At 39.4% G+C, this 52,881-nt stretch carries 51 protein-coding genes, 1 pseudogene and 1 riboswitch (1 of these 53 only partly in view); of the genes and pseudogenes, 19 read left to right on the top strand and 33 right to left on the bottom strand.

Annotated elements, in window-relative coordinates:
• Positions 1-127: 127 nt before the first annotated feature.
• Positions 128-316, bottom strand: a complete 189-nt coding sequence (locus ERX29_RS01510) for a 2-hydroxymuconate tautomerase (RefSeq protein ID WP_133442910.1) — start codon at positions 314-316, stop codon at positions 128-130.
• 3 nt (positions 317-319) lie between these two features.
• Entirely contained in the window at positions 320-1,333 is a 1,014-nt protein-coding gene (locus ERX29_RS01505; RefSeq protein WP_133442909.1) for a cation diffusion facilitator family transporter, read from the bottom strand.
• 91 nt (positions 1,334-1,424) lie between these two features.
• On the opposite strand from ERX29_RS01505, the gene ERX29_RS01500 reads away from it, so the two are divergent.
• From ERX29_RS01500 to ERX29_RS01490, 3 genes and pseudogenes are all read left to right on the top strand, one after another.
• A complete protein-coding gene (locus ERX29_RS01500) occupies positions 1,425-1,799 on the top strand; it encodes a sporulation protein (protein WP_133442908.1) in 375 nt (124 codons plus the stop codon).
• Between the two features lie 127 nt (positions 1,800-1,926).
• Positions 1,927-3,189, top strand: a complete 1,263-nt coding sequence (locus ERX29_RS01495; RefSeq protein ID WP_133442907.1) for a Y-family DNA polymerase — start codon at positions 1,927-1,929, stop codon at positions 3,187-3,189.
• A gap of 199 nt (positions 3,190-3,388) precedes the next feature.
• Positions 3,389-4,294 (top strand): annotated as a pseudogene (locus ERX29_RS01490) (M42 family metallopeptidase); the annotation flags it as partial.
• A 64-nt stretch (positions 4,295-4,358) separates the two neighbouring features.
• On the opposite strand, the gene ERX29_RS01485 reads toward ERX29_RS01490, so the two are convergent.
• Positions 4,359-4,742 carry a hypothetical protein gene (locus tag ERX29_RS01485; protein ID WP_243719922.1) on the bottom strand — a complete coding sequence of 128 codons (384 nt, stop codon included), beginning with the start codon at positions 4,740-4,742 and terminating at the stop codon, positions 4,359-4,361.
• Positions 4,739-5,410 carry a hypothetical protein gene (locus ERX29_RS01480; RefSeq protein ID WP_133442906.1) on the bottom strand — a complete coding sequence of 224 codons (672 nt, stop codon included), beginning with the start codon at positions 5,408-5,410 and terminating at the stop codon, positions 4,739-4,741. The genes ERX29_RS01485 and ERX29_RS01480 overlap by 4 nt, the downstream gene beginning before the upstream one ends.
• A 159-nt stretch (positions 5,411-5,569) precedes the next feature.
• Between ERX29_RS01480 and ERX29_RS01475 the strand changes: the two genes are divergently transcribed.
• Together ERX29_RS01475 and ERX29_RS01470 are read left to right on the top strand one after the other, a co-directional pair.
• Complete coding sequence (locus ERX29_RS01475; RefSeq protein WP_133442904.1) at positions 5,570-6,820, top strand: aminoacyltransferase; 1,251 nt, start codon at positions 5,570-5,572, stop codon at positions 6,818-6,820.
• A 19-nt stretch (positions 6,821-6,839) separates the two neighbouring features.
• Positions 6,840-8,120 carry an aminoacyltransferase gene (locus tag ERX29_RS01470; protein ID WP_133442902.1) on the top strand — a complete coding sequence of 427 codons (1,281 nt, stop codon included), beginning with the start codon at positions 6,840-6,842 and terminating at the stop codon, positions 8,118-8,120.
• A gap of 223 nt (positions 8,121-8,343) precedes the next feature.
• Here the strand turns inward: ERX29_RS01470 and ERX29_RS01465 are convergent, their stop codons facing one another.
• Together ERX29_RS01465 and ERX29_RS01460 are read right to left on the bottom strand one after the other, a co-directional pair.
• Positions 8,344-9,951, bottom strand: a complete 1,608-nt coding sequence (locus ERX29_RS01465) for a choice-of-anchor I family protein (protein ID WP_133442901.1) — start codon at positions 9,949-9,951, stop codon at positions 8,344-8,346.
• A gap of 152 nt (positions 9,952-10,103) precedes the next feature.
• Positions 10,104-10,481 (bottom strand): hypothetical protein, encoded by a 378-nt coding sequence (locus ERX29_RS01460; RefSeq protein ID WP_133442900.1) that lies wholly within the window; start codon positions 10,479-10,481, stop codon positions 10,104-10,106.
• 165 nt (positions 10,482-10,646) lie between these two features.
• On the opposite strand from ERX29_RS01460, the gene pepF reads away from it, so the two are divergent.
• Both pepF and ERX29_RS01450 read left to right on the top strand, forming a co-directional pair.
• Positions 10,647-12,455 (top strand): oligoendopeptidase F, encoded by a 1,809-nt coding sequence (gene pepF, locus ERX29_RS01455; protein ID WP_133442898.1) that lies wholly within the window; start codon positions 10,647-10,649, stop codon positions 12,453-12,455.
• Between the two features lie 88 nt (positions 12,456-12,543).
• Complete coding sequence (locus tag ERX29_RS01450) at positions 12,544-13,725, top strand: MFS transporter (protein WP_133442897.1); 1,182 nt, start codon at positions 12,544-12,546, stop codon at positions 13,723-13,725.
• A gap of 203 nt (positions 13,726-13,928) precedes the next feature.
• On the opposite strand, the gene ERX29_RS01445 is transcribed toward ERX29_RS01450, so the two are convergent.
• The 9 genes from ERX29_RS01445 to ERX29_RS01405 all read right to left on the bottom strand — a co-directional run bounded on the left by ERX29_RS01445 (position 13,929) and on the right by ERX29_RS01405 (position 23,201).
• The gene (locus ERX29_RS01445) at positions 13,929-15,467 is read right to left on the bottom strand and encodes an acyl-CoA carboxylase subunit beta (RefSeq protein WP_133442895.1); all 1,539 of its coding nucleotides are present in this window, start codon (positions 15,465-15,467) and stop codon (positions 13,929-13,931) included.
• Entirely contained in the window at positions 15,454-16,212 is a 759-nt protein-coding gene (locus tag ERX29_RS01440; RefSeq protein WP_341777590.1) for an enoyl-CoA hydratase-related protein, read from the bottom strand. Before ERX29_RS01440 ends, ERX29_RS01445 begins: the two co-directional genes overlap by 14 nt.
• Positions 16,212-17,102 (bottom strand): hydroxymethylglutaryl-CoA lyase, encoded by an 891-nt coding sequence (locus ERX29_RS01435; protein ID WP_133442893.1) that lies wholly within the window; start codon positions 17,100-17,102, stop codon positions 16,212-16,214. Before ERX29_RS01435 ends, ERX29_RS01440 begins: the two co-directional genes overlap by 1 nt.
• Positions 17,103-17,113: 11 nt before the next feature.
• Positions 17,114-17,323 (bottom strand): acetyl-CoA carboxylase biotin carboxyl carrier protein subunit, encoded by a 210-nt coding sequence (locus tag ERX29_RS01430; protein ID WP_133442892.1) that lies wholly within the window; start codon positions 17,321-17,323, stop codon positions 17,114-17,116.
• A 57-nt stretch (positions 17,324-17,380) separates the two neighbouring features.
• Positions 17,381-18,736, bottom strand: coding sequence for an acetyl-CoA carboxylase biotin carboxylase subunit (locus ERX29_RS01425; protein WP_133442891.1), 1,356 nt, complete (start codon positions 18,734-18,736; stop codon positions 17,381-17,383).
• Between the two features lies 1 nt (position 18,737).
• Positions 18,738-20,381 carry an AMP-binding protein gene (locus ERX29_RS01420; RefSeq protein ID WP_133442923.1) on the bottom strand — a complete coding sequence of 548 codons (1,644 nt, stop codon included), beginning with the start codon at positions 20,379-20,381 and terminating at the stop codon, positions 18,738-18,740.
• A gap of 18 nt (positions 20,382-20,399) precedes the next feature.
• A complete protein-coding gene (locus ERX29_RS01415) occupies positions 20,400-21,542 on the bottom strand; it encodes an acyl-CoA dehydrogenase family protein (RefSeq protein ID WP_133442890.1) in 1,143 nt (380 codons plus the stop codon).
• Positions 21,543-21,614: 72 nt separating this feature from the next.
• The gene (locus ERX29_RS01410; protein WP_165981021.1) at positions 21,615-22,193 is read right to left on the bottom strand and encodes a TetR/AcrR family transcriptional regulator; all 579 of its coding nucleotides are present in this window, start codon (positions 22,191-22,193) and stop codon (positions 21,615-21,617) included.
• Between the two features lie 138 nt (positions 22,194-22,331).
• Positions 22,332-23,201 (bottom strand): CvfB family protein, encoded by an 870-nt coding sequence (locus tag ERX29_RS01405; protein WP_133442888.1) that lies wholly within the window; start codon positions 23,199-23,201, stop codon positions 22,332-22,334.
• 114 nt (positions 23,202-23,315) lie between these two features.
• On the opposite strand from ERX29_RS01405, the gene ERX29_RS01400 reads away from it, so the two are divergent.
• The 9 genes from ERX29_RS01400 to lysA all read left to right on the top strand — a co-directional run bounded on the left by ERX29_RS01400 (position 23,316) and on the right by lysA (position 33,307).
• Positions 23,316-24,917: an ABC-F family ATP-binding cassette domain-containing protein gene (locus ERX29_RS01400; protein WP_133442887.1), complete on the top strand. Its 1,602-nt coding sequence runs from the start codon at positions 23,316-23,318 to the stop codon at positions 24,915-24,917.
• 109 nt (positions 24,918-25,026) lie between these two features.
• A riboswitch (Lysine riboswitch) is annotated at positions 25,027-25,202 on the top strand.
• 72 nt (positions 25,203-25,274) lie between these two features.
• Positions 25,275-26,477, top strand: coding sequence for an aspartate kinase (locus ERX29_RS01395; protein WP_133442922.1), 1,203 nt, complete (start codon positions 25,275-25,277; stop codon positions 26,475-26,477).
• An 11-nt stretch (positions 26,478-26,488) separates the two neighbouring features.
• Positions 26,489-27,484 carry an aspartate-semialdehyde dehydrogenase gene (locus ERX29_RS01390; RefSeq protein ID WP_133442886.1) on the top strand — a complete coding sequence of 332 codons (996 nt, stop codon included), beginning with the start codon at positions 26,489-26,491 and terminating at the stop codon, positions 27,482-27,484.
• Complete coding sequence (gene dapA, locus ERX29_RS01385; RefSeq protein WP_133442885.1) at positions 27,477-28,361, top strand: 4-hydroxy-tetrahydrodipicolinate synthase; 885 nt, start codon at positions 27,477-27,479, stop codon at positions 28,359-28,361. Before ERX29_RS01390 ends, dapA begins: the two co-directional genes overlap by 8 nt.
• Entirely contained in the window at positions 28,358-29,077 is a 720-nt protein-coding gene (dapB, locus tag ERX29_RS01380) for a 4-hydroxy-tetrahydrodipicolinate reductase (RefSeq protein ID WP_133442883.1), read from the top strand. The genes dapA and dapB overlap by 4 nt, the downstream gene beginning before the upstream one ends.
• 20 nt (positions 29,078-29,097) lie before the next feature.
• Positions 29,098-29,811 carry a 2,3,4,5-tetrahydropyridine-2,6-dicarboxylate N-acetyltransferase gene (dapD, locus tag ERX29_RS01375; RefSeq protein WP_133442882.1) on the top strand — a complete coding sequence of 238 codons (714 nt, stop codon included), beginning with the start codon at positions 29,098-29,100 and terminating at the stop codon, positions 29,809-29,811.
• A gap of 27 nt (positions 29,812-29,838) precedes the next feature.
• Positions 29,839-30,981 (top strand): M20 metallopeptidase family protein, encoded by a 1,143-nt coding sequence (locus ERX29_RS01370; RefSeq protein WP_133442881.1) that lies wholly within the window; start codon positions 29,839-29,841, stop codon positions 30,979-30,981.
• Entirely contained in the window at positions 30,978-32,042 is a 1,065-nt protein-coding gene (locus tag ERX29_RS01365) for an alanine racemase (RefSeq protein WP_133442880.1), read from the top strand. Before ERX29_RS01370 ends, ERX29_RS01365 begins: the two co-directional genes overlap by 4 nt.
• The gene (gene lysA / locus ERX29_RS01360) at positions 32,042-33,307 is read left to right on the top strand and encodes a diaminopimelate decarboxylase (protein WP_133442879.1); all 1,266 of its coding nucleotides are present in this window, start codon (positions 32,042-32,044) and stop codon (positions 33,305-33,307) included. The genes ERX29_RS01365 and lysA overlap by 1 nt, the downstream gene beginning before the upstream one ends.
• A gap of 172 nt (positions 33,308-33,479) precedes the next feature.
• On the opposite strand, the gene cspA is transcribed toward lysA, so the two are convergent.
• Entirely contained in the window at positions 33,480-33,680 is a 201-nt protein-coding gene (gene cspA, locus ERX29_RS01355; protein ID WP_016912585.1) for a cold shock protein CspA, read from the bottom strand.
• 152 nt (positions 33,681-33,832) lie between these two features.
• Positions 33,833-34,150 carry a DUF1033 family protein gene (locus ERX29_RS01350; RefSeq protein WP_133442878.1) on the bottom strand — a complete coding sequence of 106 codons (318 nt, stop codon included), beginning with the start codon at positions 34,148-34,150 and terminating at the stop codon, positions 33,833-33,835.
• Positions 34,151-34,285: 135 nt separating this feature from the next.
• Here ERX29_RS01350 and ERX29_RS01345 point away from each other — a divergent pair, with 135 nt between their 5' ends.
• From ERX29_RS01345 to ERX29_RS01335, 3 genes are read left to right on the top strand one after another with little or no spacing between them, the layout of a single operon-like run.
• A complete protein-coding gene (locus ERX29_RS01345) occupies positions 34,286-34,552 on the top strand; it encodes an acylphosphatase (RefSeq protein WP_133442877.1) in 267 nt (88 codons plus the stop codon).
• A gap of 34 nt (positions 34,553-34,586) precedes the next feature.
• Complete coding sequence (locus ERX29_RS01340; RefSeq protein WP_133442876.1) at positions 34,587-35,273, top strand: 5-bromo-4-chloroindolyl phosphate hydrolysis family protein; 687 nt, start codon at positions 34,587-34,589, stop codon at positions 35,271-35,273.
• 2 nt (positions 35,274-35,275) lie between these two features.
• The gene (locus ERX29_RS01335) at positions 35,276-36,442 is read left to right on the top strand and encodes a toxic anion resistance protein (protein ID WP_133442875.1); all 1,167 of its coding nucleotides are present in this window, start codon (positions 35,276-35,278) and stop codon (positions 36,440-36,442) included.
• Positions 36,443-36,463: 21 nt separating this feature from the next.
• Here ERX29_RS01335 and brnQ read toward each other — a convergent pair whose 3' ends face one another.
• The 16 genes from brnQ to msrA form a co-directional block, all read right to left on the bottom strand.
• Positions 36,464-37,795, bottom strand: a complete 1,332-nt coding sequence (gene brnQ / locus ERX29_RS01330; protein ID WP_133442874.1) for a branched-chain amino acid transport system II carrier protein — start codon at positions 37,793-37,795, stop codon at positions 36,464-36,466.
• A 101-nt stretch (positions 37,796-37,896) separates the two neighbouring features.
• Complete coding sequence (locus ERX29_RS01325) at positions 37,897-39,738, bottom strand: vWA domain-containing protein (protein ID WP_133442873.1); 1,842 nt, start codon at positions 39,736-39,738, stop codon at positions 37,897-37,899.
• A complete protein-coding gene (locus tag ERX29_RS01320; protein WP_133442872.1) occupies positions 39,738-40,520 on the bottom strand; it encodes an ATP-binding protein in 783 nt (260 codons plus the stop codon). The genes ERX29_RS01325 and ERX29_RS01320 overlap by 1 nt, the downstream gene beginning before the upstream one ends.
• A 41-nt stretch (positions 40,521-40,561) precedes the next feature.
• The gene (locus tag ERX29_RS01315) at positions 40,562-40,765 is read right to left on the bottom strand and encodes a DUF6501 family protein (protein WP_133442871.1); all 204 of its coding nucleotides are present in this window, start codon (positions 40,763-40,765) and stop codon (positions 40,562-40,564) included.
• A 1-nt stretch (position 40,766) separates the two neighbouring features.
• A complete protein-coding gene (locus ERX29_RS01310) occupies positions 40,767-41,720 on the bottom strand; it encodes a VOC family protein (RefSeq protein ID WP_133442870.1) in 954 nt (317 codons plus the stop codon).
• Between the two features lie 132 nt (positions 41,721-41,852).
• Positions 41,853-43,100 (bottom strand): 2-oxoglutarate dehydrogenase complex dihydrolipoyllysine-residue succinyltransferase, encoded by a 1,248-nt coding sequence (gene odhB / locus ERX29_RS01305; RefSeq protein WP_133442869.1) that lies wholly within the window; start codon positions 43,098-43,100, stop codon positions 41,853-41,855.
• Between the two features lie 13 nt (positions 43,101-43,113).
• On the bottom strand, positions 43,114-45,885 hold the full coding sequence (locus tag ERX29_RS01300; protein ID WP_133442868.1) for a 2-oxoglutarate dehydrogenase E1 component: 2,772 nt from the start codon (positions 45,883-45,885) through the stop codon (positions 43,114-43,116).
• A 105-nt stretch (positions 45,886-45,990) separates the two neighbouring features.
• Entirely contained in the window at positions 45,991-47,358 is a 1,368-nt protein-coding gene (locus ERX29_RS01295; protein WP_133442867.1) for a HAMP domain-containing sensor histidine kinase, read from the bottom strand.
• Positions 47,355-48,017 carry a response regulator transcription factor gene (locus tag ERX29_RS01290; RefSeq protein ID WP_133442866.1) on the bottom strand — a complete coding sequence of 221 codons (663 nt, stop codon included), beginning with the start codon at positions 48,015-48,017 and terminating at the stop codon, positions 47,355-47,357. The genes ERX29_RS01295 and ERX29_RS01290 overlap by 4 nt, the downstream gene beginning before the upstream one ends.
• Before the next feature lie 171 nt (positions 48,018-48,188).
• Positions 48,189-48,812 (bottom strand): phosphatase PAP2 family protein, encoded by a 624-nt coding sequence (locus tag ERX29_RS01285; RefSeq protein WP_133442865.1) that lies wholly within the window; start codon positions 48,810-48,812, stop codon positions 48,189-48,191.
• Positions 48,813-48,814: 2 nt separating this feature from the next.
• Positions 48,815-49,888 (bottom strand): undecaprenyldiphospho-muramoylpentapeptide beta-N-acetylglucosaminyltransferase, encoded by a 1,074-nt coding sequence (locus ERX29_RS01280; RefSeq protein ID WP_133442921.1) that lies wholly within the window; start codon positions 49,886-49,888, stop codon positions 48,815-48,817.
• Between the two features lie 14 nt (positions 49,889-49,902).
• Positions 49,903-51,384 carry a S41 family peptidase gene (locus tag ERX29_RS01275; protein WP_133442864.1) on the bottom strand — a complete coding sequence of 494 codons (1,482 nt, stop codon included), beginning with the start codon at positions 51,382-51,384 and terminating at the stop codon, positions 49,903-49,905.
• A 110-nt stretch (positions 51,385-51,494) separates the two neighbouring features.
• Positions 51,495-51,719, bottom strand: a complete 225-nt coding sequence (locus tag ERX29_RS01270; protein ID WP_133442863.1) for a YozE family protein — start codon at positions 51,717-51,719, stop codon at positions 51,495-51,497.
• Complete coding sequence (locus ERX29_RS01265) at positions 51,719-52,219, bottom strand: PTS sugar transporter subunit IIA (RefSeq protein WP_133442862.1); 501 nt, start codon at positions 52,217-52,219, stop codon at positions 51,719-51,721. The genes ERX29_RS01270 and ERX29_RS01265 overlap by 1 nt, the downstream gene beginning before the upstream one ends.
• 24 nt (positions 52,220-52,243) lie before the next feature.
• Entirely contained in the window at positions 52,244-52,672 is a 429-nt protein-coding gene (gene msrB, locus ERX29_RS01260; RefSeq protein WP_133442861.1) for a peptide-methionine (R)-S-oxide reductase MsrB, read from the bottom strand.
• Positions 52,665-52,881, bottom strand: partial view of a peptide-methionine (S)-S-oxide reductase MsrA gene (msrA, locus tag ERX29_RS01255; RefSeq protein WP_133442860.1) — the 3' portion only. It continues 311 nt past the right edge of the window; only the last 217 of its 528 coding nucleotides appear in the window; the start codon falls outside the window, past its right edge; the stop codon is at positions 52,665-52,667. Before msrA ends, msrB begins: the two co-directional genes overlap by 8 nt.

Below are 52,881 nucleotides of genomic sequence, written 5' to 3'. Positions count from 1 at the left end.
TTGGATCACGTCTTTTCTTAGCCATCTATAGACCTCCTTAAAAAGTTAATTCGATTTTATCACTAAAAAAATAAACTGCGTAGCAGAGTCGTACGCCCTCTACTTACACAGTTTATTTTACAATCCCTTACTGGGTGTCTGATTTTAATGTGCCACCAACAGCATATCTGTCTTTTTTTAATTCTTCTACAAATACATGAATATTTTCTTTCGGCGCAGTCGTAGTTCTGCTGACAACTTCTGTCACTTCCTGAACCATAGCTTTAATCTGTTCCTCTGAACGTCCTTCTAATAATTCAATCGTTATAAATGGCATAATTTATACTCCCTTATTGTCATATGGGTTATAGATAGATGAACCTTTTCCATCAATCCAGTCCTGTGTTGCGTCAGCTTCCATGAACTCAATATTAACATCTACTACGTGCGGTTCCTGCAGAAGACGATTAGCCAGGTCTTTTTTAATCTCAGAAAGCTGTCTTAAGTTGTAGTCATGGTGGAGAGTTTCTACAATTGCTTCTAAATGAAGATCGACGCCTTCTTTTAATACGATTAAGCGTTTAATATCAGAAATGTATTGATTTTCAAGAATGATCTTTGAAGCACGAACTTCCATTTCATCATCAGATACTCCGATAGCACCTGCTGCATTCTCAAGGAACACACGAGCGACAACATAGAACATCATCAGACCGATAATGACTGATACAATACCTTCAATCTGACCGAAACCTGTCATTTTTGAGATGATTATTGCTATAAGGGCGACGACTCCGCCTGATGTTGCTACTGTATCCTCAAGGAATACAAGTTTCGTAGCAGGTTTCGCTTTATTCATATTAGCGTAACTTGTCGTGAACGGGTGAAGACCTGTTGTCGGTAAATGTGCTTCTTCAAGAACTTCCTTACCTGCTTTATAGAGGACATAACTTTCCATGACAATACCAATGAGCAGGACACCAGCATTAATTAAGAAATGATTGAAATTCTGATCGCCATTTGAAGGATGCTGAATATGGTGGATTCCTTCAAGAACCGTTTCATAAGCAAGGATGGCTACAATAATGACTGCAAATAGACAGACGATATTGACAAGTCGCCCATAACCGAATGGGAATTTCTCATTTGGTTCTTTTCTTGATACTGCTGAACCGACCCAGACGAACAGCTGGTTTGCTGCGTCACCGAATGAGTGCATCATTTCAGCGAACATTGCCACATTACCTGTGAAGATATAAGCTACGAACTTTAATGACCCCAATATAAAGTTGACGATTGCTGCTATTAAGGAAGATTTACTCCCTTTCTTAAGCAGATTGAACAAATTTTTCATAACATGACTCCTTTGCAATAATTGGTTTGTTTGTTCACTTCTCTATTATATGCGAAAATAGTCTTAAATAATAATTTTTTGGAGGTTTATTATGTTTAAACATCTCTTATCGTCAATCGGTATCGATGGTATGACAGTCGATACTCTTGTCAATAATAATCGGTTTGATACAAATGAACGTGTAGAAGGCGTTATTCATATAAGAAGGGATCGTCATCATATTGACCATATTGAACTGACTTTAGTTGAAAGAATCTTTAATGATGATGATACCAGCGATTTTGCAACCTATGATCACATCCTTGAAAAAGTCTCTATAGTTGACGATGGTCAAAATAACGTTCCTTTTTCCTTTCCTGTACCGACAACAATCAAGTCCTTAAACAATCAGTTTTTCATCATTACGCAGTTATACATCGATGGTGCCGTTGATGCTTATGATGAAGATGAAATTTATTTTATTTAAACCTGTCTGAATATGAGACAGGTTTTCTTTTCAACGAAAAACAGAACATATGTTCTGTTTTTCGTTGAAAAGGAACGTAGGTTCCCTTATAATTAAATTATAAATTATATTAGAGGAGGGGATGTTAATGTATGATTATCATCTGTGTCAGGAACGTGAAGTTCTTTGTATTGACCAGAAAAGTTTTTTCGCAAGTGTAGCCTGTATTAATAAAGGGCTTGATCCCTCTACAGTGAAACTGGCAGTAGTAGCTGATACCAAACGCCAAGGTTCTGTTGTGCTGGCCGCAACACCTGCGCTGAAAGACTTAGGAATCAAGACCGGCTCACGATTGTTTGAAATTCCTCATCATCCTGACATTTACATTATTAACCCGTCAATGAAGCTTTATCTCGAAGTCTCAAACAAAATCACTGAAATTGCTTTGAAGTATGTGGCCTCTGAAGACTATCATCAGTACAGTATTGATGAATTCTTTATGGATGTGACGAACAGTTATAAGCGATTTGCTGACAGTGTCACAGCGTTTGCACTTATGCTGAAACACGAAATCTACGAAGCAACACAAGTCAGATGTGCCATCGGTATAGGATCGAACTTGCTGCTAAGTAAAGTAGCATTGGATTTTGAAGCTAAGAAATCACCTGATGACATCGCTGAATGGCGCTATCAGGATGTTCCCGAGAAGATGTGGTCTATTGAGCCGCTTCATCAGTTCTGGGGGATTAACCGCCGAATGGAGAAACGACTGAACCAGAAAGGGATATTCAACATAGGGCAGCTGGCTAATTACCCGCATCATTATTTAAAGCGGGATCTGGGTGTCATCGGAATAGATCTCCATCTACATGCTAATGGAATAGATACAAGTCTTATCAGAGAAAAACATAAAGCTTATAAACCTTCTATCTGCAAGAGTCAGATTTTAATGCGGGATTATGACTTTGAGGAATTGAGAGTTGTTGTACTTGAGCAGGCGGAAGAAGTGACGTTCCGTTTAAGAGCAGAAAATCGTCTGGCTAAGACACTGTCTTTCGCTGTCGGCTACAGCGATGAAGGCAAAGTCAGTAAAACTTATACACTTTCTGAAGGGACAAACTTAACACGCGATGTTTTTCAGGTTGTCTGGGGCTTTATGGAGCAGCTGTGCGATAAGAAACGTCAATATCGTACTGTCGCTATTACATTGTCTAATTTCGTTCCCGAGGAAGACCGACAGCTGACTTTATTCATGGATGAGTTTAAACGCGGAAAAGAAGAACAGCTGCTGAAGACTGTTGATCAACTAAAAAGAAAATTTGGTCCAGCAAGCATTGTCCGTGCAAGTTCCTACACTGCTGCCGGTACTGCCTTGAAGCGCAGTGGACTAATTGCCGGTCATAAGGCGTAACTTGTCTACAGTTCTTAAATTGGCTATTATTAAAGAAAATATGCCACAGAAAAGTAGGGATAATATGTACCCAGATGTAGAAGCAACAGTTAGAAGAATTGAACAGCTCGTCAATATCCCGGGACCATGAGGTTTCGCTCATCTCGCTATCCATTACTGCAGAGAACAGCTGCAGTCATATGGCTATACAATAACTGAGACTAACAAAGGCGGACTGCTGGTAACTGTGAAAGGACGTGATGACCACCGTCATCGTTTTATAACAGCACACGTTGATACGCTCGGGGCAATGGTTAAAGCTATACTACCGGATGGTCGTCTTCGTATGACTATGGTAGGTGGATTCAATTGGAACGCAGTTGAAGAAGAGTACTGCGAAATTCACAGTTCAGAAAAAGTTTTTACAGGAACCATTTGTGTCCATGAGACAAGTGTTCACGTTTACCGGGGAGCGATGGACATTAAACGTGACGATACGAATATGGAAGTCAGAATTGATGAAAAGACGACTTCTGCAAAAGAGACAGAACAACTCGGAATCAGTGTCGGTGATTTCATCACTTTTAATCCAAGATTTCAAGTAACAGACAGCGGTTTTATCAAATCCCGTCATCTGGATGACAAAGCAAGTGCTGCAATGATACTTGAACTGCTCCGTCATTTAAAGGATGAAAATGTAGAACTTCCAAATACAACACACTTTTATCTGTCAAACAATGAAGAAATAGGGTACGGAGGTAATTCAAACATCCCAGAACAGGTGGTGGAATATGTTGCAGTGGACATGGGGGCACTTGGAGACGGGCAGGCATCAGATGAATATACCGTGTCCATCTGTGCGAAAGACAGTTCAGGACCTTATCATTACGATCTTCGGCAGCACCTTGTCAAGCTTTGTCAAGTAAATGCCATTAACTATAAAATCGATATCTATCCAAATTACGGCTCGGATGCCAGTGCCCCAGTTCATGCAGGACATGATATTAAACATGCACTGTTCGGAGCAGGAATAGAGTCCTCCCATGCTATGGAACGAACACATAAAGATTCTATCGAGCAGACGGAACGATTACTCTATGCTTATGTCCAGAGTAAACTGCTTTAACCTACAAAGAGAACGTCTTAGTGATAAGGTGTTCTCTTTGTAAGTTTATAGAATCATAATAATACTACTTTTTTTCGAGTCCTGAAAAATCAATAGAAGCGAGCAGTCCAATGAGCATACCGGTAGTCAGTGACAGCATAGTCCCGAGCAGAATATATTCAGAGCGTTTATCTACCTTTTCAGGAATATCTGTAACAGGGTCCTGCTTCATGTCATTAAAGCGTAAGATGGACTTACTGGCGATAATGAGACCGATAGCAGTGTATTCCTTCAACAGAATAAAAATGATGATAAGCAATCTTTCCAGATAACCGATCAAGAGACCAACATGGTCTGACTTAGGCATCTGTGTTGTACTCATCTTCATCAGAATGAACTTAATCAATGGTCCGCTGTACACATAAAGCACTAAACAAAGGAAGTACAACGTCAGGTTCATCAAATTCATAGACTAACCTCCTGTTTAATATAAGCAGTAATCCGCTCTGTCATATCAGCTACAAATGTATCATCATATTGTTCAAGTGACTGCTGAATCAGCATTAATTGACGGGCATGCCCTTTCTTCAAGTGAGTCGAAATAGTGGAGACACTTTTGTTGAACTGCTCGGCAAGATCTTTTTGCATGACCACTGTCAAACTCTGTAGATACACTTGTCTTTGTATAGTTGTCTGAGAATGGATAATGTCAGTCAAGTAATAAAAGAGAACATCATTGTAAAGATTGACATCTTCTGATGCTGCCAGCTTAAAATCAACGAGCTCATTATTTTTTATTTCTTCAAGGGCGATTCTTGCCTGTTTTATGAGTGGATCATTCCAGTGTTCAAACTGTTCTTCAGGCAGTACAGCTTCTCCAACTGCAATGCCGAATTTAACCGGTTGATTTTTAAACGGCCATAATAATTTGATATAATAGGTAAGTACAAGTACAGCACTTGGTGAATCACTGACGAAGAACAGTTCGTCACCCATACGGAAGTTCACATATGAATGCGGTAGAACAGCGGTCCACTCTTTAATGTTTTTTTCCAGATTCATTAGGAAATTGCTGATTTGTTCGGTATTATTAAAGGATGTGCTATGAGAAACGTCCATAATAAAGATTCCAACCATAAGCATCCTCCTAATTCGCTTATTTAAACGAAATTTTATAAATTCTTCTATATAAGCGAATTATAACGTATTTCATAGTAAAAATGAAGTTATTAGTTAATAAAAAGTCATGTACTAATGTATAATAAATAAAATCAATAGACTTAAAGGGAGTCAACAATGAAATTTACAACTTTAACTAGAGAACAATTCGGTGAGTTCAGTGATCAACAGTCATATAGTCACTTCACACAAATGGCAGTCAACTACGATTTAAAAACAGCGGATGGGGTAGATACACATCTTGTCGGTGTTACAGAAGGAGAGAAGGTCATTGCAGCATGTCTTTTAACAGCGATGCCCGTTCTCAAAAAATTCAAGTACTTCTATTCAAACCGCGGTCCAGTTATGGATTATACGGACACAGAACTGGTCAAGTTTTTCTTCACGGAACTGAAACGCTACGTCAAAAGTCATCATGCCTTAATGGTTCGAGTAGATCCATATGTTCCTTATCAACGCTGGAACCACGACGGAGAGAAGTTGGAAACTTATCCAACGGCTTCGCTTGTGACAACGATGAAAGACCTTGAGTTTGATCATCAAGGGTTTACAGTGGGTTTCGATCCCATCCATCAAGGACGTTGGCATTCAGTGCTTGACTTAACAGGTAAAGATGACAAGACAGTGCTGAAAGATATGGACAGCCTGCGGAAACGTAATATTAAAAAAGTCGTCAAAAACGGTGTTAAAGTCAGATTTCTGGATAGTGATGAAATTCATCTGTTCAGGCAGTTTATGAAAGATACAAGCGGAAAAAAAGAATTCGTCGATCGAGATGATAAGTTTTATACTGACCGCATGAAACATTTCGGCGATAGAGTGCTTGTACCGCTCGCATATATCGATTTCACGACATATATCCCTGAACTGGAAGCTGAACAGGAAAAGTTAAATCAAGAGATAGAGAAAGCGGACCAGGAAATCAACAAAAAGCCCGATAATAAAAAAGCTGTCAATAAAAAGGCTGCTGCAGAACAGCAGCTGACATCAGTAGAAGAAAAACTGTCAGAAGCAAAAAATCTGAATGCAGAACACGGAGATACATTGCCGATCGCTGCCTCATTCTTCTTGATTAACCCGTATGAAGTTGTTTACCTGGCCGGAGGATCATCTAATGAATTCCGTCATTTTGCAGGTTCTTATGCTATTCAATGGAAAATGATCAACTATGCACTGGAGCATGGGATCAATCGTTATAATTTCTATGGTATCAGCGGGAATTTCAGCGAAGATGCTGAAGATGCAGGTGTCATTAAATTCAAAAAAGGCTTCAATGCTGACGTCATTGAATATGTCGGGGACTTTGTCGCACCGATTAACAAACCGGTCTATAAAGTATACAGCACTTTAAAACGAGTCAGAGGATAGCAGAAAGAGGGGAATGACAATGCAGTTTACAGAGTTGACCGTCAAGGAATACAGCAACTTCATGTCAACAACACCGTTGATGAGTCACTACTTCCAGGTAAAAGAAAATATTAAAAACAGGGAAGGCGAAGGGTATCCTGTAGTACTTCTAGGAGTGAAGCAGGACAATCAAGTCATTGCAGCCAGTCTGTTCTCAAAAATTCCGACGTTCGGCAGCTATATGTATTACTCAAACAGAGGACCAGTGCTTGATTTCCATAATAAAGAAGTAGTCACCTTCTATTTTAAATCACTTGACCAGTACTTAAAACGCAATCAATGTCTGTCTGTCAAAGTTGATCCTTACTGGATCTATAAAACATACGATAGAGATGTCATCTATAAGCAGGAAAATGGTACGAATGAGGAAATTGTTGAGCTGATGAAAGCACTCGGTTATCATCATACAGGTTATACAGTAGGTTACCGACCAGATTCACAGGTGCGCTGGATGAGCGTGATGTATCTTGACGATGAAACGCCAAATTCCGTTATGAAGCAGTTTGACAGTCAGCGTAAACGTAACATCAAGAAAGCACAGAAATACGGCGTTAAAGTCCGTCTGCTGTCACCAGATGAAGTCGATATATTCCTTGATCTGTACAAGAAAACAGAAGAAAGAACTGGAATGATCTCAAGAGACGATGATTATTTCCGTAACTTTGCTATCAATTACAGTAATAAAGTCATCATGCCGCTCGCATATATTGATTTAGATGAATATATCGAGGCTGCATCAGAAGAACTGAGCAGCACAGAGTCAAAACGGGACCAAATGATGGCACAGGAGAACAAAAGCGACAAACTTATCAAGAAGATATCAGAACTGGATAAGCAAATCGATCAGTTACAACAGAACTTACTTGATACTACCGAGCTGAAGAAAACAGATGGTCAGATTCTCAATCTTGCAGCGGGCATCTTTTTCAGCAATAATTTTGAGATTAATTATTTTTCTGGCGGTTCAAGCAAAACATACAGCCAGTTTATGGGACCGTATGCCATGCACTGGTATATGATCAATTATTGTTTTGAACATGGTTATAACAGATACAATTTCTATGGGGTTTCTGGTGATTTCACGGAAAATGGCGAAGATTACGGTGTTTATCGGTTTAAACGTGGATTCAATGCACAGATTGAAGAACTCGTCGGAGATTTTACGAAGACCATTAACAAACCGAAGCAAAGATTGTATCAAACAGCTGGTAAGTTCGGTCGTGTTACAAAAAAAATAAGTAAACAAATTTTACGTAAATAAATACAAGGTATAAATAACCGGACTGAAACAAATCAGTCCGGAGTTTTTATGGGGTCATTCTTTTTATAAATTCTAGTTTACATAATATATATTATAGGAAGCTATATGTTAGTAAAGGGAGTATGTGTTGATATCCCTATTCTACAATACTGACCTTAGATAATCTGTCAGTAAAGATAAATTCCATCAGACTGATATACAGCCTGACGGAATTTATCTCTAACTATTTAATATAATTCATCTCGTAAGCTGCTATTGTTCCTGACATCTCGTGACTCGCTAAAAGCACTGGCTTGTTTACTGGTGACTGTTCTTTAGGAATAAATGTCAATCCTTCGGGTGAAATATCTTTGTTATCAGCAGCTTTAAAATATGTCTCAAACTGAGGTTTTACTGGATTATCAATATTATAGACCATAATTCCGCCTGTACGTTCCAAACCGATAAATGCATATTGATGACTGCCGATTTTTCCGACTGTTACTGATTCTGGCTCAGGTCCTTTATCATCACTTCTTGAATCGAATTCAATCTTACCTGGAGTTTCCTGGTTACCGTTAAATACATTCGGCCATGCTTTTGCTGTAATAGTCTCAAAATCGTCTCCGCTGTCATAGACACGTTTCATAGAAGCCGCTTCAATAACCGAGAACGAACGTCCTCCAAATGTTACCACTGCATTATACTTACCGTCTTTACCAGTTAAAGGATTGTACATTGATGTTTTCAAGCGTCCTAATGCCTTCTTATCCGTCAGAATCTTTGAATCGAAACCTTTAAAATAGCTGGAAGACGTATTATACTGCTCAGCGATGTCTTCTACACGTGTTTCTTCGCTGAATCCTGCATAATCCTGTGTATCTCCTTCATTGGCTGTTAACAGATAAGTTTTACCCTTATAATCAACGTGACTAATACCGTCCGGTTGTAACATTCCATATACTGGATAGTTCTTCATGCTGATCTTATTATCTTTGTCTGATGCATCTAGCCTGGCTTGAGAACGATAACTCTTATATCCTAACCCTTTAACTGAAACAATAGCTTTCGTATGAAGATCGACCTTAGCAATAACATTTCTTTCCTGGATCGATACATAGGCAAATTCGTTCTTTTTATCAATAGTGATATACTCAGGCTCAAGATTACGGAAGCTTTCTTCAGCAGTTCTGCCTAATGTTCTTATATTCGATGGTATCATTTTAGAATTAAAGTAACGTGTTGCTACATGTTTCTGCTTAATGATGCCTGATTTATTGGTCTTGATAATAGAAACTGAACCTTCAGGATTGACAGTATAGTCATCATTCGGTTCACCTTCATTAGCAACTACCAGCTGTCTGCCGTTGCTTGAAAATGTCAGCATATCAGGTAATGCTCCGACCTCTACTTCGCTTAAAAGCTCACCTTCCATAGACATGAAAACCACATGACCATTATCAGTCTTGTTAGCCGCTGGAATACTGACAGCAATGTATTTGTGCTTCGGATGTACCGCAACGCTAGTAATATCAGATCCTTCAACCTTCAAATCCTTCAATAGCACACGTTTATACAGTGAAAATTTACCAGACTTTAATTGAGATGCATCAAGAATATCAAGAGCGTTTAATGCACCATTGATTGAATAAGCCCGCTTATACTTTTTGTCGTATGCGACAATTTCTGTACCGCTTTCCCCGAATGTTGTCTGCGAATCATAGCGCGCCAGCTGAGAAACCTTCAAGTGACTGTTAGAACCGTAAGATGATACTGAGGCCGCTTCCGCTACAGGAGATAATAGAACCGCTGACATAGACGCTGCTATTGCAAGTTTGACTGCTTTATTCATAACATTATCCTCCAAGATTGTGATAATTCTATTGTAGTAATTCCATGTAAATTCTGAATAAACATTGTAAACATTGAGTAAACAATCAGTTGCAGTATGATAAATTTTTAAACGCAAAAAAGAACGCCTATTACAGCGTCCTCTCAAACAAATTAGCGAACATCATTAGAATCATTGAAACGTTCTCTATTCTGTCTATCTTCAAATTCCTGTCTTTCATTGTTAGCGCGTCGTTCTCTATTCTTTCTATCGCGGCTATCTTTAGTCACATACCAGAAAATCGCACTTAAAATAAGTGAGATGACAGTAAGAAAAACTGCATAACCTAATAATGCCGGATATTTAATATCAAAGAAGTTCGGTAAAATAAACGCACATACCGCTGAAATTAAAAAAGTTAAGACAGGTGCCAGAATAAACTTATTCATAAAAAGACCGAATATCAAAGACAAAATCAGCATGCCGATAATACTTATCAGTAGAAAATTAGGTATTTGAGTATAGCTGATATCTCCTAATATAAACATCATAGTAACCTCCTCCCCAATCATTTTAATAACATTTTTATTTTACCCTATTCTTACTATATAAACATCATACTATAATTTTGAGATAATTCAGAGGGTTCAGTAAATTACAAGTGCTTTATCGGAAACCGAACGGTATAATTAAACTATAGAGAGGAGAGTTATAATATGAGTTTACCATTAAGAAAAGATGTAAAAATTGAAGAAACATGGGATTTAAGTCCCCTTTTCAACAGGGATGATGAGTTTTATGACAGCTTGACTCAGACTATTGAAGCAGTCAGAGCGTTTAATGCGGACTACCAGGGGAAGCTAACAGATGCGGCACTAATTGAACAGATGCTGGATGCGCTCGCTGAAATTGAAATTGATTTAGACCGACTTGGCAACTATGCCTCACTAAGCTTAAGTACAGATCAGTCTAATCCTGCTGCTCAGAAACTTTACAGCAAGTTTGATTCTTCATTCGGTGAAATTGCAAGTCTATTATCGTTCGTTGATTCTGAACTGCTGCAGCTGGACGATTCATTGCTTCAAGAAGTGAAGGATTCCACTGCCGAATATCAAAGATATATAGAGAAAGTGCTGAAGAAAAAGCCTTATCAGCTGCACCCTGAAGTAGAAAAAACATTAGCAGCTTTCTCTTCTACATTTAATGCACCAGCTAATTTATACGATACAACAAAGCTGCTTGACATCGACATCGGAACGTTTGAAGCAGATGGCAGGGAGATCCCACTTAGCTATGTATCCTTTGAAGGTGAACTTGAAGTGGATTCCAATACTGAAGTGAGAAGAAACGCCTTCAGAAAGTTCTCAGATACATTAAAAAAATACGAGAATACAACTGCTAAGACGTATGATATGGCAATTCAGCAGGAGAAGACAGAGTCAAAGCTGCGTGGTTTTGAGTCTGTGATTGATTTCCTACTGGAAAGACAGGAAGTGTCACGTGATCTATACAACCGCCAGATTGACCTGATCACTACTGAACTTGCGCCGCATATGCGCCGTTATGCCAAATTGCTGCAGCGGACAAACGGACTGGAAGAAATGAAGTTCGAAGACCTTAAGATCTCTCTTGATGAAAACTATGAACCGGAGATCACGGTCGAAGAATCACGAGATTATATCAGAAAAGGTCTTTCGGTTATGGGTGAAGACTATATGAATCTTGTAGAAGCGGCCTATGATAACCGATATATTGATTTCGCTCAGAACAAAGGGAAGTCAACAGGTGCATTCTGCGCTAGCCCTTATGCGACAAATCCTTTTATTCTAATCTCATGGACTTCAAAGATGACAGAAGTCTTCGTTCTGGCTCATGAACTCGGTCATGCAGGGCACTTCAACCTGGCTAACAAATATCAGAACGTCTTTGATGCCGAAAGTTCCATGTACTTTGTAGAAGCTCCAAGTACAGCTAATGAAATGCTGATGGCCAACTATTTATTGAGTGAATCGAACGACCCTGAATTTAAACGGTGGGTCATCTCAACCATCATCTCAAGAACGTACTATCATAACTTTGTCACTCACCTGCTGGAAGCAGCTTATCAGCGTGAAGTCTATAACCGTGTTGATAATGGTGAGAACATGACAGCCCCTGTCTTAAATGAGATCAAGAAGGACGTTATCTCTAAATTCTGGGGAGATACTGTTGAGATTACAGAAGGCGCAGAACTGACATGGATGAGACAGCCGCATTACTATATGGGACTCTATCCATATACCTATTCAGCAGGATTGACTATTTCAACATTAATGGCGAAGCGCATCCTGGAAGAAGGAGAACCTGCTGTTAAAGAATGGATAGAAGTGCTTAAAGCAGGCGGCAGTAAACCACCAGTAGAACTCGCACAGATGGTCGGTATTGACTTGTCCACTGATCAGCCATTGAAAGAAACCATCGCCTATATCGGTTCCTTAGTCGACGAGCTGGAAAAACTGACTGACGAGATAGACGCTGCAAAATAAATAAGAGTATTCACGACATATCACATAAAAAAGAACCCAAAAAGTTAACCTTTTTGGGTTCTCTACATAAAAACAAGGAGATTGATTGATGAATTATAATGCCAATTATATCATCATCTTATTGACTCAAGTTTTAACAAACCTTGCTTTTTCTTTTTATACTATAAGCGTTACTTACTATGTTTATACACATACACATTCAGTGTTTTATTCCAGTTTAATTACTTTTTTAAGCCTGTTTTTCAGAATGATAGCTGGTTTAACGATTACAGTTGTCACATCATTTATAAAGAAGAAACTCCTATTAGTTTTCAATACAGCTGTTCAGATTTCACTGCTGATCATTATATATTTTTTGATCAATAATGATAAACTTATAGCACTGTATATTGTGATATCACTTCTCTCCTATACGGCAGGAATATTCACTCCGATAAAAACTTTACTGTTAAAACAAGTACTAACTAAAAATGAATTGACTAAAGGGATTTCAATAATCAGCAGTATTGATCAAACATTATCGTTAGCAGGCTGGGTCATCAGTGGCTGGTTAGTAGTCATGATAGGTCAAAGTAATATCATCTTATTAGCTGCCTGTTTACTGCTACTCACCTTTTTTATTGTATTAAAACTGTCAGTAGATGAGGATAAGGAAAAAATAGAAAGTAAAAATCCATTTAAAACGATGTCTACTTCCTTTAGACAGTTAGTAAGTCACCAGCATATTTTTATTCTGATCATTATAGAATGTATAGAAGTTTTCATCGGATCTATATGGATTGGCTCCATTACATTAGATTTTGTTAGAAGCTATTTAGAAGTGAGTCCTAAATGGTGGGGATATATTAATGCTGCTTATTACATCGGAAGTATAATTGGCTCAATGCTAGTGATAAAGTTTAATAAGCTATTAAATATTAACCCTTTAAAAACAATTCTTATAAGCATGACTATATATGGTGTGTTACTCATTATCTATGGCAACAATCAAATGGCATTGATTTCATTGATTTTAGTAGTTATTATGGGTCCAGTCATGCAATCAAAAGACCTTGTGCAAGAAAGCTATCTTATAAATGTAATTCCTGAACAAGAACTATTGAAGTTTTCTGGTCTTAAAAATTCAATGATACAAATATGCTTTATGTTATCCATTCTAATCATAGGTTTCTTAAGTGATATCATTCCAATCAACTATATATACATCATCTCTGGTGTAGTAACTTTATCTATCGTTTTATATTTCAAAAGATATGTTTCCAAGTATTGACTATATAAGTATAACTATTAGAATAAGCTGTGAAGCAGAGATAAAAGCACTGTGAATGACAGCTTATTCTATTGATAAAAATTTATTATAAGGATTTTTGCCTAAAAACAATTTTCCAGAATAATTTTATATAAATACTTATAATATATAAACTTATATTATAAGTATTTTTACTAGTAATTACAGAGGACACCATTGAAAAATTACACTGGATAAACACCATGTTTTTTCTTATTAGTCAGCTGAAACTTATTTTCAAGAGAGGCATACTGGTTAATTAGTGTTTCCCTTAAATGATCGGGATCCACAATATCATCGATGACCATCTCACTTGCCAATCTGTAAATATCGATGTCATCTTTATACTCATCTTGTTTCTGCTTTATATAAGCTGCACGTTCTTCTTCAGGTAGTTCAGCAATTTTATTAGCATAGACCGCATTGACAGCGGCTTCTGGTCCCATGACTGCGATGGATGCTGTCGGTAAAGCGATGCTGTAATCCGGCTCGAAAGCTGGTCCGGCCATCGCATAGAGTCCGGCACCATATGCTTTTCTAATGACAACAGATATTTTTGGTACAGAGGCACTACTCATCGCAAACAGCATTTTAGCGCCATGTCTAATGATACCTGCACGTTCAACTTGCGTGCCGATCATAAATCCTGGAATATCCATCAGGAATAATAACGGAATATTGAACGCATCGCACAAGTTGATGAACTTCGCCGCTTTATCTGCAGAATCAGGGAACAATACCCCACCTTTCATACGCGGTTGATTAGCAATGATACCGACCGCTTTTCCATCTATTCTTGCCAGCCCAGTAATCAATTCACGGGCGAACAGCTTCTTAATTTCAAGGAATGAACCTTCATCGATTAACTGATTGATCACATCCATCATATTCAACGGTGCATTTTGATTCTCAGGAATCAACGAGGATAATGTCTTCTCTGTTACTTTAATATCTTTAGTTTCAATATTGACCGGTCGTTCATTGTAATTCTGCGGAAAGTAGACCATATAGTCTCTTGCAAACTTCAATGCCTCTTCTTCTGACTTAACAAGCACATCTCCACAGCCCGATACGGAGCAGTGCATCTTAGCGCCTCCCATTTCCTCGAGTGTCACTTTCTCACCTATGACCTTCTCTGCCATACGCGGAGATCCTAAGTACATTGATGCATTTCCTTCCACCATGACGACCACATCACAGAACGCTGGGATATAAGCGCCTCCAGCAGCAGACGGTCCAAACAATAGACAAAGCTGAGGTACTTTCCCGCTCATTTCAATCTGATTATAGAAGATCCTTCCTGCTCCTCTACGACCTGGGAACATCTCAATCTGATCCGTGATTCTCGCACCTGCTGAATCTACAAGATAAATCATCGGGATATTGAGTTTCATTGCCTTTTCCTGAATACGAATCATCTTCTCTACGGTGCGCTTTCCCCACGATCCAGCCTTGATTGTTGAATCATTCGCGAGAAATGCAACAGATCGGCCATGTATTTTTCCTATTCCCGTCACCACACCATCTGCCGGCAGATCTTCCGCCATATGATTGGCAAAACGGGCATCTTCTATAAAGTCTGCATCATCAAACAACAGTTCAAGACGCTTTCTGACGAATAGTTTTCCTTTTGTGCTGTTAGCCGCATGGTATTTTTCCTTACCACCTGTATGAATCTTCTCAATTCTTTCGTTAAGTTCCACGATATCCCTACTTCCCCTTATAGTTTGGTTTCCGTTTCTCTTTGAATGCCTGCAATCCTTCTACACGATCTTCAGAGTTCAGTACGATATCATAGCATTCACGCTCATATTTCAAGCCCTCTTCAATCGATAGATCCGTCGCTCGGTTCACAGCCATCTTCGCAGCTTTTAAAGCAAGCGGTGCGTTCTTTGCGATACGTTCAGCAAGCATCAAAGCCGCTTCTATGACATCTTCTGATACTTCCTCAAGTATACCTGCGTCAAGTGCTGCACTTGCTGAGATCGGTTCGGCTGTCAGAATCATCCTTTTCGATTGTGAGGGACCAATCAGTCTTGTTAACCGCTGTGTCCCCCCGGCTCCAGGTATAATACCAAGTGACGTTTCAGTGAGTCCAATTTTTGCTTCCGGCACTGCCACTCTGAAATCACAGGCTAGAGCTAGTTCAAGGCCGCCTCCGTATGCAGCTCCGTTCATCGCTGCAATCGTCACATAAGGAAGGTCTTCAATCCATTTAATTTTAGCGCCGATGTTCAAACTTGTCTGATTGGCTTCTTCCGGTGACATTCCGAGACGTTCCTTGAGATCAGCTCCTGCACAGAATACATTGCCGGCTCCTGTGATGATCAGCACACGGGTTGTTAAATTCCGGACTACTTCCTGTAATTCAGCGAGAAGTTCTCTATTCAGCGCATTTTTGCTGTCAGGTCGGTTTAATGTCAAGATAGCAATATGATCCGAATGCTGTGTCAACTCAATATATTTCATCATTGACCTCCTCTATATTTTCTCAGCTGATGACTTAATCGATTGAAGTTCAGTTCGTTTGAAATAAAGTCAGACGTCGCGAGCAGACGTTCCATATGGATTCCGGTAGTAATATTAAGCTGCTCCATCATATAGACGACATCTTCTGTCGCGACATTACCCGATGCACCTTCCGCGTACGGACAGCCCCCTAAACCTCCGACTGACGTATCAAACACTGAAATCCCATGCTGCAGACTGACATAGATATTTGAAAGCGCCAGCCCGTTAGTGTCATGAAAATGCATCGCAAGCTTATCTTTGTCAAAATGTTTAAGAAGATCGCTGAGCACTGCATCGACTTGTGCTGGATTGGCCATGCCTGTCGTATCACCGAGTGAGATTTCGTACACACCGAGAGCAAAGAGCGCTGTCATCAGTTGTTTGACATGATCAATACTGACTATGTCTCCGAACGGCGATCCGAAGACCATGGATATGTACGCACGAACTTGGTAATGACCGTTACTTTTATTAATGACTTGTTCGATGTCAGCCATCGCTTCCTGCACTGATTTGTTCAAATTCTTTTTGTTATGAACTTCAGAAGCAGAAATGAATACTGCAATTTCCTGCAGGCTGGTTTTTTCTACTCGTTCGATCCCCTTTAGATTCGGTACTAATGCACTATAGCGCGCTTTGCCCGGTAGATGTTTGAGCAGTTCGTCGGCATCGCTCAGCTGCGGAATCCATTTCGGATGTACAAAAGAAGTGGCTTCTATATAAGATAGGCCACTTGCTTCTAACATCTCGATTAATTTCAGTTTGACTTCCATAGGTACCGTCTGTGATTCATTCTGGAGGCCGTCCCGAGGACCGACTTCCTTTATGAGCACTTGAGATGGCATCATAAGAATCCCCCTTATTCAATAATCGCGACGATATCCCCTTCATTGACGAAGTCACCTTCAGCGACTTTAATTTCTTTTATCGTTCCCGCGTCTTCTGCCATAATCGGTATTTCCATTTTCATCGATTCGAGAATCATGATATCCTCGTCCATCTCTACAGATTCACCGACTGCTTTAACTATTTTCCACACACTACCTGACATTGAAGCTAATACTTCCATTAATATCATCCTTTACACATTATTGCGTCTGCACGCTTAAATTAATTATGAATTAATTCACTTTTGCTGACCAGTCTTTTTCACTGCGATTTCTTCTTCAACAAAATTCGTTGTATACTTTCCAGAACGGAAGACTGCGTTTGTAAGACAGTCAATCAGCATCGTACGGTTCGTCTTGATACCTTCCAGCTCAAGCTGTTCGAGATAATCGACCAATGACTGTATGGAAGCGTCTCGTGTATCTTGATGACAGATGATCTTCGCTATCATCGGATCATAGAACGGTGTAATCTTAATGGGTCCGTCGATGGCTGCATCAAGTCTGATAGCTCCTTCAGGCCACTTCAAATGCGTGATTTCACCAGGTGAAGGAAAGAATGTCTTCGGGTCTTCTGCATACAGTCTGAGCTCAATAGAATGACCTCTCTGCTTGACATCTTCCTGCTTGATTTCAAGCGGCTCGTCATTTGCAATCTTCAACTGCCAGTAAACAAGATCGACTCCTGTAGTTTCCTCAGTGACTGGATGTTCCACTTGAAGGCGGGTATTCATTTCAAGGAAGTAGAAATTTTCATCTTTATCAACTAGAAATTCGACTGTCCCAGCATTATAGTACCCAATCGCTTCAGCAATCTTAACCGCTGTCGCACCCATCTTCTCACGCGTTTCCTGAGTTAGGTTGGCGCTTGGTGATTCCTCGATGACTTTTTGATGCCGGCGCTGTACTGAGCACTCTCGTTCATAAAGATGAATGGTATTTCCGTGTTTATCTGCAAGCACTTGTATTTCAATATGACGGGGCTGCTCGATGAACTTCTCAATGAACATTGCTCCATTGCCGAAGAAATTCTCTGCTCGCCGCTGATTGCTCTCAAATGCCTTTTCAAGTTTTGACGGGTCATCAATGCGCTGCATGCCAATGCCTCCGCCTCCAGCACTTGCTTTCAGCATGATAGGATATCCGATTTCTTCTGCAAATTGTTTAGCAGCTGCTGCATCAGCTATATTATTGTTTCCTGGAACTAAAGGTATATGGTGCTTAGCCATCAGTTCACGCGAAGCAATTTTGTCACCCATCTGCTCGATTGCTTCAGGACTTGGTCCAATGAAAGTAATCCCATGATCGCGGCATTCATTGACAAATGCGATGTTTTCACTCAACAGACCATATCCTGGATGTATCGCATCTACTTCATGCTTTTTAGCGGCTGCAATGACCTTATCAATATTCAAGTAGCTGTCTTTCACCTGATCTTTACCGATCAGTTCTGCTACATCTGCTTCTCTGACAAATGGCATGTCCTGATCTGCTTCTGTGTATATAGCGACTGTTCTGATGTTCTGTTCTTTACATCCTCTGATAATTCTTCTGGCGATTTCTCCGCGGTTAGCAATTAATACACTTTTGAACACATTATTCCTCCTCTTTATATATGGCTTCCTGCGCAAGTTCTCTTAATTTAAACTTTTGTATTTTACCTGAAGCTGTCATCGGATATTCACTGACGAACTTGATATATCTAGGTATTTTGTAATGGGCAATCTTACCTTGATAATAATCTTTTACATCATCAACGGACAGTTCGTGATTATCCTTTAAGATGATGTAGGCAACTAGTTCCTCGCCATACTTCTCATCCGGCACGCCGACAACCTGTGCATCTTGAATCGACGGATGCTCGTAAAGATATTCTTCAATTTCACGTGGATATATGTTTTCTCCTCCGCGGATGACCATATCTTTGATTCGTCCTGTTATGGAGAAGTAACCTTTGTCATCCATCACTGCAATATCGCCTGTATGAAGCCAGCCGTCATTATCCACAGCAGAAGCAGTAGCTTCGGGGTTCTTATAGTAACCCTTCATAACGAGATAGCCACGAGTCACCAGTTCACCTGGTGTATTAGGAGGTACTTCCTCTCCTGTCTCAGGATTAATGACTTTTGCCTCTACATTTGGATGAACTTTCCCGACAGAAGATACTTTCAGTTCAATGGGATCATCTGTTGTAGTCTGGGTGATGACGGGTGATGACTCTGTCTGGCCATAGCAGATAGTAATTTCATTCGCTCCCATCTCTGAGACGACTTTCTTCATTACTTCGATCGGACAGATGGAACCTGCCATGATACCTGTTCTAAGTGACTGTGTATTGAAGTTCTTAAAGTTAGGAGAGTTCAGTTCAGCGATAAACATGGTCGGTACGCCAAGCAGACTCGTACATCGATAATCCTGTACAGCCTGAAGTACGGTATCCGGTTTAAAGCTTTCTATCAGGACCATCGTTGCGCCGTGATTGACTGCTGCAAGGATCCCTAGTACGCAGCCGAAGCAGTGGAAAAAGGGAACCGGAATACAGACGACATCGGCAGGGGAATAATTCATCCGACCGCCAATGATATTGCCGTTATTGACGATATTGTAATGAGTCAGCATGACCCCTTTCGGAAAACCGGTTGTGCCGGACGTATACTGGATATTAATGACGTCATTGAAATCAAGTGACTTCACTCTTATCTGAAAATCTTCGTCTGAAATATCATCGCTTTTATCAAGCAGTCCGTTCCAGCTGACGAAGCGGCTATCCGTAAAGTCACGCATTGAGACGACAGTCTTTAGTCGCGGCAGAACAGCTGAATTAATGCTATGACCATTACCATCCACAAGTTCAGGAATCAGCTCACACACAATATTCTTATAATTAGTCCGTGACACATGTTCTGTCAGAATCAGCATCTTAGCATCGGATTGACTGAGAATATATTCAAGTTCAGACTTCTGATAACTTGTATTGATTGTCACTAGTACTGCACCGATTTTTGCCAGGGCAAACATCAGCTGCAGCCATTCTTCCTTGTTATCGCTCCATGCTGCTACGTGATCGCCTTTATTTATTCCATAAGCCATCAGTGCTTTAGCGAGTGTATCTGTTTCGTCATCAAAATCTTTATAGGATTTAGTGACACTTCGTTCAGGATAAATATAGGCAGTATGATCGGGATTCAACTGTGCCTTTTCGTTCAGCAGCTGACCGATTGTTTGTTCCTTTAATCCCATCTCCATCTGTCGTTCCCCCTAATTCAACACTTGTCTAGAAATGACCATACGCTGGATTTCTGACGTTCCTTCTCCGATTTCAAGAAGTTTCGCATCTCTTAAGTAGCGCTCAACTTCATACTCACGCATATAACCGTAGCCGCCATGGATTTGAATCGCCTGATTAGCTGTACGGAATGCTGTTTCAGAAGCATACAGTTTCGCCATTGCCGCTTCTTTTGTGAACGGCTTGCCATTATCTTTCAGCCAAGCTGCCTTGTGAACCATTGTCCGTGCGAGTTCTACTTCGAGCGCCATATCAGCAAGCTTGAATTGAATCGCCTGGAAGTTAGAGATGGATTGCCCGAACTGTTTCCGTTCTTTTGAATAGTTCACTGCTTTTTCAAGAGCACCTTGAGCAATACCGACAGCAAGCGCGCCAATCGAAATACGCCCGCCGTCCAGCGTTTTTAAAAATTGCTTGAATCCCGCTTCAGGATCTCCTAACAGATTTCCAGTCGGTACTGTGACATCTTCATAGACAATCTCACACGTATTAGATCCACGCACACCCATCTTCTCGTACGGCGACGTAATCTTAAGTCCCGCTGAATCAGTAGGTACCAGTACAGCAGAAATAATGTTCTTTCCATCAGCACGCTTACCTGTGACAGCTGTAGTTGTGATGACATTGGCATACTGAGCGTTAGTAATCCAGCACTTCTCCCCGTTGATGACGAAATTTCCATCTACTTCTTTAGCGGTTGTCCGAGTACCACCAGCATCACTACCTGCATTCGGTTCTGTCAGACCGAATGATCCGAAGGCCTTCCCTTCAATGATCGGCACGAGAAACTCCTGCTTCTGTTCCTCAGTGCCGAACTGATAGATAGGTGTCGCACCAAGACTGACATTAGCGGCATAGCTTAAACCCGTACCGCCGCACACTCGCCCTATTTCTTCTACAGCGAGGCAGTAGCTGAGCGTCCCACCGTCAGATCCACCATATTCTTCAGAAAACGGAATACCGAACAGTCCAAGTTCCCCCATCTGCTTGAAAATTTCAACATCCATCTTGGCTGTCTCATCGATTTCAATAGCGCGCGGACGGATCACCTCTTCTGCAAAATCCCTTGTCATTTTTTTAATCATCTGCTGTTCTTTTGATAATTCAAAATTCATTTCATGCACCCCTTAAATGATTTTATATATTAAAAACCGACCATTTGGTCTTTAATGTCAAAAGTAAAAACTTTAAGAATGACTTCTTAAAGCATTGAATACAAAAGTCTTCATTTCCCTGGCGATGTCATCCAGTGTCATTTTACCGTCCGGTTTGTACCAAGTGTACATCCAGTTGACCATGCCGAGAATTGACATCGTAATTACGGTCGGATGAATATCACTGGTAAACGAACCATCTTGCTGTCCTTTGATGATAATTGCTTCGATGGCAGATTTAAACTTTCGTCTGGAAGCAACAATCTCTGCCTTGTATTCATCAGCAAGATATTTGTTTTCATCATTAAACACGGTGATATGAGCTTTATAACGATCATAGACGAATATAAAATGCGTCAAAATATAGTCCAGATTGTCAGCCGGTGATAGTTCTTTCTTTTCAAGTTCATCCACCAATCGGTTCACATGGTTGATAAAGCTTTCATGAATACGGTATAAAAGCTCATCCTTCGATTTGAAATGGTGATAAAAACCGCCTTTAGAAGAACTACTATGGGTAACAATGCTATTGACCGTTGTGTTTTTAAAGCCGTTCTCCTCAAATAAAACTAATGCTGACTGAATCAGCCTGCTCTGCAGATCATCGTGCACTTGCAACACCTCATCATGTTTATAAATTTACTATATCAAAGAAATTAGAAAATTCAAACAAAAATTGAATAGACATTCATTTTTTTGTAATCGATTACAACATAAAGAAAGAACCATCGATTGATGATTCTTTCTCAATTATAGCTTTATTATTTTATCCTGTTCAATATTAATTTTCTTTTCTTTATAAAGTTTGCCTAGTGCACGTTTAAAGCTGCCTTTACTCATCTTAAAAACTTCACGTATCGCTTCCGGATCTGATTTATCTGAAAACGGCAGTTCTCCGTTATATTCTTCAAGCATGCTCATAATCATTTCGCTGTCATCATCCATCCGGACATGGGCAAGTGGCAGAAATGAGCCGTTAAGCTCACCGTTTTCTTTATGCCCGATAATTCGTACAGATACTTTTTCACCAAGTCTTGGCTCTTCTCTACGTTCAGACTCATGTACGAATATTTTGTAACCTTCTTTTGACAGCAGGAATGTCCCGATGCGTAGAAGTCGATATGGATATGCTTCAATCGTCGTATGCAGCACTGATTCCTCAGCTGGCGTATAGAGACTTGTGACAACTGTCTCACTTGCAAGACGCGCATAAATCTGGTCATTCTTATCAACTCGCAATGTACAGAACAGCTCATCCCCATTCTCCGGCCAGACCTCCTTTAATTTAGGCAGATCTTCCCAAGGGATAATGATTTCTCTAGGCAGACCTGTATCAACCGTCACGCCGTCCCTGTCTTTCTTAATTACTTTTACCCAGTCATATTTATTGGTCGAGATGACCGGCATATTCTGCGTTGCAAATAAATCTCCTGTTCGACCTGGATAGACAAAGAAACTATAATCCTCTCCTATTTCCAGCTCATCATTATCTTCAAGCTCTGATGCATTTAATTTTACGGTTTCGTTATTTGGTCCAGCAAGCTTATAAGTAGATCCTTCAAGTCCGATTACTTTTAAAAAGTCGATACTGCCGGACAGGCGTTTTTCATTATTTTCCATACTAACTCCTTTGTTCTTTTAGTCATATTATAACATCTCAAAATAATTAAAGTATAAGCGTATGATGAAATATGTTATAATTTTGAGCGGAAAACAAATATTAAGGAGAATGTTATGTTACAAGTATCTAATGTCAGCCTACGCTTCGGTGACCGTAAATTGTTTGAAGACGTTAATATTAAATTCACTCCTGGCAACTGCTATGGTCTAATTGGTGCCAATGGTGCCGGGAAATCAACTTTCCTTAAAATCCTCTCTGGTGAACTTGACTCACAGACAGGTCACGTTTCTCTTGGCAAAGATGAACGACTTTCAGTATTAAAGCAGGACCACTTTGCGCATGAAGATGATCGTGTGCTTGACGTAGTTCTTCGCGGTAACGAAAAGTTATGGTCTGTCATGAAAGAAAAAGACGAAATTTACATGAAGCCAGACTTTAATGATGAAGACGGCATGCGTGCCGCTGAACTTGAAGGTGAGTTCGGAGAAATGGGCGGCTGGACTGCTGAAAGTGATGCGCAAGTATTATTGTCAGGACTCGGCATTAAAGATGAGTTTCACGATAAAACAATGTCAGAGCTTGAAAATAACCAAAAAATCAAAGTTTTACTTGCTCAAGCATTGTTCGGTGAGCCTGATGTGCTACTGCTGGATGAGCCGACAAACGGTCTTGACATCCCGGCCATCAGCTGGCTGGAAGATTTCTTGATCAACTTCGAGAACACAGTCATCGTTGTATCCCATGACCGTCACTTCTTAAACAATGTATGTACCCATATCGCTGACCTTGACTATGGCAAGATTAAAATCTATGTCGGAAACTATGATTTCTGGTATCAGTCCAGTCAATTAGCACAGCAGATGCTGCAGGACTCCAACAAGAAGAAAGAAGAAAAAATTAAAGAGCTTCAAGACTTCGTTGCCCGCTTCTCAGCGAACGCTTCTAAATCCAAACAAGCGACAAGCCGTAAAAAAATGCTGGAAAAAATCGAACTTGACGACATTCAGCCGTCTTCACGTAAATATCCATTTGTTAATTTTAAACCTGAACGTGAAATCGGTAATGAATTACTACAAGTCGAAGGTTTGTCAAAAACTATCGATGGTGTAAAAGTTCTTGATAACTTATCCTTCACTATGAACCCAAATGATAAAGCAGTTTTAGTCGGTGATTCTGAAATCGCTAAAACGACCCTGCTTAAAATTCTTGCAGGCGAAATGGAACCTGACGAAGGCAGCTATAAATGGGGCGTTACAACGTCACAATCCTACTTACCGAAAGATAACTCAGAATTTTTCGAAGGACAGAACATTGATTTAGTCGAATGGTTACGTCAATATGCCCCACCAGAAGAACAGACTGAAACATTCCTGCGTGGTTTCCTCGGTCGTATGCTGTTCTCTGGCGAAGAAGTCCGCAAAAAAGCGAAAGTTTTATCTGGTGGCGAGAAAGTCCGTTGTATGCTGAGTAAAATGATGCTGTCATCTGCCAATGTGCTGCTGCTTGATGAACCGACAAACCATCTGGACTTAGAAAGTATTACAGCAGTCAATGATGGCTTGAAGGCATTCAAAGGATCCATCATTTTCACTTCTTACGACTTTGAGTTCATCAATACAATCGCAAACCGAGTTATTGATTTAAACGTATCAGGTGCTTTATCTAAAGAAATTACTTATGAAGAGTACTTAAAAGAACAAGGTGTATTGAAATAGCATGCATTGGATTTTATGAATTTTAGTTCGACCTTTATATTGTCAAATAATTATAAATTTACTATACAAATTTATACAAGTTATGTATAATAAAAACCATCAATTGAATAGTTAGAGATGAGGCGCGTCAATCAAGAGTAAGTAAGGTGAGAATCTGCAAATACTTTACTGAAAGGGTGAGATGCCGAAATCGGATAAATTGTTGCAGCAGTTATCTGGTTGGATTCACAGGTTAAGAGCTAGGAATCTGTCATTATTTGATAATAATGGAGTGCATCACTTGTAAATAGATTAAACAAGTCCGCACGCGGACTTGTTTTTTTGTTTATTGATGCCATAGGAGGCAGGCTTGTGGTTATAAAAAAAAGTGTATTAAAATTCGGCGGTACATCTGTCGCTGATTTCGAGAAAATTAAAAATATCGGAAGTTATCTCAAAAGTCGGATTGATCATGAGGAACAGCTTGTCGTTGTCGTATCAGCAATGGGAAAGACAACTGATGCGCTGATAGAGAATGTAGGCAGACTATCCTCTAATCCGAATGAAGAAAATCTTGCCCTACTGCTGACAACTGGTGAACAACAGACCATTTCTTACCTTGCTATTGTCCTGCATGAACTAGGTGTCAGAGTAAAAGCATTGACCGGCTTCCAGGCAGGTATTAAGACGATGGGCCACCATATGAAAAGTAAAATCCAGAATATAGAGGCTGATATACTGAATAAAAACTTTGAAGTCAATGATGTTCTTGTAGTTGCCGGCTTTCAAGGGATGAACGAAGATGGCGAAATCACGACGCTTGGTCGAGGCGGCAGTGATACTACTGCTGTCGCAATTGCTTCAGCGCTCGATGCTCCTTGTGAAATCTATACCGATGTTGCGGGCGTCTATAGTACAGACCCTAGAGTTTATCCTGATGCTAAACGTCTCGATATAGTAAGTTATGAGGAAATGATGGAAATGAGTGCACTTGGCGCTGGAGTACTTGAAACGAGAAGTGTTGAAATTGCGAAGAACTATAATATTCCGATTTATCTTGGAAAAACCTTATCAGACGAGGAAGGAACATGGATTATGCCTAAAGAAGATATACTTGAGAAAAAAGCAGTGACCGGTGTTGCACTCGATAAAGATATGAATTACGTGACACTTAGTTATCCGATGTATGATAAACATTTATTAGAGCATTTATTTTTACTGCTTGAACAAGGTGAAATCAATGTCGATATGATTTCTCAGATTGTGAATAGTGATGGACTCCAGATGTCATTTACGATGAAAGATACTGACGTCAACCAGATCGATGAAATCTTTGGTGCTTTAATTAGTCAGTTCCCGTCACTTGTTTTTAATATAGAAGAAAATTATGTGAAAGTATCAGTGATCGGTTCAGGAATGAGAGATATGTCCGGTGTCGCTTCAAAAGTTTTTATGACTCTACTGGGCAATGGCATCAACTTCTATCAAGTCACCACTTCAGAAATCAGCATTTCTTATGTAGTCAATGAAGAAAATGGTCAGCTAGCCGTTGAAGAACTATGCAAAGTCTTTAATCTTTAGGAGGAAAAAATATGTATAAATTAGCAGTAGTCGGAGCAACCGGTCTTGTAGGTTCTAAAATGCTTGAAGTGCTAGACAGAAAAAATATTCCCTTTAGTAATCTGACATTATTCTCTTCAAAGAAATCAGCTGGTACTGAAGTACAGTTTAAAGGACAGACTTACGTTGTGAGAGAACTGACTGAAGAGGCAGCGCAAGAGCCATTTGATTATGTACTGATGAGTGCAGGCGGCGGAACTTCACTTCAATTCTCTCCTCTATTCGAACAAAGCGGTGCCATCGTCATCGATAATTCCAGCGCATTCAGAATGGATGACGATATTGACCTGATTGTCCCTGAAGTGAATTCACCTAAGTTAAATCGTCAAATTATCGCTAACCCGAACTGTTCAACCATTCAGTCGGTCGTCCCTTTAAAACCGCTGGCAGATCGCTTCGGTCTGGAGCGAGTGAGTTATACAACATACCAGGCTGTGTCAGGATCCGGTATCGCAGGAAAAAATGACTTGTCAAACGGAGAACAAGGACTTGCACCTACGAACTATCCACACCCTATCTATAACAATGCGCTGCCACATATTGATGTCTTCCAGGAAAATGGCTATACAAAAGAAGAACAGAAGATGATTGATGAGACCAAAAAAATTCTTGAAATACCTGATTTAAAAGTTACTGCTACATGTGTTCGTGTACCTGTGCAGGACAGTCATAGTGTCGCAATTAATGTGACAGTAAAGACCCCTGCTACTGTTGAGGAAATTAGAGAAGTCCTTGCAGATGCTGAGGGCATTGTACTCATAGATGATGTAACAAATAACCAGTATCCGATGGCTGTCAATTCTACCGGTAAAGATGAAGTATTTGTGGGTCGTATTCGAACGGATGACTCTCTGCCGAATTCTTTTCATCTATGGTGTACTGCTGATAACTTACTTAAAGGTGCTGCATTAAACGCAGTGCAGATTCTTGAACAACTTCATCAAACAAGGAGTGAATCACATGTCTAAACTCTTCCAAGGAACAGGCGTTGCCATTACAACCCCATTTAATAACGGAACCGTTGATTACGAAACGTTTGAACGACATATTGAATTTCTATTAAACAATCAGGTTAAATCACTGTTTATCAACGGGACGACTGGAGAAGGTTCTACTTTAACAAAGGAAGAACAAATAAAATTAGTTGAAACAGCGGTCAATGTCACTAATAAGCGTGTTCCAGTCTATGTCGGATCTGGTACCAATGATACTGCAGCTTCCATCCAGCATTCTTTAAATGTCAAAGCGGCCGGAGCAGACGGAATTATGCTCATTACACCTTATTACAACAAAACAAACCAGCGTGGATTAATCGCTCATTTTACTGCGATTGCCAATGCAGTAGAATTACCGGTTATTTTATATAATGTCCCTTCACGTACGAACATGACTATTGAACCAGAGACAGTGAAACAATTAGCGGAAAATCCGTATATTGTGGCATTGAAAGATGCGACAGGAGATATGAAGTATGTTGAAACAGTCAAAAGTCTCGTTCCTGAGCATTTTGCCTTATATAGTGGCAATGATGATTCCTTCATAGAATTTTTAAACCGCGGCGGTGATGGAATCATTTCAGTTGCTGCCAATGCGATCCCGTACGAATTTCAGGAAATCTATGATGCTTATCAAAAAAATCCGGATCAGGCAGGAGATTTATTTGCAGAAATCAGCCCATTGATTGAAGCATTGAATATCGATATTAATCCAATGCCAATTAAAGCACTTGTCACCTATTTAGGCTATGCAGATGGCAGCTTGAGATTACCCCTTGTTGCGCTACCTCCTCATGAAACAAAAGCAATCATTCATGTGTATCAGCAGATTAAGGACGGAATTCTATGAAAATTCTACTCGCTGGCTATGGTGCTACAAACGCTCGTGTTGCAAAGCTTGCCGAAGAACGCGGTCACTCTATTTCAGGTATTTTAGTCGGTCGTGAAGGCAAAGATTATCCTTATCCAAGTTTCATGGTTGATCATGACTGGCCAGAAGCGGATGTCATCATCGATTTTTCTCATCCTGAATTATCACTGCCAGTTATTAAAAGAACGCAGCTGCCTTTAGTAATGGCAACAACCGGACAGAAAGAAGAAATAATCCAGACCTTAAACGTCAGAGCGTCTGAACTTCCGGTCTTCTTCAGTGCTAACATGAGTTACGGGGTCCATATATTAACAGAAATTATTAAATATAGTGTTCCACTGCTTCATAACTTTGATATAGAGCTGACCGAAAAACATCATCGCAAAAAAGTTGATGCGCCTAGCGGTACGCTCGTCAAACTTTACGATGCAATTAAAGAACAGCGAAATAAAATCCATCCTGTATACAACCGGTCAGATCAACATGCTGCAAGAACAGATGACGAAGTCGGCATCAGCGTAATCCGTGGCGGCACTATCGTCGGTGAGCATGAAGTGCTGTTTGCCGGGCACGATGAGACGATACAGATTATCCACCGGGCACAGAGCAAAGATATATTCGCAAATGGCAGTATTGATGTTGCTGAACAATTGATCAGTAAAAATCCAGGTTTTTACACATTTGATACATTATAAAATGAAAAGAGGAATTATTCATGAAAGAATTTACAGCTCAGGAAATTATCCAGTATATCAGCGATTCAAAAAAACAAACGCCTGTTAAAGTTTATGTCAACGGAACTTTTGATAACGTGACATTTCCTGCGACCTTCAAAGTATTCGGCTCTGATACTTCTAAAACAATTTTTGCTGATTATAGTGAATGGACAGCATTCTATGACGAAAATCAGTCTGTAATTTCTGATTTCGTCGTGGAAAGTGACAGAAGAAATTCTGCTATCCCATTAATCGATCAGACAACTATTAATGCACGCATTGAACCCGGTGCATTCATTCGCGAACATGCGGTTATTGGTGACAACGCTGTTATCATGATGGGTGCAACAATCAATATCGGTGCTGTTGTCGGCGAAGGAACGATGATTGATATGAATGCCACACTTGGCGGCCGTGCAACAACTGGAAAAAATGTACACGTTGGTGCCGGTGCAGTTCTTGCAGGTGTCATAGAACCGCCCAGTGCACAGCCTGTCATTATTGAAGATGATGTATTGATTGGAGCAAATGCAGTCGTGCTGGAAGGGGTTCGTGTAGGCAAAGGAGCAGTAGTTGCTGCAGGCGCAATCGTAACTGAAGATGTAGCTGCCGGCACAGTCGTCGCCGGAACACCGGCACGCGTCATCAAACAAGCAAGTGAAGTGGAAGGCTCTAAAATTGAAATCGTCCAAGCATTAAGAAACTTGAAATAATCCATTTTTCTGATTAGGAGCATGTTTATGGAACTGCAATATTTAACTGAAACGAGACGTCACCTTCATCAGCATCCCGAACTTAGCATGCAGGAGTTTGAAACAACAGCATTTATTAAGCGTCAGCTTGATGATATGAAGATCAGCTATGAGTCCCCTCTTCCGACTGGATTAATCGCTACAATACCTGGCAGCAGTTCAACCGCTGTTGCATTTAGAGCAGATATTGATGCGCTTCCTATCCATGAGGAGAATGACTGTGAATTTAAATCGACAGTCGATGACGTCATGCATGCTTGCGGTCATGATGGACATACAACGATGTTACTCGGATTTGCCAGACGTGTGAAACAGCTGGCAGATAATAACGAATTAAAGACGACGGTCCACTTTATATTCCAGCCTTCAGAAGAAACGATGGCCGGTGCAAATCAACTGATTAATTCATATGATTTTAAATCACTTGACGCGATTTATGGTCTCCATATGATGCCTGATAATGACGAAGGGACAATTCTATCTAAACCTGGAGTATTAACGGCAAGTGCTACTGAATATCGCTTTTTTATCAACGGAACCTCTGCTCACGTCGCTAATAAAGAGCAGGGACATTCAGCCGGCAAAGCAGTGACTTTTCTTTTGAATCAGCTGAGTCAATTGCAGCATTACCACCTACCGGGATTAGGACATAATATTATTCACATCGGGAAATTTAGTGCGGGCGAAGCAATCAATACAGTCCCTTCCAGCGGCTATCTCGAAGGAACTATCCGGACGTTTGATATGGATGACCTTACAACTGTGAAAAATCAGATGGAACGTATCCGGTCAGCTTGTGAAATAGTGACTGGAACTTCAGTCAGGATTGAATTCGCTGAAGGTTACCCGCCTACTATCAATGATTCTGATGCGTATCGCACAATGCACCAAGCAGCGGAAACCACAGACCTGGAATGGATTGAAAAAGAAGATCCTTATTTGTTTGGTGAGGATTTTGCCTTTTACAGTACCATTGCTCCCACTGCTTTTGCATTTCTTGGTTGCCGCAATGAGGAACAAAGCTACGTGACCGGCCTCCATACATCAACATTTAACTTCGACGAATCTGTATTGATCAAAGGAATTAATGTCTTTGAAGCCATATTAAATCAGTACGAGGACAAGATATGACAGCTCGTTGGATACTCGACGCTAACGCCTTTAAACAAAACGTGAGTCATGTCATTGGTGACCAGCCGGTTATGGCCGTCATGAAAAATAATGCATATCACTATGGTCTTGATTTTGCAATTCATGCATTTTTAGAGCAAGGCATTAACACTTTTAGCACAACTGTACTCCGAGAAGCTGTCAGAATAAGAGCACTAGCTCCTGATGCTATCGTCTTTCTGATGAATCCAAGCACAGAATTTAACATACTTCATGAACACGATATTCAAATGACCCTGCCTTCTACAGAATTTTATTTAACCTATAAGCATGAACTAGCTGGACTTACTGTTCATCTGGAATATGAAAACTTACTTCACCGTTCAGGTTTTCATACCTTTGACGAGATGCTTGATGTGATTGAAACAAATAACCTTCTACCATTAGAGGATCAGATGAATATAACAGGCATATGGACACATTTTGGTTACGCAGATGAATTTGAGGTCAGCGACTACGATAAAGAAAAAGAATCATGGCTTAAAGGATTGGCAATGATAAGACATCATCATGATTTTAAGAAGATTCACGCACAAAATAGTGCGAGCTTTGTACGTGACGGCTTATTCCCTGGACATAGTCATGCACGCCTCGGTATCATTCTCTATGGGTCACGCCCCTATTCTTCGTTACCAGAGTCAATTACGCATCAAGCATTAACTGTCAGTGCTAATGTAATACAGATTCGTTTATTAGACGCTGATCAATCTGCGGGCTATAGCTTTGCATTTACCGCAGTACACGAAACGCGACTAGCAGTTGTGGATATTGGTTACGGAGATGGCATTCTAAGAACGCGAAGCAAGCATGAATGTATCATCAATAACAAGCGCTATCCGATAAGAGCATTGATGATGAGCCATATGTTTGTTGAAGTGGATGATGATGTTAAAGCAGGCGATGAAGTTATCATATACAGCAATGATATAAGAATCGATGAGATGACATTTAAAAGCGTCGGTGCTAATTCAGAACAGTTAAGTGCACTTAATCACCATTCACTACTTAAGGAGATCATATAATGACTTTACAATATATCAATAACGAACTGACCATGCACGGTCACCGTCTCAGCGATATCGCTAAAAAATATGGAACACCCCTATTCGTTTATGATGAAACAATGATTCGGGAGCAGTGCCGGCGATTCCACACAGCTTTAAAAGCATCAGGTCTACGGTATACTATTTCTTATGCTTCTAAAGCGTTCTCCTCTATTCAATTATTTAACCTTATGGCAGAAGAACAGATGGGTCTTGATGTAGTGAGCGAAGGCGAACTATTTACCGCCTTACAGTCAAAGGTTCCTGAAAATCAAATACATTTTCATGGCAACAATAAAACAAACCGAGAAATTCAATATGCGATGGAATCCGGTGTGGAATACTTTGTTATAGATAGTCTGGATGAAATCGAGCGTCTGAACACACTAGCAGAACGTCCTGTCAAAGCAGTCCTAAGAATCAATCCAGGAGTAGAAGCTCATACTCATGAATTTATCCAGACAGGACAGGAAAACAGCAAGTTTGGACTCAGTGTAAAAAAAGGACTTGCTCTAGAAGGAATAAAAAAAATACAGGCAGCAGAACATCTCGAATTTATAGGTGTTCATTTCCATATCGGTTCTCAAATCTTTGAATCCACCGGTACCATCGCAACAGTTGATTTAGTCATTGACTGGCTTTCAGAAAATCATATTGAAATAGATGTACTAAACATCGGTGGCGGCTTCAGCATTAAATATACTGAAGAAGATATAAGCTACCCGATTGAGGAAGGTATAAAATCTATTACGGATGCTTTAAAAAATGCCTGTCATCGAAATAACTTTACGTTGCCCGAAATTTCTCTTGAACCAGGACGTTCAATTGTCGGTGAAGCAGGCATTACTCTTTATGAGGTAGGAACAGTGAAAAACATTCCAGATGTTAATTATTATGTATCTATAGACGGTGGCATGAGCGACCATATTAGAACTGCTCTGTATGACGCACAATATGATCTGAAACTCGTTAATCGTGAAGAACCGCATGATAAAATGATGACAATTGCAGGTAAACTTTGCGAATCAGGAGATATCATCCGTCGTGATATTAAACTCCCTACAAGTATTCATACTGGTGATTATCTGGCAGTTCTATCCACAGGTGCTTATCATTACAGCATGAGTTCCAATTACAATCAAATGTTAAAACCCGCTGTAATATTCGTCACTGAAGATAGTATAAAACAAGTTGTCCGTCGTCAAACACTTGATCAGCTCATTCAAAATGATGTTTTAGCTTAAACTCCTTACTTCAGGAGTTTTCTTATTATTTTTTTGTTTTTTGTATTCATATTAGTTTACATAACATAATTATAATTTTTAATAAGCAAAATTTTTTAGTTGTTCTTTAACGAAATAAGACACCCTAACTAAAAGTTAGTGTGTCTTATTAACGTTTCTGTATAATTATAAATTATAATTTAACAACGTTAGCAGCTTGTGGTCCGCGATCGCCTTCAACGACTTCGAATTCCACTGCTTGACCTTCTTCTAAAGATTTGTAACCTTCTTGGTTAATTGCTGAGAAATGTACGAATACGTCATTTTCTCCTTCAATTTCGATGAAACCGAAACCTTTTTCTGCGTTAAACCATTTAACTGTACCTTGTTTCATGTTTGAAACCTCCAAGACTAAAAATTCAATATGCAATTATTCACATATTACAAAATAAATAGCGGCTGTTATTCACTTTGTAATATGGAATAATGCTTATTGCTTGTATTAATTATAAAATAAGCAAGTTGATTAATCAATACTATTTTGTGTTAATTTATACATTTACATAGTTTACCATCTTGTAATACATCACCGTTCTCAAGCGGTATTACACTGTGATATATCTGCACATCTTCATCACATTCCTCACAAAATTCCAGTTCGCAGTTTTTATAGAATGCATGTATATTGTATTTACCGATCACTTCATTTGGATACTGCTGTCTTAAATCGATTAACTGCTTTTGATATCCTGCCATAAATTCGGCTCTTGTTTCAAATGTTTTAGTCAGTACTACTTTCTCCTGCCAGTCTTCGAAAAGCCACCAGCCTTCATAATCAGCTCTCATAATTTTGATTTGAAACATATCATTCCCCTTCTTTCCAATCCAATCTTTATTATGTAAGCAAAATTTCAGTAATTCAAGTAATTAACTTGATAATGCTATTTATTAGGAATTTCATATAAAAATCCATATAATTATATTTGAGAGGTGAAACACATGATAACTGAACACATAAGAGTCTATGGCCGAGTCCAAGGCGTAGGTTTTCGCAATGCTACAGCTAAACTTGCATCTAAATTTAAAGTGACTGGAACTGTACAGAATGTTGATGATTTTGTAGAAGTTTTTATTTCTGGTGAATACGATGAAGTGAAGGCATTTTCAGACAAAGTGATTAAAGGTCCAGCTCCATTTTCCAAAGTTATATCTTATGAAATTAAGGAAATTTCGTTTCGGGATTTTAAACAGTTCAAACAAATATAATTTTAGTTTTATAATAAAAAGGAAATGATGACTTATGAAGTATAGTGTTTCACATTTTATCAGCGCGATTTTTGCTGTGCCGGTTGCTCTAATTGTTGGGTTCATCAGTATCAACTTTTTTGTCGTTGATCAGTGGATTGACTGGTTATTAATGGCAGGCAGTTATATTGGTGCTTATATTCCTATACAAATGACAACTTCAAATCAGTATTTAAATGAAATGGGACTGTCCCGCCGTGAATACAAATATGTGAGAAAACATTTAAATGAAGCTAATCCCAAAATTAAAGTACTATTGAGTCAATACACAAAAATACGCAGTTACAGAGACTTTAAAAACATCAATGAAATTAACAGGATTGCTAGAACAATTTATAAGACAGTTCAAAAAAATCCGAGAAAGTTTTTCAAAGTCGACAGCTTCTTTTTTTCTCATCTTGATAACACGGTCAATTTAATTAATCAATATGTCCATCTTGTCCGCATGCCTCATAAAAATCATGATGAAATTAATCAGTTAAATGCAGCAAAAATCACACTTGAAGAACTGAAGCGAACATTACAGGCAGATTTAAGAGCTTTAAATGCTGAAGATTATCAGCAAATGTCTGTTGAAGTTGATCTTGCTAAAATCAATCAACCGAGAGCATTAGAACATCATGAACAGGTTGAAGTACATGTCCTAAAAAGATCGCAGCAAAAAGAAAGGATTGAACACTAACGATGCCAAAAGACAATTTACTAGATGACTTAACAGCAAATCCATTTGCTGATACTACTCTTCAGCCTGAAGTACAAGCTCAGCCTTTTGCCCGCCCGGATATAACAACACAGACTGTTCAACTTTCACCTGAAAAAAGAGAAAAAATCAATCAGATTAAAAATCAGATCAAACCTCTCGATAGTGAAAATCTACTGATGTATGGTGCCAATGCACAGATGAAATTATCTCAGTTTTCTCATCAGATACTTGACGAGGTGCAGCGAAAAGATATCGGTCCTATTGGTGATAACCTTGATAATTTGATGAAGAAACTGAAGGAAATTGATCCTGATGAGTTAAATGAACAGGAAAAATCCAGATTTAAAAGACTCTTCAAGAAAGTATCTTCAAGTATCAACGAATTGTTATCAAGATATCAGTCAGTCTCCGGACAGATTGATAGGATATCAGTCGAATTATCACACTCTAAAGACGTGCTGATGAAAGATGTGGCCTTACTTGACAGATTGTATGAAGAAAACCGTTCATACTTTGAAGCACTGGATATGTTTATTCTGGCGGCAGAAGAAAAACGGGACGAATTAAATGCTGACCTTCCATTACTACAACAGAAAGCAGCAGCATCAAATGATCAGTTGATGGTTCAGGAAGTAAACGATATGCGTCACTATATCAATCGTCTCGATAAGCGTGTCTATGACTTGAAACTATCAAGACAGATTACACTGCAATCTGCACCTCAGATTCGGATGATTCAGGATGTCAATCAGACACTGGCTGAGAAGATTCAGAGTTCGATTTTAACGAGCATACCACTGTGGAAAAATCAGATGGCGATTGCCCTCTCTCTCCTGCACCAGCAAAAAGCCTCAAAGGCACAGCAGCAAGTCACTAACACGACCAATGAATTGCTGCTCAAAAACTCTGAGATGCTGAAAACGAATACGATATTAACAGCCCAGGAAAATGAACGCGGAATTGTCGAAATTGAAACACTGAAAACCACGCAGAATAATATTGTTGAAACGATACGTGAAACATTGACCATTCAACAGGAAGGCGCAACGAGACGTCGCGCCGCTGAAGCCGAGCTCTCTAAGATGGAGAGTGACCTTAAAAATCAACTGCTGCAATTGCAGAGTGAAAAAAATCAATCGAACTTTTAATCAGTTCGATTGATTTTTTTATTATGAATATTTTATTTTTTCCTGACGTAAACCGAGAAGATAGCCGGCAATATAACCTATAAGTGCAAATAACAGCCATTCCATTGATTGACCTTTTAGTGGTAACTGATCAATAAACGGCATATTAAGCACTTTATAGGCATGCATTACGGACAGAATAGAAACAATTGTGACGAGTCCTAATGCAAGCTGCTGTGCGAGCGGCGGCGTCGGTATAAACTTCGCCAGCAGCATGACAAGTACGAGAGTCATCGCGATTGGATACAGTATTAACAACACTGGAACAGATTTTGAGATAACTGCTGACAAACCTTGATTTGCGAGCAGGAAACTAAATAACGTGAAGATCACTACGTATACTTTATATGAGATTTTCGGGAAGATCTCAAAGAAGTATTCACTAACTGCTACAATTAAGCCGACTGAAGTTGTTAAACAAGCAAGTGACACTATCACTCCTATTAAAATCTTACCAAAACTACCAAATGTATCATCTGCGACATGAGTTAATACAAAAGTTCCTAAATCTAACTGGTGTTTTTCAATATTAGCCATTGTATTACCGGCAATTGTATAATGATTACCGATCCAGCCAAGCGTCAGATAAATAAATCCTAACGCTGTCGCAGCAATCAATCCTGCTAAGACAGTTTGTTTAAACAGACCGGTTTCTTTTGTTATACCTTTTGCTTTTATAGCATTCAGTACGATCACCGAAAACGCTATTGCAGCAATCGCATCCATCGTTAAGTAGCCTTCCGTGAATCCTTTAAAGAAACTACCTCCGCCTGATGTAAAAGTTTTAGTATCAGTTGCTGTTACAGGCTCAGTGAATAGAATGTAAATTCCTCTAATAACAAGTAAGACAATAGATACAAGCAATACAGGTGTTAAAAATGAACCAACTCTATCAACCATTTTAGAAGGATTAATAGCAAGCCATAATGAGATAGCGAAATAGATCAGCGTAAAAATAAATAATGATATAGCAGATGGCGCTTTTAAAAACGGCACAATTGCCATTTCATAAGAAGTCGCTCCCGTACGTGGTATCGCAAATAATGGTCCGATGGTCAAATAAATCGCCATTAAGAAAATAACACCGAATACCGGATTGATCTTTCTCAGTGCTTCTTTATATCCTCCTTCATCAAGAGAACCTACAATAATTCCTAACAGTGGCAACCCTACCCCTGTAAAGATAAATCCTAAAATTGCCGGCCAGAAATATTCACCGCTGGCAAACCCGAGTTTAGGCGGAAAGATTAAGTTACCTGCTCCAAAGAAAATAGCGAATAACATAAACCCAACAACCCATGTATTTCTTTTCATAACATTCCTCCTATACAAAAATAAAGTCAAAAAAATCATAACACTTTAAAGGATTGAAGTCTACAGAATTCTGAATATTTAAAAATTAATTAAATATTACTCTATTGATTTATTGATTGCAATAGTAATTTTTTGAGTAATGGTGAAATAACATAAGGAAGGTTTTCCACTCCTTCAACAAATACACAGAAATCATTATAAATATTTTTAATTGTCGCTTCGACCTCTGAATCGATAGCAGACTGACTTAAAAAAACATTGATAACAAACACGCCCTGCCGTATTAAATTGTTCACCGCTTCGTGCGTATCCACTATTCCATTCATCTCGTAATCGAAAGCTGAAGGCTCACCGTCAGAAAAAACAATTAAAAACTTCTGCTGTTCACTGCGACGTCTGATCATTTCACCAGCAACACGAATTGCCAGTCCGTCTCTATTATCATCTTGAGCTTTTATTGTAGTAATCCCTGGTCCTGCTGCAGAATCTAAAGATTCCTGATACTTAATCAGATAATCGAAGATATTACGTTGTGATTGTTTATCTGCACTAAAAGTGTCCTCATTGAATGCTATGACTTCGTGACGAATCATTAATTTCTTTAAAGTCTCATGAAATAGTATAATCCCTTTCTTCGTTTCTTCGATTTTATCTTCCATACTGTATGAAGCATCGACAAGTAAAGTAAAAGTAGCATCCAACTCTTTTGATTGCTGGTCATTTTTATAGAACAGTCGTTTTTGATCATCTAAAAACCAGTTGGTTAATTTTTTCTCCAGTCGGCCTTTTGTCAGGTGAGTACGTGAACTTTCATTGCGGTGGGCAATGGTCTTCTGAATGATAGTTGTTAGTTTTCGGACTTCTGGCAGTACTTCCTTTAGCATTGACGAGTAGTTATTGACTATAACATCAGTAATGACAGGTGTTTGCCATTCAATCGAAACATGGCTGTTCTCCTCTCCTAAATGCTCAGAAATGTCAAAACCATCGCCATCTTTTTGAACTTCACTTTTACCTCTACCTGCCATGATGTCAGTGACTTCATCTGTTACATTGCCTTCCCGACCTTCAGAAGTTTGGGCCCGGCTGTTCTGTCCTTCAGATATTTCAGTCTCAAGATAACTCTTTGAATCTCCTTCAGAGGACTGACTCTTTGATAATACATCTTCCGTCTCAACTTCTGATGACACTTTATCTGTCCCAGAAAGTTCTACTGCTTTCACTTCTTTGAACCGTGTAAGTTCTTCCAGTAGTTTGACAGGCAGGTAGTAGTAATCATTCAACATGTCCCGAGTCAGCAGGTCGTCAATGACATACATCATACTGATAGCAAGATCTGCACTTGCTTTTGTAGAAGTCAGTTCAAATACTTGGCTTAACAGAGTACGAAGCCTTGCATCTATAAATTCATCATATTCAGTTTCAAGATAAAGAGTGTTTTCACAAAGCAAGGCTTCTTCCAGTTGAAGAAATAGTAAGTCTGTCGGCATCTTCTTAGTGCGATATACTTTGAGCTGGCTTAAGTTATCCTGACGTTTCAGCCTCTGTCTAGTTCTAAAGAATTTTTGGACAGCGGGTCTTCTATTGACAATGAGCCGTATTAATCGCTGCTCTTCAAGCATGACAAACAGCTGCATGAAAAATTTCCGGTGACTGATATCTGTGTCCAGCATTTCATGAATCGCCTTCTGGTCAGTCTCTGCATAGCCGAGACCATACAGCAGACAATCGCTTTTTAGCGCATGCAGTTCATCATGCGGTTCTCGGTGACGCCATTTAAAACTGACATTCAACTGCTTTTCAAGCGGATCATAATAACCGAACTTCTGAAAGCCTACTTTTACTTCATTGTCTTCCATGATCAGCTGTGCAAGATCAGTCAGCATCATCAGCTGCGTTGGATCAACCTTTTCATCATTAAATAATATAAATTTATCAGCCATTAAAACGTCAGTTCCATCGCATTGATGATTGCCTGCTGTTCCCGCTCGTCTTCCAGCTTATCAATGATTGCACGCTTAATCGCACGTTCTACCGGCATGATTGAAGTTAGGTCGCATAAATCAAGTAGCGCCCGGATAGAGCTCGCTTCTTCACTGACCTGTCCTTGTTCAGCCATTGTAATTAAATCTTTGTTGAATTGAATCAACTGGTCTATTAAAAGGTCATCCTGCAGCAAAGTCTGTTCCTGAATAACCTGTTTCAATATATCTCCTGAAATATATTCCATATCGATGACAACAAAACGGTTTTTAAGTGCTTCATTCATTGGTAAAGTGCCGACATAACCGATGTTAATTGCCGCTATAACTGCAAAATCGTCATGTGCTTTCACTACTTCACCAGTAAACGGGTTCGTAATTGTTCTTCTAAAATCAAGCACGCCATTTAAGATCGGGAGCGTCTCAGGCTTTGCCATATTAATTTCATCAATATAGAGCAGATGACCTTCTTTCATTGCTTGAATGACCGGTCCTTCAACAAAGGAAATTTGTGACTGGCCATCAATGACTTCAATCGTCTTAAAACCAAGCAGACTTTCAGCATCAAGATCAACCGAGCAGTTAATACTGTTCATCGGACGGTTTAATTTTAACTGCAGTGTCTCAGCAAGCTTCGTCTTTCCTGAACCAGTAGGTCCTTTAAGAAGAATATTTTTCTTGAGCTGAAGCATATTCACTGCGTCCTCTAGTATAGTCGTATCCGCATTCTGATATAAATTCATTAATTACCGTCTCCTTCAATAATAAAAAGGGCTTTCGCCCTTTAAATTTCTTCAAAATATTCTTTGTAATAACCGCCGACTTTACCACTGTTATCCCTTATATGATAATACTCTTCTGTTTCATTGACAACATCATAGGTCTGTCCGACTGTCAGCATATCACTTACTTTATATTTTTTAGCATCGGTCTGTACAACTTTCACTTGTTTGACAGACTCTATAGTCAGCCATTCTTCATGCAGCATGCTATACCTCCAGATTAATAGGAGTCAAGTTATCTTCAATAGCTGTCCTCTCATTATTTAATGAGGGCGGCAGACTTAAAGTTGACCCTAGATTTTCTTCTGATTCATCGACTGTAAGCCCGGGTAAATCAGTAGCTATTTCAAATAATACACCACTTAAGTCCTTAAAATAAAGAGATTTACAATAAAATTGATCAATCTCCCCTGAATTAGGTATGTTTCCAGTTTCAAGAACCGTTAATAATTGGTTAATCTTATTTTCACCATCGGCTCTCAATGCAATATGATGGACATTGCTCTGACCAGTCAGCCCATCACTCTGCATGAGATGGAGTTCTCCTCCGTTTCCGCCTTCAGCGATGCTGTAAACCTGGACAGGTTGAGCGGATTTAACATGACTGTATTCTCCTGTTCTATCAAAATTCAGCACTTGATTTAAGACAGAAGCAGTAGACAATGTATGGACGACGGAAAGCAGAATAGGTCCCAGTCCAACGATCTGGTGGATAGAATCTACAGTAGACTTAATGTCAGCAGTACCATACTTCACCCCTGTATTATTCTCATCTGACACCAAATATACGAGCCGATCATCCATATCATAGAACGGTAGAGCATGTCTCCCGTTTAACTGAATGACACTGTCATAATTTACGTTGAACTCATCAAAGCGCAGCTTAAAGTAATAGAGGCTTTGGTCTGTCGGCACTCTTAAAGAATAAGCGAACACATCATTAGTCCCCTGTCTGTAATCTGAGGCATGAGTTGCCATAAAAGATAGTTGAGTCCCCGGACTGCCAGTACCATCTCCAAAATATAAGTGATGTGCTGATGTATCGTCTATGCTGACTGTTCTCTTCACAAGCTTCATACCTAAAATGTGATGATAAAAATCATAGCATTTCTGCATATCAGTCGTTTTCACAGTCACATGATGTATACCTGATAAATTCATAACTACTCTCCTTATATATTGACCCTATAGTCTTTCTCTATTATTTTAATATTTCAGCCGTTTGAATACAACTGTGACCACCCAGCAAATAAACGTCCTGACAGCAGTCAGGACGTTCTGAGTTATTACTAATTAACTTTCTAATAGTAAATCTTCCGGATTTTCAATCAATTCTTTAACTGTTTTCAGGAAGCCTACTGCTTCTTTTCCATCGATAATTCGATGATCATAACTCAAAGCGATATACATCATCGGACGATTTTCCATACGTTCCTTATCAATCGCAATCGGACGAGTAACAATTGAATGCATCCCTAAAATAGCAGCTTGTGTTCCATTGATAATCGGAGTGGACATTAATGAGCCGAATACTCCACCATTCGTTATAGTGAATGAACCATTCATCATATCATCAAGGCCTAATTTTTTATCACGCGCTTTAACAGCAAGGTCATAAATACTTCCTTCAATTTCAGCGAAGTTCTTTTTGTCACAGTCACGTACTACTGGTACAACAAGTCCCTCTTCTGTAGAAACAGCAACACCGATATCATAGAACTGTTTCAGTACTAAATCATCGCCATCAATTTCTGCGTTAACCGCCGGATATTTTTTAAGCGCAGCAACAACTGCTTTAGTAAAGAATGACATGAATCCAAGGCGGGTCCCATTGTGATCTTCCTGGAATTTGTCTTTCTTACGTTTACGAAGCTCCATAACATTCGTCATATCAACCTCATTGAAAGTTGTAAGCATCGCTGTATTTTGAGAGACTTCCAGTAATTTATTAGCAATTGTTTTACGTCGGCGTGACATTTTCTCGCGGATAACCGGTTTATTCGGGTTATCTTTCGGAGCAGCTTTGGCAGCTGGAGCAGCCGCTTTAGGTGCTTCTTGTTTCGTGCTGTTTTCGACATCATGACTACGGATTAAACCTCTAGGGTCTTTTGCATTGATTTCGCTTAAATCAATTCCTTTTTCCCGTGCAAGTTTTCGTGCAGATGGTGTCGCTACAATACGTTCAACTTTACCTGTTTCTTCTACAGACTGCTCTACTGTCGGCGTTTTGCCTGTTTCTGCCGGTGACTCTGGTTTTGCCGGTTCTTCAGCCTTCGGTGCTTCTGTTTTAGGTGCAGCGCCAGTACCACTTTCATCAACAACTGCAATGACTGAGCCTACTTCAACTGTATCTCCTTCAGCTGCCTTCAGTTCAGTTACGATGCCTGCTTCTTCCGAGATGACTTCGACATTGACTTTATCCGTTTCAAGCTCGACAATATTTTCGCCCTTCTCTACACGGTCTCCGACTTGCTTAAACCATGTTGAAATAGTACCTTCTGTAATTGATTCTGCTAATTCTGGAACTCTGATTTCTGCCACTTTAGTTTCCCCCTTAAATAGTTAACGCATCTTGAATGATTTGAGCTTGTACAAGCTTATGAATTTCATTATCGCCTTCAGATGGACTTGAACGCTTAATTCTTCCGTAGTAAGTGATTGTCGTATTTTCAGCTGCCAGTTCTTCGAGTTGCGGATAAATGTATTTCCATGAACCCTGGTTTTCAGGTTCCTCTTGCACAAATCCAATTTCTTTAACACCTTTAAGATCATTCAGCACTGCTTTGATTTCTTCTGCTGGCAGTGGATATAGCTGTTCCAATCTTACTAACAGTATTTCTTCGTTTGGAGTTTTCTGTAGTTCTGTGTACAAATCAATTGCGACTTTACCGCTGGCTATCAATACTTTTTTAACTTTTGACTTTTTGTAACTATCTACAATGATAGGTCTGAAAGAACCAGTTGTAAAAGCCTCAACCTGATCTGAAACGAAATTGTTTCTAAGCAGACTCTTCGGCGTCATAACCACTAAAGGTCTCATGTTGTCTGTATTTAAATAATGTGCCTGTCTGCGTAATAAATGAAAATAGTTAGCTGTACTTGTAACATTTGCCACTGTCCAGTTGTTCTCAGCTCCAAGCTGCAAATATCTTTCAAGACGTGCTGAAGAATGTTCTGGACCTTGTCCTTCATACGCGTGTGGAAGAAGTAATGTAAGACCAGTTGTTTCGCCCCATTTCGCGTTGGCACTGGAAACGAAATTATCAAAGATCATCTGTGACATATTGGAGAAGTCACCATATTGTGCTTCCCAAACCGTCATCGCATTTTTATTCTCAACGTTATATCCGTATTCAAAGCCGACGACTGCTGCTTCTGACAACGGTGAATTATGAATATCAAATGATGCCTTACTGTCTAATAAGTGCTGCAGAGGAATATATTTTTCCCCAGTATTCTCATCACTTAAAACTGCATGGCGCTGCGCAAACGTTCCACGTTCAGAATCCTGTCCTGTCAATCGTACTGGGTGTCCATCTTCTATAATGGTACCAAAAGCAAGAAGTTCTGCATGTCCCCAGTCAATTAAACCATTCTTCGTAAACGGATCGTTACGTCGTTCCAGAATTTTGGATAGTTTATTGAAGAGAGTAAAGCCCTCAGGGTACTGCTGCATCTCTTCATTCAACTTTGTCAATCTATCAAGAGCAACACTTGTGTCTATATTATCCTGCCCCATTTTTACTGCTTCAGGCATAGCCATTTCAGCATCCAGCACTTTTTCGTTTTTATCGATAGCATTGTGAGCTGTTCTGATTGTTTCTTCTGTCTGTCTGAAGATTTCATTCATCTCTTCTTCCGTAATCGTGCCTTCAGCAATAAGCTCTTTGCCGTATTTGATTTCGATGCTCGGATGACCTTTTACTTCTTTATAAAGCATCGGGTTGGTTACAGATGGTTCATCCATCTCGTTATGACCATAGCGTCTGTAACCTACCAAATCGATGACAAAATCTTTATTGAACTGTTGACGGAACTGCATCGCAAGAATAATGGAATCAATACATGCTTCTACATCATCTGCATTTACATGGATAATAGGAATATCGTAACCTTTAGCCACATCAGTAGCATAAACCGTTGACCGAGAATCATAGCTTTCAGTTGTGAAGCCGACACGGTTATTAGTGATGATATGAAGTGAACCGCCGGTAGAATACCCTTGAAGGTTGCTTAAATTCATACTTTCAAAGTTAATGCCCTGACCAGGGAAAGCTGCATCACCATGAATCAGAACCGCAAGTGCCTGGTTGAAGTCCACTTCTGGTTTATTGATACCTTCCGTCACTTCCTGATCTGCACGTGTTTTACCAAGCACGACAGGTGCGACTATTTCAAGATGACTCGGGTTGTTTGCGAGTGTAATCATCTGAGGAGAACCATAACGTTCTGTCTTTTTGACACCGCCTAGATGATACTTAACGTCTCCCGTCCAGCCTTTAGTTACCGCTAAACTACCATCTTCCGGAAGGAATTTCATCGGATCTGTGTGCATAAATTCAGACAGCATCATTTCATACGGCTTTTCAAGCACATGAGTCAATACATTTAGACGCCCGCGATGAGCCATACCAATCTGAATATTTTTAATGCTGTTGTCGCTGGCGATCGCGAGAACTTTTTGAAGCATCGGCACTAATGCGTCGACCCCTTCAATAGAGAACCGTTTTGCACCGACGAAATTTTTATGGATGTATTTTTCAAATCCTTCAACTTGTGCAAGGCTTTTAAGTAAAGCGACTTTTTCTTCTTTACTATGCGCTTTTACATCGTTTGACTCTATCATCTTTTTCAGCCAGTCACGTTCTTCCGTATTATTGATATGGCTGACTTCATAGGCGATAGTCCCTTGATAAATCTTCATCAACTGCATCACTGCTTCATATGCATTGCCAGCCTGTTCTTCAAAATGTGCCGATACAAGGCTTGCTGGAAGTTTTTCAAGTTCTTCTTTTGTCAGATTAAAGTCTTCTATAGTTAATTTTGGCAGATTTTCGCGTTTAGGTTTATACAGCGGATAAATATCAGCAGTTAAATGTCCATATTGTCTAATATTATCTACTAATCTCATCACTGATTTTACTTTTTCAGAATCGACACCACTCGCCGGACTATAAGACTGTCCCGTTGAAATTGTCGAAAATAATTCCTGAAGTTCTTCTGTTACAGATGTCGGATTCTGCGCGTACAGATCATACATCTCTAAAAGATAACCTAAATTTGCACCAAATCTAGCCGGTGCTTCTTCGAGGTTTTTCCCTTTCATTGTAGTTCCACCCTCCGAAAATTAATATAAAACGTTTCCACAACTTATTTTAGCACTCTAAATATTGATTTTAAAGGCTGTATTGGTTTTTTATCAAAATTATATTCATTGATCTGGAAATTGAATGATGACTTTTGTGTATTTATTCAGCTCACTGTCAATCTTTACATTTCCACCATAACTTTCAATGATTTTCTTCGCAATGGAGAGACCCAGTCCATTTCCTCCCATTTCTCGTGACCTGGATTTATCCACTCGATAAAATCTATCAAAAACATATGGAAGATCTTCTTTTGGAATTCCTGCCCCGTGGTCTATGATTTCCAGCTGTACTACTTTATTCTTCAATGTTGTCCTTACGATGATGTGCTGTTCATCTTTATCATATTTCATTGCATTATCGAGAAAGATCAGCAGCATCTGCTCAAACTGATGACGGTTTATATTTAATTTGATTTGCTTATGAGAAGAATGAAACTCAAAGCGATAATCTGGATTCAGCTGTGACAGTGACTTTAAACGCGCCTGTATTTCGTCATTAATTACTATAGTTTCAAGTTCACGGTTATACTGTCCTTGATTATCTTTAGTCAGAAGCAGCAGCTCCTCGACGAGCCGGGTAATCCGATTCATCTCATCCAATGAAATTTCCAGCGATTCTTCCATGACTTCAGGTTTATTTTTCCCCCACCTATTGATCAAGTTCAGATGCCCTTGAATGATCTGGAGTGGCGTTCTTAGTTCATGAGACGCATCCTCAACAAATTGTTTTTGTTGATTAAATGATGTTTCTAGCTGCGCCATCATATTATTAAATGTATTGATCATGTCATCTGTTTCATAATAGCTCTTTGGTAAAGTCAGCTTGTTCTGAAAGCCGTCACGCTGAATCTGCTTCATCTGCTCAGAAAGCTTTCGTATCGGTTTTGTAATCTGATTAGAGAAAAAGTAACTGATAATAGCGGTAATTAGTAATGCTGTGAGTCCAAAAATACTTGCAAGAACAGACATATACTGAATAATCGAATGATATATATTAAGCGGATGAACGAGCGTCACATAGCCTGCTGATTGAGTGGTATTGATGGGAGCTCTGACTATGATATAAGACTGGTCATTATGCTCCTCTTCTGAGAAATCAACACGATTAACCGCTTTAAAAGCCGGTGTCACAGTGATTGATTGATCACTCGAAACACTGGAATACGGCTGTCCCGCAGTATCATAGAAGATGACCTTCTGATGATCTGTAATAGCTGCTCTAATATCAACCGTGGATACTTCTCCTCTAGTTTCACTGCCAAGAAGTTCTCCTACATCAACCGTACTTCTTCTGGCGCTGTCATATTCCTGCTCCTTCAAATAAATGCTGATGAAATAAATAATGAAAAAACTAAACAGCATGAAAATAATGAATGTGATACTAGTTGTGATCAAAGTCCACTTCGTTTTCAGTGATGTTGAATTATTCATCGAATCACATATCCTACCCCTCTGACTGTCTCAATAATAGACTGTAGCTGATAAGGTTTCAGCTTATTTCGCAAGTAACGAATGTAGACATCTACGACATTTGTTTCTACTTCGCTCTCATATCCCCATACATGTGTCAGAATCTGTTCACGTGTCAAAACATGTTTCTGATTCTCTGCCAACAGCTTCAGGAGCTCGTATTCAGTTTTAGTGAGTTCAATGATTTCATTTCCAACAGAGACTGTGAATGCGTCGAGATCGATGACAAGCTGATCGATGGTAATAACACTTGCTTTGGACTGATTTCTCCTCATAATGACTCTCAGACGTGCCAGTAATTCTTCGATATCAAATGGTTTGACGATGTAATCGTCCGCTCCGTAATCTAGTCCGATGACTTTGTCATAAGTATCTCCTTTAGCCGTAATCATAATAATCGGTGTATTTTTAACATTACGTATACGTCTGCATACTTCAAGACCATTCATTCCAGGCAGCATCAAGTCCAGGAGAATACAGTCATAATCAAAGTTCAGAGCATTCTGAAGCCCTGTATTGCCATCATTTACAATATCAACTTCATAGTTTTCATGGATAAGTTCAAGTTCAATAAAACGTGCTAAATTCTGCTCATCTTCAACAATTAGAATATTCTTCATTTTTCGGCCTCACTTCCTGTATTAATCAAATCATAGCAGTATTTATTTTCAAATTAAACAAAAAACCTGACGTTTCCGTCAGGTTAATAGGCATAAATGAAATTTGAAACCGAATCTCACTTAGAGGGGGAACTCTTTATAATTGAGAATCACTTTCATTTAAATTATAACTTATTGAGAATCATTGTCAATTAGATTGTGCATAAAAGTTTGAGTTAATAAAATACTGATGACTCCACCAAGTATTCCTGCAATCACATCTGTCGGATAATGGACGCCTAGATAGACACGTGAAGAAGAAATCATGATAATACATAGCACACATAATCCAATCAAGTATGGTTTCAGCGGCCCTTTCTGATGTTTATTGATTAAGTAGGCAAGACTGCCGAAGAAAGCGGCGGAACCCATTGCATGCCCACTTGGAAAACTGAATCCTGTTATATCGATCAATCGCAGCAAAGTCGGTCTTTCTCTGTCGAAAATATTTTTCAGTAATGGATTCAGTGTCCCAGAAACAATCATTGCCAGAGCAAAAAATAATGCGTCTATTTTCAGACGTTTAAGCATTAAGTAGCAGATCACGATCAACGACATGACAATCATTGCCCACACTTCCCCCATCTTAGTGAACCCAAGCATAATGGAGGTCGTAATAAAACTTTCTGATGAGTAGATGAACTCATAAACTTCATTATCAATCCATTTACCAAGTCGGGATTCATGGAAGAACGCTATCATTCCAAATATAATAGTGAAAATGATGATTAAAGTGATTCTTTGTACTCTTGACATAATCAATCTCCTTGTTTGGCATCATCCAGTATTTTTTGTAACAGTTGAGCTGGTGTATACGACAAACGAGAATGAGTCATCTTGTTGATCATTGCAAGACGATTATTCTCTATTACTTCAAGCGCTGCTATGAGAGTTGTGCTTGTAAGATCAGTTTCCTGAAGCACACTTCCATATCCTTGCTCCTCAAACAATCTGGCATTTTCAATCTGATCGCCACGACTTTGGTCTAGTCCGAGCGGAATGAGCAGCATTGGTTTTCTAAGACTTAGAAATTCAAAAATAGCGTTAGATCCCGCCCGAGAAACAATCGTGTCAGTAATAGCATACAGATGAGGCAGCTCTTCTTTTACAAACATATACTGCATGTAGCCCGGCTGACTGAACGATTCATCACTCTGTCCCTGACCGGTTATGTGAATGATCTGATAGTCGTTTAGAAGCGATGAAAGATTTTCTCGTATAGCTGTGTTAATATTTTTAGAGCCAAGTGATCCGCCCATGACGAGCAGCACTTTTTTATTCTGATTAAATCCGGTAAGTTGATAACCTTGTGCTTTATCGCCAGTGAAGATATCATCTCTTACAATGCCGCCCACAAAATCAGCTTTTCCAGCTGGAACATATTTTAAAGTTTCCTCAAAAGTCGTGTAAAACTTTGCAGCAAATTTCAGACCGATTTTATTAGCCAGACCAGGTGTCACATCAGATTCATGAATAATTGTTTTTATTCCAAGCATTTTTGCTGCTATTATCACCGGAACAGTGACAAATCCTCCTTTGGAGAAAACAATATCTGGTCTTTCCTTACGAAGGACACGATAAGCATCAGCGACACCTTTTTGTACTTTAATGACGTCTTTTAGATTTTCTACCGAAAAATAACGCCGTAGTTTTCCACTGGATATCCCGAAATATTTAATATCGGGGAACTGTGTCTTGATATTTTCCTTTTCAATCCCTGTTTTAGAACCGATGTAAATACATTCGATGTTCTGTTTGACAGCTTCAGGAATCAGCGCCATGTTAATAACAACATGACCAATCGTCCCTCCACCTGTAAAAGCGATTTTCAATGGGTTCACCTCAATTATTGTACTGACTTAATATAATCAACAGCACCTTTAAGCTGTGTATCATTATCATTCAATTTCTTTCTCAAGAGCTCTGTAAATTTGACTGTCGAATCACCAGTCATCTTACCTGTAATTTCAAGTCCTTCTTCTTGCTGGAACTGCTGAACACTTAGCGTTGTATCCTCGTCAAACGTTTTGTCTACTTTGCCAGGGTTATATCCCAGTGCTTTTAATCCCGTTTCAAGAGATTTCACTTTAGAGCTCGATTCTCCTTCTACATACACTTCGTCAGGATCGAGTATATGGATGTTTGCGTATACAGGAAGTTCAATCGTCTGATCCGGCGTAATTCCCTTTTTATGAATCCATGTTTTATCAGGAGTTAACCACTTCATCTGAGTAAATTTCAGCATGGAGTCATCTTTATATGGTGCAGCAGTCTGTACGATGCCTTTGCCAAATGATTTTGTCCCTACAATTTCTGCTTTATCATGGTCATTTAATGCTGCGGCAAAGACTTCAGAGGCACTGGCTGACCCTTCATTCAAGATGATTACTGTCGGCAGATCATTGGTAATAGGATTCGCTGGATTCTCAGCTTTAAATGCTTTTACTTTGTCATGATTTTTTTCTGTATAGAAGAGTACATCTCCCATACCGATAAACTCATTTGCCATCTTGGTTGCTTCATCCAGATATCCTCCGGGATTATTGCGGAAATCGAGAATCAGTTTTTGCATACCCTGCTTGTCCATATCTTTTAATGCTTCATTGAACTCAGCAGCTGTTCCTTCTTGAAACTTTGTAACCGTAATTAATGCCACTTTATTTTTCAGCATCTTTGTTTCTACGCTGTTCACATGTACGGTATCACGTTTGATTTTCACTTTAAAAGGATCATCGTTATCCCGCTTCAATGTTAAAGTAACCGTAGTCCCTTTTTTTCCACGTATTTTTTTGACGACATTCATACTGTTCATTCCTTTAGTGCTCTTCCCATCAATTTCAACGATTTCATCATTGGGTTTGATACCTGCTTTATCGGCCGGTGCTCCTTTAATCGGACTGGTAATAATGATTTTATCACCTTCTTCACCCATTTCTGCGCCAATGCCTTGGAAATCTCCGCTCATCGAGTCGCTGAATTCCTGTTGTTCTGATTTAGTCATATATTCACTGTAAGGATCATCAAGTCCATTGACCATACCTTTAATCGCACCATCTATCAGCTTCTCTTTATTTACATCTTTATAATAATTAGAATTCAAAGTATCATAAACTTGATATAATTTTAAAAATTCTGAGCGTTTGGGTGATTGCTGTTCATATACTTTCTCACTGCCGCCAAGCATAGCGAACGCAGTAACCGCTGCAGTCAGAATAACTGCAGTGAGCAGCAGCATAATAAATTTAAATAGACTGAGCGTTATTTTTTTCTCAGTGAGATGAGATTCATGTTTATTATTTTCATTATCCAATTTTTTCACATCCATCATTTTTTATACGTCATCTTATCAGTATAATTGTTAGAACAAAAGTTTTCCACAAAAGAAAGACACTTTAATGATGAATGATACATCCATTTAAAGTGTCCGTTATAGCACTACTAAAATTTCAACCATTCCTGATATTTATCATACAGCTCGTCAAAAACAGCAAGCTGCATTTTAGAACTGCCATAGTTTTCTATGTAGTCAGAAAGTAAATTGAAATCTGTTTCGTATTTAGGAAACATCAAGTCCTCGAACGCTTCTTCAGCAAACGTTCCTTCTGGTCCTTTGCTCCCTCTAACTGTCAGTATATATTGATAGAATGAAAATGACTTGCTCATTAGTTCACATCAATTTTCAGCACAGTTGTAGCACCTTTTTGTAAATTTCCATTCTGTATCACTTCGAAGTTATCAATGACATCGCTATTTGTAATAATGACCGGTGAAATAGTTGAAGCAGCTTTTTGTTTAATCAGTTCAATATCAAATTCAAGAAGTTTATCGCCTGTAGTTACTCTGTCGCCGGCTTTGACATGCGTCGTAAAGCCCTCTCCATTCATTGCAACTGTTTCAAGACCAATGTGCAACAGTAATTCAAGTCCATTTGCCGCTTTCAGTCCAATAGCATGTTTCGTCGGAAATACATTGACGATTTCACCGTCTATAGGAGCAACTACCGTACCTTCAGTAGGTTCGATACCAAAGCCTTTACCCATCATTTCCTGAGCAAAAACCGGATCAGGAATATCTGACAGTTCAATATAACGTCCCGAAATTGGTGCTTTAATCTCTATCGTTTTAGCAGCTTCTTCACCTTTACCAAATAATTTTTTAAACAAATTTTATCTCTCCTTTAGTTTTCGTTATGATTTAAAATGCCCTTTAAGGTCACTATACCCTAATTCTTCTAGTTTATCGTACGGGATAAACTGAACGGCTGCTGAATTGATACAGTAGCGCAGACCTCCCGTTTCTTTCGGACCATCATTGAAAACATGACCTAAATGGCTGTTCGCTGAATCACTTCTGACTTCAGTACGAACCATGCCATGGGATTTGTCTACAAGTTCAATGATTTCATCATCAGAAAGTGCTTTTGAGAAGCTTGGCCAGCCACAGCTGGAATCAAACTTCTCTTCAGAAGTGAATAATGGTCTACCGCTGATTTTATCGACATAGATTCCTTTTTCAAAGTGATTCCAATATTCATTCTGAAAGGGTGGTTCTGTACCATTCTGTTGAGTGACGATATATTCCATTTCATTTAGTTCATCAATATTTTTTTTAAGCATTTGAATTCCCCCAGTGCTGCTGAATAAAAGCTTTTCTTCCTGAACGTTCCTGATAATTCTGATAATGTCCGGGATCCTTCTGATAATAGTCCTGATGGTAATCTTCAGCAGGATAAAAGTTTTTGTAAGGAATAACCGGTGTGACGATTGAACTTGAAAAAATATGTTTATCATCTAATTCATGGATGAGTGCCTGTGCTGTCTCCTGC

Origin of the sequence: Macrococcus lamae (genome assembly GCF_004359545.1) — a bacterium.
GTDB lineage: Bacteria > Bacillota > Bacilli > Staphylococcales > Staphylococcaceae > Macrococcus > Macrococcus lamae.
The sequence above is the reverse complement of the archived record's forward strand: the minus strand, read 5'-3'. Positions and strand labels throughout refer to the sequence as shown.

Excerpts from the sequence above, each read along its gene's own strand:
- msrB (WP_133442861.1), bottom strand. The coding sequence starts at position 52,672 with ATGCTTAAAAAAAATATTGATGAACTAAATGAAATGGAATATATCGTC.
- ERX29_RS01340 (WP_133442876.1), top strand. The coding sequence starts at position 34,587 with ATGAAGTATAGTGTTTCACATTTTATCAGCGCGATTTTTGCTGTGCCG.
- dapA (WP_133442885.1), top strand. The coding sequence starts at position 27,477 with ATGTCTAAACTCTTCCAAGGAACAGGCGTTGCCATTACAACCCCATTT.
- ERX29_RS01270 (WP_133442863.1), bottom strand. The coding sequence starts at position 51,719 with ATGAGCAAGTCATTTTCATTCTATCAATATATACTGACAGTTAGAGGG.
- ERX29_RS01400 (WP_133442887.1), top strand. The coding sequence starts at position 23,316 with ATGTTACAAGTATCTAATGTCAGCCTACGCTTCGGTGACCGTAAATTG.
- ERX29_RS01315 (WP_133442871.1), bottom strand. The coding sequence starts at position 40,765 with ATGCTGCATGAAGAATGGCTGACTATAGAGTCTGTCAAACAAGTGAAA.
- ERX29_RS01325 (WP_133442873.1), bottom strand. The coding sequence starts at position 39,738 with ATGGCTGATAAATTTATATTATTTAATGATGAAAAGGTTGATCCAACG.
- ERX29_RS01350 (WP_133442878.1), bottom strand. The coding sequence starts at position 34,150 with ATGTTTCAAATCAAAATTATGAGAGCTGATTATGAAGGCTGGTGGCTT.
- ERX29_RS01290 (WP_133442866.1), bottom strand. The coding sequence starts at position 48,017 with ATGAAGAATATTCTAATTGTTGAAGATGAGCAGAATTTAGCACGTTTT.
- ERX29_RS01485 (WP_243719922.1), bottom strand. The coding sequence starts at position 4,742 with ATGAATTTGATGAACCTGACGTTGTACTTCCTTTGTTTAGTGCTTTAT.
- ERX29_RS01420 (WP_133442923.1), bottom strand. The coding sequence starts at position 20,381 with ATGGGATTAAAGGAACAAACAATCGGTCAGCTGCTGAACGAAAAGGCA.
- ERX29_RS01495 (WP_133442907.1), top strand. The coding sequence starts at position 1,927 with ATGTATGATTATCATCTGTGTCAGGAACGTGAAGTTCTTTGTATTGAC.
- cspA (WP_016912585.1), bottom strand. The coding sequence starts at position 33,680 with ATGAAACAAGGTACAGTTAAATGGTTTAACGCAGAAAAAGGTTTCGGT.
- ERX29_RS01295 (WP_133442867.1), bottom strand. The coding sequence starts at position 47,358 with ATGAATAATTCAACATCACTGAAAACGAAGTGGACTTTGATCACAACT.
- ERX29_RS01465 (WP_133442901.1), bottom strand. The coding sequence starts at position 9,951 with ATGAATAAAGCAGTCAAACTTGCAATAGCAGCGTCTATGTCAGCGGTT.
- ERX29_RS01480 (WP_133442906.1), bottom strand. The coding sequence starts at position 5,410 with ATGGTTGGAATCTTTATTATGGACGTTTCTCATAGCACATCCTTTAAT.
- ERX29_RS01415 (WP_133442890.1), bottom strand. The coding sequence starts at position 21,542 with ATGAATTTTGAATTATCAAAAGAACAGCAGATGATTAAAAAAATGACA.
- ERX29_RS01300 (WP_133442868.1), bottom strand. The coding sequence starts at position 45,885 with ATGAAAGGGAAAAACCTCGAAGAAGCACCGGCTAGATTTGGTGCAAAT.
- ERX29_RS01470 (WP_133442902.1), top strand. The coding sequence starts at position 6,840 with ATGCAGTTTACAGAGTTGACCGTCAAGGAATACAGCAACTTCATGTCA.
- brnQ (WP_133442874.1), bottom strand. The coding sequence starts at position 37,795 with ATGAAAAGAAATACATGGGTTGTTGGGTTTATGTTATTCGCTATTTTC.
- ERX29_RS01475 (WP_133442904.1), top strand. The coding sequence starts at position 5,570 with ATGAAATTTACAACTTTAACTAGAGAACAATTCGGTGAGTTCAGTGAT.
- ERX29_RS01510 (WP_133442910.1), bottom strand. The coding sequence starts at position 316 with ATGCCATTTATAACGATTGAATTATTAGAAGGACGTTCAGAGGAACAG.
- ERX29_RS01505 (WP_133442909.1), bottom strand. The coding sequence starts at position 1,333 with ATGAAAAATTTGTTCAATCTGCTTAAGAAAGGGAGTAAATCTTCCTTA.
- dapD (WP_133442882.1), top strand. The coding sequence starts at position 29,098 with ATGAAAGAATTTACAGCTCAGGAAATTATCCAGTATATCAGCGATTCA.
- ERX29_RS01310 (WP_133442870.1), bottom strand. The coding sequence starts at position 41,720 with ATGAATTTATCAGGTATACATCATGTGACTGTGAAAACGACTGATATG.
- ERX29_RS01430 (WP_133442892.1), bottom strand. The coding sequence starts at position 17,323 with ATGGAAGTATTAGCTTCAATGTCAGGTAGTGTGTGGAAAATAGTTAAA.
- ERX29_RS01370 (WP_133442881.1), top strand. The coding sequence starts at position 29,839 with ATGGAACTGCAATATTTAACTGAAACGAGACGTCACCTTCATCAGCAT.
- ERX29_RS01345 (WP_133442877.1), top strand. The coding sequence starts at position 34,286 with ATGATAACTGAACACATAAGAGTCTATGGCCGAGTCCAAGGCGTAGGT.
- ERX29_RS01390 (WP_133442886.1), top strand. The coding sequence starts at position 26,489 with ATGTATAAATTAGCAGTAGTCGGAGCAACCGGTCTTGTAGGTTCTAAA.
- ERX29_RS01335 (WP_133442875.1), top strand. The coding sequence starts at position 35,276 with ATGCCAAAAGACAATTTACTAGATGACTTAACAGCAAATCCATTTGCT.
- ERX29_RS01450 (WP_133442897.1), top strand. The coding sequence starts at position 12,544 with ATGAATTATAATGCCAATTATATCATCATCTTATTGACTCAAGTTTTA.
- ERX29_RS01365 (WP_133442880.1), top strand. The coding sequence starts at position 30,978 with ATGACAGCTCGTTGGATACTCGACGCTAACGCCTTTAAACAAAACGTG.
- ERX29_RS01275 (WP_133442864.1), bottom strand. The coding sequence starts at position 51,384 with ATGATGGATGTGAAAAAATTGGATAATGAAAATAATAAACATGAATCT.
- ERX29_RS01435 (WP_133442893.1), bottom strand. The coding sequence starts at position 17,102 with ATGATGCCATCTCAAGTGCTCATAAAGGAAGTCGGTCCTCGGGACGGC.
- ERX29_RS01405 (WP_133442888.1), bottom strand. The coding sequence starts at position 23,201 with ATGGAAAATAATGAAAAACGCCTGTCCGGCAGTATCGACTTTTTAAAA.
- ERX29_RS01460 (WP_133442900.1), bottom strand. The coding sequence starts at position 10,481 with ATGATGTTTATATTAGGAGATATCAGCTATACTCAAATACCTAATTTT.
- ERX29_RS01500 (WP_133442908.1), top strand. The coding sequence starts at position 1,425 with ATGTTTAAACATCTCTTATCGTCAATCGGTATCGATGGTATGACAGTC.
- ERX29_RS01320 (WP_133442872.1), bottom strand. The coding sequence starts at position 40,520 with ATGAATTTATATCAGAATGCGGATACGACTATACTAGAGGACGCAGTG.
- lysA (WP_133442879.1), top strand. The coding sequence starts at position 32,042 with ATGACTTTACAATATATCAATAACGAACTGACCATGCACGGTCACCGT.
- ERX29_RS01440 (WP_341777590.1), bottom strand. The coding sequence starts at position 16,212 with ATGAAATATATTGAGTTGACACAGCATTCGGATCATATTGCTATCTTG.
- pepF (WP_133442898.1), top strand. The coding sequence starts at position 10,647 with ATGAGTTTACCATTAAGAAAAGATGTAAAAATTGAAGAAACATGGGAT.
- dapB (WP_133442883.1), top strand. The coding sequence starts at position 28,358 with ATGAAAATTCTACTCGCTGGCTATGGTGCTACAAACGCTCGTGTTGCA.
- ERX29_RS01285 (WP_133442865.1), bottom strand. The coding sequence starts at position 48,812 with ATGTCAAGAGTACAAAGAATCACTTTAATCATCATTTTCACTATTATA.